52 protein-coding genes, 1 tRNA gene and 1 pseudogene (1 of these 54 only partly in view) are annotated in these 56,331 nt (G+C 68.7%); 21 read left to right on the plus strand and 33 right to left on the minus strand.

The window, feature by feature from the left end; translation table 11 throughout:
* Positions 1-316: 316 nt before the first annotated feature.
* The 4 genes from IWX89_RS15635 to IWX89_RS15650 are packed head-to-tail and all read left to right on the plus strand — an operon-like array spanning position 317 to position 2,733.
* Positions 317-856, plus strand: a complete 540-nt coding sequence (locus IWX89_RS15635; RefSeq protein ID WP_196904470.1) for a cyclophilin-like fold protein — start codon at positions 317-319, stop codon at positions 854-856.
* Between the two features lie 46 nt (positions 857-902).
* Positions 903-1,943: a zinc-binding dehydrogenase gene (locus IWX89_RS15640; RefSeq protein ID WP_196904471.1), complete on the plus strand. Its 1,041-nt coding sequence runs from the start codon at positions 903-905 to the stop codon at positions 1,941-1,943.
* 47 nt (positions 1,944-1,990) lie between these two features.
* Positions 1,991-2,323 carry a carboxymuconolactone decarboxylase family protein gene (locus tag IWX89_RS15645; protein WP_196904472.1) on the plus strand — a complete coding sequence of 111 codons (333 nt, stop codon included), beginning with the start codon at positions 1,991-1,993 and terminating at the stop codon, positions 2,321-2,323.
* A gap of 8 nt (positions 2,324-2,331) precedes the next feature.
* Positions 2,332-2,733 (plus strand): cupin domain-containing protein, encoded by a 402-nt coding sequence (locus IWX89_RS15650; RefSeq protein ID WP_196904473.1) that lies wholly within the window; start codon positions 2,332-2,334, stop codon positions 2,731-2,733.
* A 311-nt stretch (positions 2,734-3,044) separates the two neighbouring features.
* Here the strand turns inward: IWX89_RS15650 and IWX89_RS18610 are convergent, their stop codons facing one another.
* Both IWX89_RS18610 and IWX89_RS18615 read right to left on the minus strand, forming a co-directional pair.
* Complete coding sequence (locus IWX89_RS18610; RefSeq protein ID WP_307836591.1) at positions 3,045-3,212, minus strand: YdeI/OmpD-associated family protein; 168 nt, start codon at positions 3,210-3,212, stop codon at positions 3,045-3,047.
* Entirely contained in the window at positions 3,213-3,479 is a 267-nt protein-coding gene (locus tag IWX89_RS18615) for a DUF1905 domain-containing protein (protein ID WP_307836592.1), read from the minus strand.
* Positions 3,480-3,695: 216 nt separating this feature from the next.
* Between IWX89_RS18615 and IWX89_RS15660 the strand changes: the two genes are divergently transcribed.
* The gene (locus IWX89_RS15660; protein WP_196904520.1) at positions 3,696-3,986 is read left to right on the plus strand and encodes a DUF4287 domain-containing protein; all 291 of its coding nucleotides are present in this window, start codon (positions 3,696-3,698) and stop codon (positions 3,984-3,986) included.
* A gap of 233 nt (positions 3,987-4,219) precedes the next feature.
* On the opposite strand, the gene IWX89_RS15665 is transcribed toward IWX89_RS15660, so the two are convergent.
* The 5 genes from IWX89_RS15665 to IWX89_RS15685 form a co-directional block, all read right to left on the minus strand.
* The gene (locus IWX89_RS15665) at positions 4,220-5,425 is read right to left on the minus strand and encodes a site-specific integrase (protein WP_196904474.1); all 1,206 of its coding nucleotides are present in this window, start codon (positions 5,423-5,425) and stop codon (positions 4,220-4,222) included.
* Entirely contained in the window at positions 5,418-5,612 is a 195-nt protein-coding gene (locus IWX89_RS15670; RefSeq protein ID WP_196904475.1) for an AlpA family transcriptional regulator, read from the minus strand. Before IWX89_RS15670 ends, IWX89_RS15665 begins: the two co-directional genes overlap by 8 nt.
* 196 nt (positions 5,613-5,808) lie before the next feature.
* A tRNA-Gln gene (locus IWX89_RS15675) sits at positions 5,809-5,880 on the minus strand.
* Positions 5,881-5,959: 79 nt separating this feature from the next.
* Positions 5,960-7,480, minus strand: coding sequence for a glutamate--tRNA ligase (gltX, locus tag IWX89_RS15680; RefSeq protein WP_196904476.1), 1,521 nt, complete (start codon positions 7,478-7,480; stop codon positions 5,960-5,962).
* Between the two features lie 12 nt (positions 7,481-7,492).
* Complete coding sequence (locus tag IWX89_RS15685) at positions 7,493-8,461, minus strand: LysR family transcriptional regulator (protein WP_196904477.1); 969 nt, start codon at positions 8,459-8,461, stop codon at positions 7,493-7,495.
* Positions 8,462-8,542: 81 nt separating this feature from the next.
* On the opposite strand from IWX89_RS15685, the gene IWX89_RS15690 reads away from it, so the two are divergent.
* Complete coding sequence (locus IWX89_RS15690) at positions 8,543-9,634, plus strand: aminotransferase class V-fold PLP-dependent enzyme (protein WP_196904478.1); 1,092 nt, start codon at positions 8,543-8,545, stop codon at positions 9,632-9,634.
* A 79-nt stretch (positions 9,635-9,713) separates the two neighbouring features.
* Here the strand turns inward: IWX89_RS15690 and IWX89_RS15695 are convergent, their stop codons facing one another.
* Together IWX89_RS15695 and IWX89_RS15700 are read right to left on the minus strand one after the other, a co-directional pair.
* Positions 9,714-10,421, minus strand: a complete 708-nt coding sequence (locus IWX89_RS15695) for a type 1 glutamine amidotransferase domain-containing protein (protein ID WP_196904479.1) — start codon at positions 10,419-10,421, stop codon at positions 9,714-9,716.
* Between the two features lie 71 nt (positions 10,422-10,492).
* A complete protein-coding gene (locus IWX89_RS15700; protein ID WP_196904480.1) occupies positions 10,493-11,527 on the minus strand; it encodes an NADP-dependent oxidoreductase in 1,035 nt (344 codons plus the stop codon).
* Between the two features lie 100 nt (positions 11,528-11,627).
* Between IWX89_RS15700 and IWX89_RS15705 the strand changes: the two genes are divergently transcribed.
* On the plus strand, positions 11,628-12,245 hold the full coding sequence (locus IWX89_RS15705; RefSeq protein ID WP_196904481.1) for a TetR/AcrR family transcriptional regulator: 618 nt from the start codon (positions 11,628-11,630) through the stop codon (positions 12,243-12,245).
* Between the two features lie 12 nt (positions 12,246-12,257).
* Here the strand turns inward: IWX89_RS15705 and IWX89_RS15710 are convergent, their stop codons facing one another.
* From IWX89_RS15710 to IWX89_RS15720, 3 genes are read right to left on the minus strand one after another with little or no spacing between them, the layout of a single operon-like run.
* Positions 12,258-13,022, minus strand: coding sequence for a fumarylacetoacetate hydrolase family protein (locus IWX89_RS15710; protein ID WP_196904482.1), 765 nt, complete (start codon positions 13,020-13,022; stop codon positions 12,258-12,260).
* Positions 13,019-14,188 carry a branched-chain amino acid aminotransferase gene (locus tag IWX89_RS15715; RefSeq protein WP_196904483.1) on the minus strand — a complete coding sequence of 390 codons (1,170 nt, stop codon included), beginning with the start codon at positions 14,186-14,188 and terminating at the stop codon, positions 13,019-13,021. Before IWX89_RS15715 ends, IWX89_RS15710 begins: the two co-directional genes overlap by 4 nt.
* Positions 14,185-15,267: a 3-isopropylmalate dehydrogenase gene (locus IWX89_RS15720; protein WP_196904484.1), complete on the minus strand. Its 1,083-nt coding sequence runs from the start codon at positions 15,265-15,267 to the stop codon at positions 14,185-14,187. The genes IWX89_RS15715 and IWX89_RS15720 overlap by 4 nt, the downstream gene beginning before the upstream one ends.
* Before the next feature lie 129 nt (positions 15,268-15,396).
* Here IWX89_RS15720 and IWX89_RS15725 point away from each other — a divergent pair, with 129 nt between their 5' ends.
* Positions 15,397-15,645: a DUF6458 family protein gene (locus IWX89_RS15725; protein ID WP_196904485.1), complete on the plus strand. Its 249-nt coding sequence runs from the start codon at positions 15,397-15,399 to the stop codon at positions 15,643-15,645.
* Between the two features lie 55 nt (positions 15,646-15,700).
* Here the strand turns inward: IWX89_RS15725 and IWX89_RS15730 are convergent, their stop codons facing one another.
* Positions 15,701-17,227 carry an MFS transporter gene (locus tag IWX89_RS15730; RefSeq protein ID WP_307836593.1) on the minus strand — a complete coding sequence of 509 codons (1,527 nt, stop codon included), beginning with the start codon at positions 17,225-17,227 and terminating at the stop codon, positions 15,701-15,703.
* A 60-nt stretch (positions 17,228-17,287) separates the two neighbouring features.
* Between IWX89_RS15730 and IWX89_RS15735 the strand changes: the two genes are divergently transcribed.
* Positions 17,288-17,881: a TetR/AcrR family transcriptional regulator gene (locus tag IWX89_RS15735; RefSeq protein WP_196904486.1), complete on the plus strand. Its 594-nt coding sequence runs from the start codon at positions 17,288-17,290 to the stop codon at positions 17,879-17,881.
* On the opposite strand, the gene serA is transcribed toward IWX89_RS15735, so the two are convergent.
* Positions 17,871-19,463 carry a phosphoglycerate dehydrogenase gene (gene serA / locus IWX89_RS15740; protein WP_196904487.1) on the minus strand — a complete coding sequence of 531 codons (1,593 nt, stop codon included), beginning with the start codon at positions 19,461-19,463 and terminating at the stop codon, positions 17,871-17,873. The two genes, IWX89_RS15735 and serA, sit on opposite strands and share 11 nt — an antisense overlap.
* A 97-nt stretch (positions 19,464-19,560) precedes the next feature.
* On the opposite strand from serA, the gene IWX89_RS15745 reads away from it, so the two are divergent.
* Positions 19,561-19,977 carry a DoxX family membrane protein gene (locus IWX89_RS15745; RefSeq protein ID WP_196904488.1) on the plus strand — a complete coding sequence of 139 codons (417 nt, stop codon included), beginning with the start codon at positions 19,561-19,563 and terminating at the stop codon, positions 19,975-19,977.
* A 67-nt stretch (positions 19,978-20,044) separates the two neighbouring features.
* Here the strand turns inward: IWX89_RS15745 and IWX89_RS15750 are convergent, their stop codons facing one another.
* From IWX89_RS15750 to IWX89_RS15785, 9 genes and pseudogenes are all read right to left on the minus strand, one after another.
* Positions 20,045-20,416 (minus strand): hypothetical protein, encoded by a 372-nt coding sequence (locus IWX89_RS15750; RefSeq protein WP_196904489.1) that lies wholly within the window; start codon positions 20,414-20,416, stop codon positions 20,045-20,047.
* Entirely contained in the window at positions 20,413-22,308 is a 1,896-nt protein-coding gene (locus tag IWX89_RS15755; protein WP_196904490.1) for an FAD-binding oxidoreductase, read from the minus strand. Before IWX89_RS15755 ends, IWX89_RS15750 begins: the two co-directional genes overlap by 4 nt.
* Before the next feature lie 173 nt (positions 22,309-22,481).
* Positions 22,482-22,592 (minus strand): annotated as a pseudogene (locus IWX89_RS18620) (ketol-acid reductoisomerase); the annotation flags it as partial.
* Complete coding sequence (locus IWX89_RS15760; protein ID WP_196904522.1) at positions 22,592-23,671, minus strand: zinc-dependent alcohol dehydrogenase family protein; 1,080 nt, start codon at positions 23,669-23,671, stop codon at positions 22,592-22,594. The pseudogene IWX89_RS18620 and the gene IWX89_RS15760, both read right to left, overlap by 1 nt.
* A gap of 141 nt (positions 23,672-23,812) precedes the next feature.
* Positions 23,813-24,841: a ketol-acid reductoisomerase gene (gene ilvC / locus IWX89_RS15765; RefSeq protein WP_196904491.1), complete on the minus strand. Its 1,029-nt coding sequence runs from the start codon at positions 24,839-24,841 to the stop codon at positions 23,813-23,815.
* Positions 24,842-24,934: 93 nt separating this feature from the next.
* Positions 24,935-25,444, minus strand: a complete 510-nt coding sequence (gene ilvN / locus IWX89_RS15770) for an acetolactate synthase small subunit (protein WP_196904492.1) — start codon at positions 25,442-25,444, stop codon at positions 24,935-24,937.
* Between the two features lie 2 nt (positions 25,445-25,446).
* Positions 25,447-27,267 (minus strand): acetolactate synthase large subunit, encoded by a 1,821-nt coding sequence (locus IWX89_RS15775; protein WP_196904493.1) that lies wholly within the window; start codon positions 27,265-27,267, stop codon positions 25,447-25,449.
* 37 nt (positions 27,268-27,304) lie between these two features.
* On the minus strand, positions 27,305-28,999 hold the full coding sequence (gene ilvD / locus IWX89_RS15780) for a dihydroxy-acid dehydratase (RefSeq protein ID WP_196904494.1): 1,695 nt from the start codon (positions 28,997-28,999) through the stop codon (positions 27,305-27,307).
* A 45-nt stretch (positions 29,000-29,044) separates the two neighbouring features.
* On the minus strand, positions 29,045-31,234 hold the full coding sequence (locus IWX89_RS15785; protein ID WP_374220529.1) for a bifunctional alpha,alpha-trehalose-phosphate synthase (UDP-forming)/trehalose-phosphatase: 2,190 nt from the start codon (positions 31,232-31,234) through the stop codon (positions 29,045-29,047).
* Between the two features lie 197 nt (positions 31,235-31,431).
* On the opposite strand from IWX89_RS15785, the gene IWX89_RS15790 reads away from it, so the two are divergent.
* A complete protein-coding gene (locus IWX89_RS15790; protein ID WP_196904495.1) occupies positions 31,432-32,289 on the plus strand; it encodes a sugar phosphate isomerase/epimerase in 858 nt (285 codons plus the stop codon).
* Between the two features lie 28 nt (positions 32,290-32,317).
* On the opposite strand, the gene IWX89_RS15795 is transcribed toward IWX89_RS15790, so the two are convergent.
* The 3 genes from IWX89_RS15795 to IWX89_RS15805 are packed head-to-tail and all read right to left on the minus strand — an operon-like array spanning position 32,318 to position 37,816.
* Positions 32,318-34,237, minus strand: coding sequence for a YhgE/Pip family protein (locus tag IWX89_RS15795; protein ID WP_196904496.1), 1,920 nt, complete (start codon positions 34,235-34,237; stop codon positions 32,318-32,320).
* Positions 34,234-37,194 (minus strand): MMPL family transporter, encoded by a 2,961-nt coding sequence (locus tag IWX89_RS15800; protein ID WP_196904497.1) that lies wholly within the window; start codon positions 37,192-37,194, stop codon positions 34,234-34,236. The genes IWX89_RS15795 and IWX89_RS15800 overlap by 4 nt, the downstream gene beginning before the upstream one ends.
* 4 nt (positions 37,195-37,198) lie before the next feature.
* Positions 37,199-37,816 (minus strand): TetR/AcrR family transcriptional regulator, encoded by a 618-nt coding sequence (locus tag IWX89_RS15805; RefSeq protein WP_196904498.1) that lies wholly within the window; start codon positions 37,814-37,816, stop codon positions 37,199-37,201.
* Between the two features lie 128 nt (positions 37,817-37,944).
* Between IWX89_RS15805 and IWX89_RS15810 the strand changes: the two genes are divergently transcribed.
* Together IWX89_RS15810 and IWX89_RS15815 are read left to right on the plus strand one after the other, a co-directional pair.
* Positions 37,945-38,133, plus strand: a complete 189-nt coding sequence (locus IWX89_RS15810; protein ID WP_196904499.1) for a hypothetical protein — start codon at positions 37,945-37,947, stop codon at positions 38,131-38,133.
* A 93-nt stretch (positions 38,134-38,226) separates the two neighbouring features.
* Positions 38,227-38,670 carry a hypothetical protein gene (locus tag IWX89_RS15815; RefSeq protein WP_196904500.1) on the plus strand — a complete coding sequence of 148 codons (444 nt, stop codon included), beginning with the start codon at positions 38,227-38,229 and terminating at the stop codon, positions 38,668-38,670.
* Positions 38,671-38,691: 21 nt separating this feature from the next.
* On the opposite strand, the gene IWX89_RS15820 is transcribed toward IWX89_RS15815, so the two are convergent.
* Positions 38,692-40,068, minus strand: coding sequence for a glucose-6-phosphate dehydrogenase (locus tag IWX89_RS15820; protein ID WP_196904501.1), 1,377 nt, complete (start codon positions 40,066-40,068; stop codon positions 38,692-38,694).
* Between the two features lie 29 nt (positions 40,069-40,097).
* On the opposite strand from IWX89_RS15820, the gene IWX89_RS15825 reads away from it, so the two are divergent.
* From IWX89_RS15825 to IWX89_RS15850, 6 genes are read left to right on the plus strand one after another with little or no spacing between them, the layout of a single operon-like run.
* The gene (locus IWX89_RS15825; protein ID WP_196904502.1) at positions 40,098-41,906 is read left to right on the plus strand and encodes a glycoside hydrolase family 15 protein; all 1,809 of its coding nucleotides are present in this window, start codon (positions 40,098-40,100) and stop codon (positions 41,904-41,906) included.
* A 45-nt stretch (positions 41,907-41,951) separates the two neighbouring features.
* Positions 41,952-42,560 carry a biotin transporter BioY gene (locus IWX89_RS15830; RefSeq protein ID WP_196904503.1) on the plus strand — a complete coding sequence of 203 codons (609 nt, stop codon included), beginning with the start codon at positions 41,952-41,954 and terminating at the stop codon, positions 42,558-42,560.
* On the plus strand, positions 42,557-43,237 hold the full coding sequence (locus IWX89_RS15835) for an energy-coupling factor ABC transporter ATP-binding protein (protein ID WP_196904504.1): 681 nt from the start codon (positions 42,557-42,559) through the stop codon (positions 43,235-43,237). Before IWX89_RS15830 ends, IWX89_RS15835 begins: the two co-directional genes overlap by 4 nt.
* A 13-nt stretch (positions 43,238-43,250) precedes the next feature.
* On the plus strand, positions 43,251-43,859 hold the full coding sequence (locus IWX89_RS15840) for an energy-coupling factor transporter transmembrane protein EcfT (protein WP_196904505.1): 609 nt from the start codon (positions 43,251-43,253) through the stop codon (positions 43,857-43,859).
* Between the two features lie 58 nt (positions 43,860-43,917).
* Positions 43,918-44,700: an alpha/beta hydrolase gene (locus IWX89_RS15845; protein ID WP_196904506.1), complete on the plus strand. Its 783-nt coding sequence runs from the start codon at positions 43,918-43,920 to the stop codon at positions 44,698-44,700.
* Positions 44,701-44,720: 20 nt separating this feature from the next.
* A complete protein-coding gene (locus IWX89_RS15850) occupies positions 44,721-45,077 on the plus strand; it encodes a DUF1801 domain-containing protein (RefSeq protein ID WP_196904507.1) in 357 nt (118 codons plus the stop codon).
* Positions 45,078-45,128: 51 nt separating this feature from the next.
* Here IWX89_RS15850 and IWX89_RS15855 read toward each other — a convergent pair whose 3' ends face one another.
* Positions 45,129-46,394: an HNH endonuclease signature motif containing protein gene (locus IWX89_RS15855; RefSeq protein ID WP_196904508.1), complete on the minus strand. Its 1,266-nt coding sequence runs from the start codon at positions 46,392-46,394 to the stop codon at positions 45,129-45,131.
* A 261-nt stretch (positions 46,395-46,655) separates the two neighbouring features.
* Here IWX89_RS15855 and IWX89_RS15860 point away from each other — a divergent pair, with 261 nt between their 5' ends.
* Positions 46,656-47,099, plus strand: a complete 444-nt coding sequence (locus IWX89_RS15860) for a flavodoxin domain-containing protein (RefSeq protein WP_196904509.1) — start codon at positions 46,656-46,658, stop codon at positions 47,097-47,099.
* A gap of 25 nt (positions 47,100-47,124) precedes the next feature.
* On the opposite strand, the gene mgtA is transcribed toward IWX89_RS15860, so the two are convergent.
* From mgtA to IWX89_RS15885, 5 genes are all read right to left on the minus strand, one after another.
* Positions 47,125-49,797, minus strand: a complete 2,673-nt coding sequence (gene mgtA / locus IWX89_RS15865; RefSeq protein WP_307836596.1) for a magnesium-translocating P-type ATPase — start codon at positions 49,795-49,797, stop codon at positions 47,125-47,127.
* Positions 49,798-49,981: 184 nt separating this feature from the next.
* The gene (locus tag IWX89_RS15870) at positions 49,982-50,875 is read right to left on the minus strand and encodes a glycine betaine ABC transporter substrate-binding protein (protein WP_196904511.1); all 894 of its coding nucleotides are present in this window, start codon (positions 50,873-50,875) and stop codon (positions 49,982-49,984) included.
* Between the two features lie 100 nt (positions 50,876-50,975).
* Positions 50,976-51,905, minus strand: coding sequence for a proline/glycine betaine ABC transporter permease (locus tag IWX89_RS15875; RefSeq protein WP_196904512.1), 930 nt, complete (start codon positions 51,903-51,905; stop codon positions 50,976-50,978).
* Positions 51,902-53,188 (minus strand): glycine betaine/L-proline ABC transporter ATP-binding protein, encoded by a 1,287-nt coding sequence (locus tag IWX89_RS15880; RefSeq protein ID WP_307836597.1) that lies wholly within the window; start codon positions 53,186-53,188, stop codon positions 51,902-51,904. Before IWX89_RS15880 ends, IWX89_RS15875 begins: the two co-directional genes overlap by 4 nt.
* A 278-nt stretch (positions 53,189-53,466) precedes the next feature.
* Positions 53,467-54,858, minus strand: a complete 1,392-nt coding sequence (locus tag IWX89_RS15885; RefSeq protein ID WP_196904513.1) for a cation:dicarboxylate symporter family transporter — start codon at positions 54,856-54,858, stop codon at positions 53,467-53,469.
* Between the two features lie 148 nt (positions 54,859-55,006).
* Here IWX89_RS15885 and IWX89_RS15890 point away from each other — a divergent pair, with 148 nt between their 5' ends.
* On the plus strand, positions 55,007-56,331 hold the 5' portion of the coding sequence (locus IWX89_RS15890; protein WP_196904514.1) for a sensor histidine kinase. 340 nt of this gene lie beyond the right edge of the window; only the first 1,325 of its 1,665 coding nucleotides appear in the window; the start codon lies at positions 55,007-55,009; its stop codon lies beyond the right edge, outside the window.

The raw sequence follows: 56,331 nt of genomic DNA on the forward strand, positions 1-56,331 counted from the left end.
CAAATCCGACAACCGGCGATCAGAGACCGGCTTCACCCACCCCGTACGCGCCATACCCCCAACGTAACACGGGCAAGCTTAACTGAACGGTATTGCTGCTAAGCGTCTTCGACGGCCTCGTCCTCACCGTCGTGATGATCGCGGCCGGACTGGCGGCGTTCCTTCTGACCCTCTACGGACGTCGCACCGCCTTCCATGCCCACCTCTAAGACCCCCGGCGGACCGCAGCACTAGTGCCCTCCCCCAGTTCCCGGAAAGGATTCGTTTCCATGAATACTCGCAACCGTGTCGTTGAGGGCGCAGAGACGGCTGGCTCATGAAAAACCCAGTCTCGCTAAAGAAGACCGTGCGCACGGTGGTCGCACTATCGACCGTCGCGATCGCCCTCGCTCTCGCCGGATGCGGCGGCAGCCACGCCGGACGCCCGGCAACCAGCTCACGCCCCCCGATCACCCCGTCAAGCGAGCCGCCCGTGACCTCCGCCCCAGCCCCTAAGTCCACCGGCACCCCCATCGTCATGGACATTGGCGGCCAGGAGATCGCCGGAGAACTCGACACCAGCGCCACGTCTCTGTCATTACTGGCCCAACTTCCGCTGACGCTATCGTTCCGTGACTTTGGCGGCCAGGAAAAAGTCGCGGAGCTCCCGGCTCCACTGGACCTGACTGGAGCGCCCGCGGGCAGTGACGCCTCGCCCACAACGATCGGGTACTACGCCCCCGATCAACGCCTCGTCCTCTACTACGACCACGTCGGATATTTCGCCGGCATCGTCCCGATCGGCACCTACGAAGACACTCGCGCCATCGAAACTCAGTCAATCAACTTCACGGTCACCCTTCGCGAAGCCGATTGATCGAACACCTCTCTTCCCTCCCCCGAGAACCCAACTGGAGATAGTAATGAAAGCCGCATACATGTTTGGTCCCGGCGACGTCCGCATCATCGACGCCCCCGACCCAGTACTCACAAACACCACCGACGCAATCGTCCGAATCGTCCGAGCTTGCGTCTGCGGGTCCGACCTGCACCCGTACCACAGCATGGAGCCCACCCCGGAGGGGGCGTCCATGGGGCACGAATTCATCGGCGTCGTCGAAGAGATCGGATCCGATGTCCGTACCCTCGTCCGTGGAGACCTGGTTATTGCCCCGTTCGCTTTTTCCGATGGAACGTGCGAATTCTGTCGAGAGGGCCTCTACACCTCCTGCGTACACGGCGGTTTCTGGGACATGCCCGGGATGGGCGGCGCACAAGCGGAAGCCATCCGGGTCCCGTTCGCTGACGGCACCCTCGTGAAAGTTCCCGGCGTCGCGGAGAACTCCCCGCTGCTCACCTCGCTGCTGACCCTGTCCGACGTCTACGGCACCGGGTGGCACGCAGCCGCCCGCGCCGGAGTCACCAGCGGAGACACCGTCGCCGTCATCGGCGACGGAGCGGTCGGCCTGATGGCCGTCCTGTCTGCCAAGCAGCTCGGCGCGGAACGCATCATCCTGATGGGGCGCCACAAGGCACGCACCGATCTCGGCCTCGAGTTCGGGGCAACCGACATCGTCGCCGAGCGCGGTGAAGAAGGAATCAACAAGGTCCGGGAACTCACCGGCGGATACGGGGCCCGGAAAGTGCTCGAAGCCGTCGGACACATGCCCGCCTACGAGCAGGCCTACCGCATCGTCCGCCCCGGCGGAGTCATCAGCCGCGTTGGCGTCCCCCAGTACGAGGACGCACCCATCGGGTTCAGTAGCCTCTTCGGCGGCAACGTCACCCTCACCGGCGGTCCTGCACCCGTGCGCGCCTACATCGAGCAGCTCATGCCCGCGATCCTCGACGGCACGGTCAACCCCGGCAAGGTCTTCGACCGAACCGTGAACCTCGACGCCGTCCCCGACGCCTACCGTGCCATGGACAACCGCGAAGCCCTCAAAGTCATGATCGCCCTCTGACCGGCCCGGTCGGCCACGACGACGACTCACCTGAAAGAAAGAAGAATATGACTGACCACCGCAAGCAGGTCGGGGGTGGCCGGAACCTGTTCGGTGACTTCGCTCCGAAGCTCGCCGAGCTTACCGACGACGTCCCCTTCGAAGACGTCTGGAACCGCCTCGAACTCTCTCCCCGGGACCGCAGCCTCATCACCGTGGCCGTGCTGACCGCCAACGGAAACACCGAGCAGCTGAGCTTTCACCTTGATCACGCCATCAAGAATGGCGTGACCCAAGAGGAGCTCATCGAAGCCATCACCCATGTCACGCTTTACGCCGGCTGGCCTCAGGGCATGGCCGCGATGGGCGTCGCGAAGCAACTGTTCACTTCCAACCCCTAAGGAAAGCAATGATTATCGAACCTGCAGTACCGACCGTCTTGAACCCAGCCGCCAAGTTCACCGGCGATGTCTGGCTCGACCCGATCGCACTGCCCCACGACGCCGACCAGCGCATGGTCGTCGTGACGGTCCGCTTCGCCCCGGGATCCCGCACAGCGTGGCATTCCCACGAACTGGGCCAGTACGTCCACGTCACCCAGGGCGTCGCCCGCTTCGGCGGGCGTGACGGATCGATCATCGAGGTCCACCCCGGCCAGACGCTCTACACCCCGCCAGGCGAAGAGCACTGGCATGCGGCCGCCCCCGGCGTCTTCATGGAACACATCGCCATGGTCCAGAATGGCGACGACGCCGCCAAGACCACCACCTGGCTGAAGCACGTGACCGACGACGAGTACAACGGCCACTGAAGAATCGCCACCGCGCGGCGGCGACAGGGTGCAATTCACAGCGACCAAGATATCGGTGTTTCCCGGGTCATGGAGGACGCCAAATCGGTTACCGCCACCGTCACCGCGCTGCTCACCGACGCCCTTCAGCAGCGTTGTAACTGGTGGCACCGGGCAGACCTGAAGACGATCTTGTGCTCGTGTCTACCCGATACGCGTTGGTCACCCTCGTCGAGTGACAAGTACGCGCCGCGAAGTAGCTGCCCGATCGTGCAGGCTCTTTCTGGGCGAGCCGGATGTTCGGCGCTCGAGGAGATAGGCTCGCAGGATTCTCAGCCGACGAGTTTCGCGATCGTCGCCGCGATCCGGCGCGCGCGCGTCTCCGACGTCTTCGCGTCCTGGATCGCGCGCACATGTTCCTTCCGGCGTGACGGCGCCAAGCCGTCGAAGGTTTCGCGGGCGCCGGAGAGCGCGAGGGCTTCTGCCAGATCGGTCGGCACCTAGACGGCACGATCACCGGGCTCATGTTCGATCGTCACCTGGTGCTGCTGGCCGCCGGCCACGCCAGCCGAGGCACGGTGCGCCGCCGAAAGCGGGATGAGGTAGCGGCCACCCATCACGGCGATCGTGGAACGGTAGCTATACCCGGCGATCTGCACCGTCACGGGCACCCGTTTTCCGGCGCCGAAGGCGAGAACGATCTCCTCCGGCACGTCGATGCCGACATTGTTGCCTGATTGGACAAGGGTTGTTGTGAAGGTCGGCACGCTTGCCTCTTTTCTGCTCGCGGGTCATGGTGAAGTCCATCGAATACCCGCGTCAGGCCGACTGTCAACGGTCGCGTTGACTCACAAGGCGCGCCCTTTGGTGAGGCGGATGGTGCTCACCTGGTCAGCCGACCACCGAGGGGGCGACTAAACATCTTTCCTCGCACTCGCGGGACCGACCTGCGGCCCCCATCTCACATTGGAAAAGGAGCAATGATGTCATTCCAGGCGTACCTCGACAACATCGAAGACAAGACCGGGCTGACGCCGCGCGAGTTCATCACGCTCGCCCAAGAGAAGGGATTCGACGCCCCGTCGACAAAGACCGGGGTGATCGTCGATTGGCTGAAGGCAGACTTCGATATCGGCCGCGGTCACGCCATAGCCTTGGTCCACGTCATTAAGAACGGCGACAAGATCGACCCCAGGCATGTGGGCACCGGCACCGCCCACAACGACGCTTCCGACACTCTCTGGCTCGACGGCAAGAAGACCCGTCCTGCGTGAAGTGAACCATCGGATCTGGAAATGCCCTCGCATTGGCATAGCGGATGACCAACCACAGCGCGCAGGAACACTGACGGTAGCCCGGGCGAGTGCAATAGCGAAAAGCCTCCGGTATCGCTCGACGAGCCGGAAGCACCCGCCGCACTTGTGTTGACTATGAGTGCTACGCCGGGTAGGCGCGCCGCCCGTTTGTCGTTCCCCTGCGGGCACATTCTCGAGTCGTCGAACCTCGTTCACCCACCGAGCACAGCGTCGAGGATTTCGGCCGTCACCGGGTCGACCTGGTCGGCCGTGACAACGTAGCTATTTCGCGTGGTCTGCTCGTTCGCGTGGCCGAGAAGTCGAGACGCCAGGGTAATTCCGGCCGCGCGCTCGATGAGAGTGGCGGCGGTACGGCGATAGATGTGCGTCGTGTACTCGTCGACGTCGACGCCCAGCTCGATCAGGTTCGCGCCCTCATCTCCGACGAATATGCGAAGCAAGCGCTCGTAGTTGCTGACGCTCAGCGAGCGGCCGGTTCTCGTCGGAAACAAGAACGCTTCCGGCTCGGGTTCGGCCAGTGCCAGCCGACGACGCACGGCCGCGGCTGCCAACGACGGAAGCGCGATGCTCCGACGTTGTCGAGAGCGTTTGGGAGAATCCTTCCGATGCGATCCTTGGGCTTTGTTGCTCACAATCGTGCCGTTGACGGTGAGGGTAGGCGGCTCAGCCGTGATGTCTACGTCGCAGCGACGCAGGCCGAGGCATTCACCGATACGCACCGAAGTGCCCAGCATGATGTCCATGCCGTCGATCAGGGCGCGGTAGTTGGGTCTGGGTCCGTCCTCCCGCGTCACTCTCCACTGCTGCATGAGTTCGCGGATGCCTTTGATCTGCTCCCGGGTGAGCGCGGACTCCTTCTTGGGTGACGTGGGCAGGCGCTGTACGTCGCGCACTGGGTTCCGCTCCAACGCGTCGTCGCGCACAGCGTAGCCACAAACGAGGCTCAGGACCGCGCGTGCACGACGTGCTTTGGAGATGGTCTCCTCCTCCAGGATTCGCTGTAGAACGCGGTCGCAGCGACCGACGGTCAGTCGGTCGAGCCGCACTCCCCCGCAACGCGGCACGATGATCACGCGCGCGGTGGTCTCGTACGACTCGTAGGTCGAATACGCGAGGCTGCCGGCCTTCGCGCGGGTGAGGATCTGCGATAGCCATAGCTCGACTGCTTCCGCGATCGTGCTCGATGGCGAAAGCGCTCCGGATCCGCCGGTCGCCGTCGCCGTGGCCTGTCGGATGACTTCGTCGCGTGCCGCGTCTTCGGTCTCTGCAGTGACCGTGAGGCGATTCAAGGCGCCGCTGTCGTCACGACTGGAGGCGCGGGCTCGATACCGGCCGCTCGGAAGGCGTTTCACATCGATCTTGCCGAGTTCACCTGCGGTGATCTGTGGCCTAACCATGCCGGTGTTCCGTGACCCAGGCGAGCACGTCGTGAACGTCGTAGCGCACGTGCCGACCGAGCTTGAGATAGGGCGGCCCAGAGTGCGTCAGGCGCCAGTCCTCCAACGTGCGCTCGGGCAGTCGGAGCAGGTCGGCGAGTTCCCGTTGGGTGAGGAAAGTCGGAGTGAGCTGCGTGGTCGCGTCCATACCGAAGAGGTGCACGACCGAACCCGTGATTGCTCCGCTGAGTCCGTGACAGGTCCGTAGCAGCCGGGACAAGACAAGCCCGCGGCGACCCCATGAGGGGTTTTTGGTGTCGTTTATGGTAATTAGCCCGGTTTTGGGCTGTAAGAAGAGGATGGGCGATGGGTGATTTCGCCGCGGAATCCTGCGCCTGCTCGTGCTGGGGTACCTGGACTCGAACCAAGAACAACTGAACCAGAATCAGTCGTGTTGCCAATTACACCATACCCCAATGCCTGTTCCGAAGAGCGGGCCGGTTTGTAACTCTAACCTACCGGCGGGAAGAGGACAAACCGACGCGCGCATCGGCGTCAGTCGGCGCGAACGGCCGCCAGTGCGTCGAGCCGGGCGAGGGACTCGGTCTTGCCGAGGATCTCCATCGACTCGAACAGGGGTGGCGAGACCTTGCGTCCGGACACGGCCACCCGCAGCGGACCGAAGGCGATCCGCGGCTTGAGTCCAAGCCCCTCGATCAGCGTCGCGGCGAGGGTGGTGTGCACAAGCTCGTGCGCCCACTCAGCCTCGGGGATGTCCCGCAGTGCCGCAGCCGACGCCGCGAGGATCTCCGCGGTGTTCGCTGGCAGCGAGGCGAGCGCGTCCGCCTCGTGCACGAGGGCGTCGCCGGAGATGAAGAGCGAGCCGAGCATGCCGGGGGCCTCGCCGAGGAGGGCGATGCGTTCCTGGATCAGCGGCGCGCCGGCCTCGAGGATGGCCTGTTCGGCATCCGTCAGCGGCTCGGTGACGATCCCGGCGGCGGCCAGGTACGGCACGAGCCGGGCGGCGAAGTCGGCGGCGTCGAGCAGCCGGATGTGGTCGCCGTTGATCGATTCGGCCTTCTTCAGGTCGAACCGGGCCGGGTTCGGGTTGACGTCGACCACGTCGAACGCGGCCACCATCTCCTCGACCGAGAAGACGTCGCGGTCGTGCGAGAGCGACCAGCCGAGCAGCGACAGGTAGTTGACGAGGCCCTCGGGGATGAACCCGCGCTCGCGGTGCAGGAACAGGTTCGACTCCGGGTCGCGCTTGGAGAGCTTCTTGTTCTTGTCGCCCATCACGTAGGGCAGGTGGCCGAAGCGCGGCACGAAGTCGGTCAGCCCGATCTCGATCAGCGCGTGGTAGAGCGCGATCTGCCGCGGGGTCGACGAGAGCAGGTCCTCGCCGCGCAGCACGTGGGTGACGCCCATCAGGGCGTCGTCGACCGGGTTCACGAACGGGTAGAGCGGATGCCCGTTGGGCCGCACGACGACGAAGTCGCTGAACGAGCCGGCCGGGAAGGTGATCTCGCCGCGGACGAGGTCGTCGAACGTGATGTCCTCGGTGGGAACCTTGAGGCGCAGCGCCGGGGACCGGCCCTCCGCTCGGTAGGCGGCCTTCTGCTCGTCGGTGAGGTCGCGCTCGAAGTTGTCGTAGCCGAGCTTCGCGTCGCGGCCGAGCGACACGTTGCGGGCCTCGATCTCCTCGCCGGTGGCGAAGCTCTCGTAGATGTGGCCGGACTCGGTGAGCCTGGCGATGACGTCCCGGTAGATGTCGTAGCGCTGGGACTGCCGGTACGGGCCGTGCGGTCCCCCGGCGTCCACGCCCTCATCCCAGTCGAGGCGCAACCAGCGCAGGGCTTCGAGCAGCTGGACGAAGCTTTCCTCGGTGTCGCGCGCCGGGTCGGTGTCCTCCACCCGGAAGATGAACGTTCCGCCGGTGTGCCGGGCGTAGGCCCAGTTGAACATCGCGGTGCGCACCAGGCCGACGTGCGGCGTTCCGGTGGGAGATGGGCAGAACCGCACGCGCACATCGGTGCCGGTCGCGGTCGAGAATGGGTGTGCTGGTGTCGTAGACATACGCTCTTCATCCTAGCGAAGGCGTTCCACCCCCGAGAGGGACCACACGCTCTCGTCCAGCCCGGTGATCGCCCGGGTCGTGGCGGCCACCGCCGGGATCAGGTCCGAACCGGAAGCGGCGACGAGGTGGATGGTGCGGAAATCGCCGCCCGAGGTCGGACGGGCCACCGCACCCGGCGGCAGGGCGGATGCCGCCACGGCCAGGGTGGGCGCGAGCGCCACCCCGAGACCGGCGGCGACCAGGCCGAACACGGCGACGAAGTTGTCGGTCTCGTGGGCGATGCGGGGCAGGTACCCGCGCGGTTCCGCGAGGGCGAGCAGGTGCGCCCGGCAGCGCGGGCAGCCGGCGATCCAGTTCTCCGCCGCGAGGTCGGCCAGGTCGACCACGCTGTGGGTCGCGAGCGGATGCGCGGCCGGGAGTAACACGAGCATCTCATCCCGCCAGAGCGGGAGCACGGCGAGGCCCCTGGCGCTGGACCGGTGCGGGTCGCCCGGGTCGCCCGGATAGCTGAAGGTGATGGCGAGGTCCGCCGCCTGGGCGCGCACGGACTGCACGGCCTCGGGCGGTTCGGCCTCGCGGTAGCTCAATTGCAGTCCCGGGTGCCTCGTCGCGAGTTCCCGCAGCAGGGTCGGCACGATCGTCGACGACGCCGAGGGGAACGAGGCGAGCCGCACCCGCCCCGATCGCAGCCCGGCGAGCTCGCCGAGTTCCCCGGCCGCCGCGTCGAGGGCGGTGGTGACGGTGACCGCGTAGCGGCTGAGGATGCGGCCGGCCTCGGTCAGGCGCACGCCGCGGCCGACCCGGCTGACGACCGGCATGCCGATCCGGGCCTCGAGGCGCTTGAGCTGCTGGCTCACCGCCGGCTGGCTGTAGCCGAGGGATCGCGCCGCCGCGGTGATCGAGCCCAGCTCGGCGATTCGCTGCACGACACGCAGCGCCTGGGAGTCGAGGTCGAGGGCGTCCGGCCGGGTGAGCGTCATGTCGTAATCATAATCGTGGCTTATGGATTCGATCAGATACCGGGGATTGTTGAATGGAATTGGTCCGGCGACGATGGTCTCATGCCCATTCCGTCTCCGTCCACGCCGCCCCTCCCCGTCGAGGGTGCCAGTCTCGCGCAGGCGAAGGCCGCGTACGCACCGACCGTGGGACGCTACCTTGCCGTGTGCACGCTCGGCCTGCCGACGATCGGCACCGTGACGGCCCTCCGCGAGGACGGCGAGCGCTGGGCGCGGGGCGAGGCCTGCCCGGCCGGCTACGCGGCCGACATCGCGGCGGCCCGGCAGAGCTACGCGTCACTCGTGGGCGTTCCGGCCGGGGCCGTGGCGATCGGATCACAGGCATCCGTGCTGGCGGCGATGGTCGCGGCCTCGGTGCCCGACGGCGCCGAAGTGCTCTGCGTCGACGGCGATTTCAGCTCGATGGTGTTCCCGTTCCTGCAGCAGGCCCACCGCGGGGTGCGGGTGCGGCACGCCGCGCTCGACGATCTCGCGGGACTGGTCACCGACGATACCTGGCTGGTGGCGTTCTCGCTGGTGCAGTCCGCGACCGGACGGCTCGCCGACGCTGACGGCATCGCCCGGGCGGCCCATGCCCACGGGGCGTTCACCCTCTGCGACACCACGCAGGCGGCCGGCTGGATGCCGGTGGCGGCCGGCGACTTCGACGCCACGATCTGCCACGCCTACAAGTGGCTCGGCGCGCCGCGGGGTGCGGCGTTCCTGACGGTGCTCCCCGCGTTCGCCGCCCGGCTCCGGCCGAGCCAGGCCGGCTGGTATGCCGGGGAGGACCCGTGGCAATCCTGCTACGGACCTGAGATGGCGCTGGCGGAGGACGGCCGCCGCTTCGACGTGTCCCCCGCCTGGCCGGCCTGGGTCGGCGCGCGGGAGGCACTGGCGTTCGTCGCCTCGCTCGATCTCGAGGAGGTGCGGCGCCACGACGCCGGGCTCGGCGACGCGCTCTGCCACGGTCTCGGCCTCAAGGCGAACGGGCAGGCGATCGTGACCTGGTCGGACGCCGACGGCAGCGACCTGGCCGGCCTCGCCGCCGCGGGGATCACGGCGTCGGGCCGGGCCGGCCGGGCCAGGGTGGCGTTCCATCTCTGGAACGACCTGGGCGACGTCGACGCCGTGCTCGCGGCACTGCGCCGGTGAGCCACGGGGTCTCGACAAGCTCGACCACCGAACCGGTGATCGAGCCCGTCGAGATCCCCCGGTCCGACCGCCGCCGGGGCTACTCCTTGTCGGCGACGGCGGCGATGATCGCCCGGGCGAGCTCGCCCGAGGAGGCCGGGTTCTGCCCGGTGTACAGGTTGCGGTCGATCTCCATGTGCGGGGCGAACGAGTCGCCGGCGATGAAGTCGGCGCCCAGTTCGACCAGGCGGCTCTGCACGAGCCACGGCGCCTTCGGGGCCAGACCGCCGAGCACCTCTTCGGCATCGGTGAAGCCGGTCATCCGGTACCCGGTGAACGGCCAGCTGTCGTCGGCACGATTCGCGGCGAGCAGGGCGGCCGGGGCGTGGCAGAGCACGCCGAGGATCCGGCCGGTGTCGAGGGCATCGGTCAGGATGCGGCCGGAGACCGCGTCGACGGCGAGGTCTTCCATCGGGCCGTGTCCGCCCGGGTAGAACACCACGTCGTAGTCGGCCACGTCGATGGCATCGAGGCTCTGCGGCTCGTCGAGCTCGCCGGAGATGGAGCCGATGTAGTCGATGATCTGCGCGGCACGGTCCTCTCCCCCGGCGGATTCGGGGCGCAGGCTGACGGCGTCGATCGTCGGGGCCACGCCACCTGGGGTGGCGATGCTGATCTTCCAGCCGGCCTCGGTGAAGAGGCGGTGCGGTTCGGCGAGCTCCTCGGCCCAGTACCCGGTGGGGTGCAGGCTGCCGTCGTTCAAGGTCCAGTGGTCAGCCGCGCTGACGACGAAGAGTACGTGGGTCATGGGTTCTCCCTTTTCGGTGGATTCGTGCGTGAAGGCGTAGGTGGAATGGCGCGGGGATTCGTGCGTGGCGATCAGACGGCCGGGACGAGCTCGCCCGTGCGGACCACCATCTTGCCGGTGTTCTCGCCGCGCATGAGGCCGAGGAAGGCGTCGACCGCGTGGTCGATCCCGTCGACCACGGTCTCGTCGAAGACGACCTCTCCCGAGGCGAGCCAGCCGGCCATATCTGTGGAGAACGCGGCGAAGTGCTGCACGTAGTTGCCCACGATGAAGCCCTTGAGAGTCAGCCCGCGGCCGATCATGTTCGCCATGTTGCGAGGTCCGCCGGCCGCCTCGGTGTTGTTGTACACGGAGATCGCGCCGCAGAGAGCGGCGCGTCCGCCGTCGTTGAAGCTGGCCAGTGCAGCCTCGAGGTGCTCGCCTCCGACGTTGTCGAAGTAGACGTCGATTCCGTCCGGAGCCGCGGCGGCGAGCTGCCCGGCGATGTCGCCGTCCTTGTAGTTGAACGCGGCGTCGAAGCCGTACTTCTCGGTCAGGAGGGCGACCTTCTCGGCCGACCCGGCGGAGCCGATCACACGCCTGGCACCCTTGAGCCGCGCGATCTGTCCCACCATGCTGCCAACGGCCCCGGCCGCGCCGGAGACGAAAACGGTGTCGCCTTCCTTCAGGCCGGCGACCTCGAGCAGGCCGACGTAGGCGGTGAGGGCCGTCATGCCCAGAACGCCGAGATAGGCTGAGAGCGGAACACCGGGGAGTTCGGGGACGACGCGGAACCCGGCGGCGTCCTCCTGCACCAGGTCGCGCCAACCGAACTGGTGCACCACCACATCACCGACGGCGACCGTGTCGGAGGCCGACGCGACGACGCGCCCGACGGCTCCGCCGGTCATGGTCTCACCCAGAGAATAGGGGGCAGAGTAGGACTTGGCGTCGTTCATCCGGCCGCGCATGTAGGGGTCGACCGAGACGAACTCGTTGGCCACGCGAACCTGGCCGGGGCTCAGCTCGGGCAGGTCGATGCGAATGGCGCCGAAGTCGGTATCCGTCGGCCAGCCGACGGGGCGCGATACGAGCTGGATCTGGGTGCTGGTGGTGGATGAGGCCATGTTGGGCTCCTCTGCTAGTTTTGGAACGATCGTTTTACTATATAGTGGACCTATCGGTACACAAAATTGATCAATCGGCACGCGAATTCAAGGAGTGGTCATGGGGCGCCTGCAGACCTTCGACAACAGTGTCGTCGTACAAGCTGCACGGGACCTGTTTTGGGACAAGGGCTACGAGGCTGCGTCGCTCGCCGACCTGGAGGCAGCCACCGGCCTCGGCCGCTCCAGCCTGTACCACGCCTTCGGGAGCAAACGCGGTCTCTTCGACGCCGCGGTCACCGACTACCTGGACACGGTCATCCGGCCCCGACTGGCCGTGCTGCGCGCGGGGACCCCGGATGCCTCGGCGCTGTTGGAGTACTTCGACGGCCTCAGCCGGGCCACGGCGGCCCTGGCCGGCGACTCCCCCCGCACCGGCTGCCTGCTGGTGAATTGCGCGGCCGGACTGGCCGCCCATGACGACCCGGCCCGCGCTGTCGTCGAGGGCTACCGGGTCGAACTGGCCGACGCGCTGCGGCACGCCCTGGCGTCGGCGTCGGCGTCGGCGCCGAATAAGGCGGATGCCGACCCGGCCAGACTCGACGAGCGAGTGCGCACCCTCGCCTCGCTGTCGATGAGCGCGATGCTCGTGGCCAGGGTCAACCGAGACGAGGCCGTCGCCCTGCTGGACACGGCGTCGAGCCAGGTCAGGGCCTGGTTCCCGGGCTCCCCCGCCTGAAGCGGGCCCGGCTCAGGCCCGGCGCACCGGATTGGAGAGCACGCCGATCCCGGCGATCTCGACCTGCACGGTGTCACCGTTGACGACGGCCCCGGATGCCCCCGGCGCGCCGGTCAGGATGACGTCGCCCGGCAGGAGGGTGAAGACGCCGGAGACGAACGAGACCATCTCCGCGATGGTGTGCCGGAGCAGGGCCGCGTCGCCGGTCTGGAACGGCTCGTCATTGATCCGCCCGTGCAGGGACAGGCCGGTCCAGTCGTACTCGGTGTCGATGACCGGGCCCAGCGGGCAGAAGGAGTCGAAACTCTTCGCCCGGGTCAGGTCCTCGTCGCGTTCGTAGAGGTCGCGCGCTGTCACGTCGTTGGCGATCGTGTACCCGAAGATGGCGTCCTCGGCGTCCTCCACCGAAACGTTCTTCGTGATCGTGCCGATGACCACGGCGAGTTCCCCCTCGACCCGCACGTCGCCGGACTGGGCCGGGAGCACGATCGGGTCGCCTGGGCCCACGACGGCGGTGTTCGGCTTGAGGAAGATCCGGGGCTCCCTCTGCTCGCCGGCGGCCTGCTCCTCGCGGTTCTCGTAGAAGGAGTGGGCCATCCCGACCACCTTGGAGCGCGGGATCACCGGGGCGAGCAGTTTGACCTCGCGCAAGGCGATCCGCTCCCCGGTCGGGTCGTAGCCGGCGAACATCGGGTCGCCCTTCAGCACGACCAGTTCGTCGTCGTCGATGATCCCGAAGGCGATGATGTCGCCGTGGCTGAACCGGGCGACCTTCACGCCTGTCCCGCCGGGGTGTCGAGGCGGGCGAGCCAGCCGTGGCGGTCGGGCAGGCGCCCGTACTGGATGTCGGTCAGCTCCTGGCGCAGCGCCATCGTGATCTCGCCGGCGGGGGCATCCGGGTTGCCGATCGAGAGGTCGGGCCCCTTGAGTTCGGCGATCGGGGTGACGACGGCGGCGGTGCCGCAGGCGAACACCTCGGTGATGGCGCCCGATTCGACGCCGTCGCGCCAGTCGCCGAGGGTGACGTCGCGTTCCTCGACGGTCATCCCGCGGTCCCTGGCCAGCTGCATGATGCTGTCCCTGGTGACGCCCTCGAGGATCGACCCGGTCAGGCGCGGGGTGACGAGCTTGTGGGTGCCGTAGACGAAGAAGACGTTCATGCCGCCAAGTTCGTCGATGCGGCTGCTGGTCTCCCCGTCGAGGAACAAGACCTGGGCGCACCCGTTGTCATAGGCCTGCATCTGGGGCAACAGCGAAGCGGCGTAGTTGCCGCCGCACTTGGCGGCGCCGGTGCCGCCTCGTCCGGCCCGGGAATACTCGGTGGAGAGCCAGATCTTGATCGGCGCGACGCCGTTCGTGAAGTACGCCCCCGCGGGGCTGGCGATGACGTAGTAGCCGACCTTGTGCGCGGCCCGCACCCCGAGGAAGCTCTCGTTGGCGATCATGAACGGGCGCAGGTAGAGGCTCGTCTCGGCCGCGGAGGGCACCCAGTCACCGTCGACGGCGATGATCTGCTTGATCGATTCGATGAAATCGGGCACGGGGAGTTCCGGCAGGGCGAGCCGGCGGGCCGAACGCTGCAGGCGCTCCGCGTTCTTCTCCGGACGGAAGGTCCAGATTGACCCGTCGGCGTGGCGGTAGGCCTTCAGGCCCTCGAAGATCTCCTGGCCGTAGTGCAGCACTGAGGAGGCAGGGTCGAGCTGGAGCGGGCCGTACGGGATGACGCGGGCGTCGTGCCAGCCGTCCTCGAGCGTCCAGTCGATGGCGACCATGTGGTCGGTGAACTGCTTGCCGAAGCCGGGGTCGCTGAGGATGGCGTCGCGCTCGGCCTTCGTGCGCGGCGTGGTCGCCCGGGTGACGCTGAAGGCCAGCGGGGCCGTGGCGGTCGTCTCGGTCGGTGCGGTCTGGCTCGGTGCGGTCTGGCTCGGTGCTGCCTGGCTCATTGGAGTCCCTTGTCTGTCAGTCGGGTCACGATGGCGTTGCCCACGTCGGTGGTGCTGCGCGGTGCCGTGGCGGCACCGTCCCCCCTGCGAGCAGCGATGTCCGCGGTGACCGCGGCGGTCACCCTGGCCGCGGCATCCGTCAGGCCCAGGTGGCTGAGGAGGAGCGCGACCGACAGGATGGCTGCCGTCGGGTCGGCCAGCTGCTTGCCCGCGATGTCGGGTGCCGATCCGTGCACCGGCTCGAACATGCTGGGGAACCGGCCATCAGGGTTGATGTTCCCGGAGGCCGCGAGGCCGATGCCGCCGCTGATTGCGGCCGCCAGATCGGTCAGGATGTCGCCGAAGAGGTTGTCCGTGACGATGACATCAAACCTACTCGGATTCGTGACGAGGAAGATCGTCGCCGCGTCGACGTGCAGGTAATCGACGCTCACCTCGGGGAATTCGGCCGCCACGGCGGTGACGATGCGCTGCCAGAGGCTGCCGGCGAAGACGAGCACATTGGTCTTGTGCACGAGGGTGAGGTGCCGGCCCGGCCTGGCCTGGGCGACCGCGAACGCGTACCGGACGACGCGTTCGACGCCGAAGGCGGTGTTGACGGAGACCTCGTTGGCCACCTCGTGGGTCGTGCCCTGGCGGATCGCGCCGCCGTTGCCGACGTAAGGCCCCTCGGTTCCCTCCCGCACGACGACGAAGTCGACGTTGCCGGGAGCGGCCAGCGGACTGGGCACCCCGGGGAAGAGCACGCTGGGCCGCAGGTTGACGTAGTGGTCGAGGGAGAACCGCAGTTTGAGCAGCAGGCCGCGTTCGATGTTCGCGTTGGCCAGTCTCGGGTCACCTGGAACTCCGCCGACGGCGCCGAGCAGGATCGCGTCGTGGGCGGCGATGGAGGAGAGGTCCTCGTCGGTGAGCACGTCACCGGTTTCGAGGAACCGCGCGGCCCCGAGCGAGAACCAGGTCAGGTCGAAGGTGACGTCGTCAGCGGCCGTCGCCGTCTCGAGCACCTTGACGGCCTCGGCGACGACCTCGGGACCGATCCCGTCGCCTGGAATGACGGCGAGCTTGATTTGAGTGGACATTCGGCTCCGTATGTCTGGGATTTACCTGTAGATAAACCCTACTGCGAGCGATCGATTGTCTAAGCTGGACAATTCCTGACAACACAATCCCTGACAGCACAGCCTGGCAGCCAGAGAAAGCAGACATTCATGAGCCTTGGACTGGGTATCTTCCTCGTCGTCGTCGTCGGCGCCATCCTCGTCTTCGCGCTGAACATCAGCGTCGACTGGATCGACCTCGACTTCGTCGGCTACATCTTCATGGGCGCCGGAGCCGTGATCATCATCCTCGGGATCGTGCTCCTGACCCGCAAGCGCACCAGCGTGAGCACCACCCGGAGCGCCGTCGTCGACGGCGAGCAGGTCACGCAGGAGAAGCGCTCGATCGACGACAACTGATCGTCCGGCACGGCTCACGCCGCGCGCCGCACGCCGCACGCCGCGAAGCGCCCCGCTACCGCGCTTTGCGCAGCGTGAGCAGTGCCACGACGGCCGCGGCCAGCACCAGGCCCACCCCGATCCAGGCGGTGGGCCCGATGCCGGTACCGAAGGCATCCCGCGCTGAGGCGAGCAGCAGCTCGGCCTGGCCGGCCGGGAGAGCGCCGGCCACGGCGACGGCCCCACCGAGCGTCTCCGCCGCGGCCGAGCGCTGAGCGGCGCTCAGCGCCTCGGGCAGCACGACCGAGCCCCGGTAGGCGGCGGTCAGGATGGTGCCGAGGATCGTCGTGCCGAGCACCGCTCCCAGCTCGTAGGCCGTCTCACCGACCGCGGATGCCGCGCCCATCTTGTCGGCCGGCGCGGTCGCCACGACGAGTTCGTTCGACACGGTCTCGGCAGCGCCGATTCCGATGCCGAGCAGCGCGAACACGAGCGCGACCCCGACTGCGTCCAGCGTCGCCCCGCCGAGGGCGATGGCCAGGTAGCCCCCGGCCGAGATCAGCAGTCCCGTCGGCACCACGATCGACGGGCGCACGCGCCGGGAGATCGGCACGATCACCAGGCCGGCGACGATCATGGCCGTCAGGCCTGGCACGAGCACGAGGCCGGCCGCCAGCGGGGACAGGCCCAGCACGAGCTGCAGGTACTGGGACAGGAAGAACAGCCCGCCGACGAGGGCGACCACGCTGAGCAGGTTGACGCCGATCGCTCCGCTGAAGGCGCCCGTGCGGAACAGCGCGAGGTCGATCATCGGCTGGGCCAGGCGAGGCTGGCGGCGCACGAACAGGATGCCGGCGACCAGCCCGAGCAGGATCGGCCCGATCGTGGCGAGCGAGGGTCCGTGTTCGGCCAGCACCTTGATGCCGTAGACGACGGGGAACATGGTGGCCAGGGAGAGCAGGATGCTCGGCAGGTCGATCCGGCCGGGGTTCGGGTCACGCGACTCCGGGACAAGGAGCGGGCCGAGCACGAGCAACGGAAGGAGCAGCGGCACGGCGAGCAGGAAGACGGATCCCCAGGCGAAGTGCTCCAGCAGCACGCCGCCCACGACCGGGCCGAGCGCGCTGCCGGCGGCGAACCCGCTCGCCCAGATGGCGATCGCCAACCGGCGCTGGTCGCGCTCGGTGAAAACGGAGCGGAGCAGTGACAGGGTCGGCGGCATCAGCATGGCGCCGAACACGCCGAGCACGGCGCGGTCGATGATGAGCCATTCGACGCTCGGGGCGAAAGCCGCCACCACGGAGACCGTGCCGAATCCGGCCGAGCCGATCAGGAGCAGACGGCGTCGCCCGATCCGGTCGCCCAGGCTACCCATGGCCACGAGCAGGCCGGCGAGCATGAGCGGGTAGATGTCGATCACCCAGAGCAGCTGGGTGCCGGTGGGCCGGAGTGCCTCGGAGATGGCCGGCAGGGCGAGGTTGAGCACGGTGTTGTCGATCGAGACCAGGAGCACCGGCAGCATGAGCACGACCAGTGCCCACCACCGGCGGCGGGGGCTGAGTTCAGGGGCTGCAAGGGCGATCTGGCGGAGGTCGGACGACACGGGAGGCTGCTTTCGGATTCGGCGGACGAAACTATACCGTCCAGACGGTACAGTAGCATCATGAGCTCCGTCCCCGCATCCCCCGCCGGCCGCGCCCCGGCATCCGTGTCCACCCGCGACCGCATCCTCGACGCCTATGCGCAGTTGCTGATCGACCAGGGCGAGCGGGCTGCCACCGTCGAGACGGTGGCCGCGGCCGCCGGACTGTCCAAGGGCGGCCTGCTCTACCATTTCGGCTCGAAGGACGCCCTCGTGGAGGGGCTGCTCGCCCGCCTCACGGCGCTCGTCGCCGACGACGTCGAGCAGATCCGGGCGGCCCCGGCCGGCGCGATCGACTACCTGATCCGCACCTCGATGTGGGAGGGAACGCGGCTGGACCACAATATCGCCGCGGCCGTACGCCTGGCGCAGGGGGCGCATCCGCTGGCCAACCAGGCCCTGGCCTCAACCCGGCGCCAGTGGCTGGCAGCGATCGAGGAGGCGGTGGGCGACCCCGACGTGGCCGAGGCGGTCATGCTCATCAGTGACGGTCTGTACTACGAATCAACCCTCGCGGGCCCGGGCCAGCTCGCCGCCGACCTGACGTCGGCGGCGAGGCTGGACCGGTTGCTCGCCGTGATCGGGCGAATGACCGAACGGCCTGTTACTCGGTGAGGGCGATCTCGACCATCACGTCGGCGTCGATAGCGTCGCGCACCTTGGTGAGCAGGCTCGCGGGCACCGGTGAGTCGACGGTCAGCACGCTGAGCGCCTTCCCGCCGGCGACGTGGCGGGCGATCTGCATACCGGCGATGTTGATCTGGGCGTCACCGAACTCGCGGCCGTAGACGGCGACGATTCCGGGGCGGTCCGTGTAGACCATCACGATGAGGTGCTCCGCGAACGGAACCTCGACCTCGTAGCCGTTCACCTCGACGATCTTCTCGATCTGTTTGGTGCCGGTCAGGGTGCCGGACACCGAGACCTGCGAGCCGTCGGCCAGGGCGCCGCGCAGCGTGATGACGTTGCGGTACTCAGGCGATTCCTTGTCGGTGATCAGGCGCACGGCAACGCCGCGCTGCTCGGCCAGGAGCGGCGCATTCACGTAGGACACCGTCTCGCTGACCACGTTGGTGAAGATCCCCTTGAGCGCGGCGAGCTTGAGCACGCTCACGTCGTAGTCGGCCAGTTCGCCGCGGACATCCACGTCGACGCTGGTGAGGGGACTGTGCGCGGCGAGGCCGGAGAAGACCTGGCCCAGCTTCTCGACCAGCGGGATGCCGGGGCGCACGTAGGGGTCGATGATGCCGCCGGCCACGTTGACCGCGTCGGGGACGAGTTCACCGGAGAGCGCGAGGCGCACCGACTTGGCGACGGACACGCCGGCCTTCTCCTGCGCTTCGTCGGTCGACGCGCCGAGGTGCGGCGTCGTGATGATGTTCGGCAGGCCGAGCAGGGGCGAACCGGTCGGGGGTTCGCTGACGAACACGTCGAGTCCGGCTCCGGCGATCGTGCCGGCGACGAGGGCGTCGTGCAGGTCTGCCTCGTCGATCAGTCCGCCGCGGGCGACGTTGACGACGAAGGCGGTCGGCTTCATCAGCGCGAACTGGGCCGCGCCGAGCATCCCGGTGGTCTCAGGCGTCTTGGGCATGTGGATCGTGACGAAGTCCGACTGGGCGAGCAGTTCGTCGAGGCTGACCGGCGTCACGCCGAGCTGCTGGGCACGGGCCGAGGTGATGTACGGGTCGAAGGCGATGATGTTCGTGCCGAAGGCCTGCATTCGCGCGGCGACGAGGGCGCCGATCCGGCCGAGGCCGATGATTCCGATCGTCTTTTCGTAGAGCTCGACGCCCGTGTACTTGGACCGCTTCCACTGGCCCTCGGCGAGTGCGCCGTGGGCCGGGGGGATGTGGCGGGCGAGGCTGATAATGTGGCCGACCGTGAGTTCGGCCGCGGAGATAATGTTCGAGGTCGGGGCATTGACTACCATGACGCCGGCCGCGGTCGCCGCCTTGATGTCGACGTTGTCCAGGCCGACGCCGGCCCGCGCGATGACCTTGAGCAGCGGTGCGGCGGCGATGGCCTCCGCATCCACCTTCGTCGCGGAGCGCACGAGGATGGCGTGGGCGGAGGCTAATTCCTTGAGCAGTGCCGGGCGGTCGGTGCCGTCGACGTTGCGCACATCGAAGTCCGGTCCAAGGGCGTCAACGGTTGCGGGCGAGAGTTCTTCGGCAATAAGTACGACTGGTTTTGACACGAAAAAAGTTCCTCCGATTGCAGCAGAAAGGGTGGGCTTGCGCCGCGACCGTGGGGCGCCAGTTAGGAAATCACTCTATCGGCTGCAGAATGGGGCGATGAGCAGCGTTACGTTGACCGATGTCCAGTTCGTCCTCCGCCTCCTTCTCGCGGTGGTCTTCATGGGCGCGGGGGTCACCCATTTCCTGCCCTCCGTGCAGCGCACGATGGCGGCGATGATCCCGCCACGACTGCGATCCACGGGCATCCTGAACCCTCGCGCGCTCGTGGTCCTCACCGGGCTGTGCGAACTCGCCGGCGGAGCGGGCCTGCTATATCGACCCCTGATTGTGACGAGCGGGGTCTGCCTGATCGTGTTCCTCGTCGCCGTGTTCCCGGCGAACGCCTTCGCGGCCCGGCATCCGGAGCGGTTCGGCCGGATCGCCATCCCGCTCGTGCCGCGGCTGCTCGGCCAGGCGCTGCTGGTGGCCCTGATCGCGCTTGCGATCGTGCCGGTGGCCGCGGCGCAGGTTTGAGCCGCCGGCGCAGGCTGGAACGTGCGCCCGCTTCTCGAACCTGCGCCGGGACCGTCACCGGCACCGGTCAGACGATGAGGCTGCCGAGGCCGAACATGAAGATGTCCGCGGAGAGCGCGGCGACCAGGCACAGGCCCACGAGCAGCAGGAGCACCTGAACGCCGACCGAGCGGGCGCGGCCGAGCCGGATCGCGAGCGCGAAGACCGCGACGGGCAGGAGCACGCCGGCGATCAGGAACCCCCAGCCGAATCCGCTCAGGGTCGTGTCGAGGCTCTGGGCTGCGAGGTTGAGTCCGACCAGGTTGCCGACGCCTTCCCACGCGTCGTAGGCGTAGAACAGCCCGAAGACGCTGGCGATGGTGAGGAAGAGCCAGCGCGGGGTGCCGCCCGGTGCGATGACGACCTTGCCGGCACCCGATGTTGCGTCGCTCGCGCTCATGAGATTCCCCCGGCGTTGATGATGAAGGGCAGTGGCGCGAGCAGGACGACGCCCAGCAGCAGCAGGCCGAGCCTGGCCCGAGGCCGGGTGCGGGTGAGCCAGAACGTCGCACCGAACCAGGCTGCGGGCGCTGCGACGGCGAGCCAGAGTCCGAGCGAGAACATGAACTGCCCGACGGCGTCCGACAGCGGATTGTCGATCCGGGAGATGCCGATGAACCAGCCGATCGTGTAGAGCAGGTAGACCCCGCCGAACACGCCGAGCGCAATCAGGGCGAAGGAACTGGCTGGCGCGGCGGCGGCGGCGGCCGCTTCGGCGGCTTCCTGCGCTTCGACGGCGGATGCCGGTCCGGCGACGGTCCAGCCCTCGGGCGGCGGGGCCGCGGGCGGTGCATCGGGCCCGCTCCCCGCGCTGTCGCCGTCCGCTTCGCCGGGGGATGCCCTTCCGGTGCCGGTCTGCAGGGTGGGGTCGTCGTCGCCGGCCCAGCCCAGGGCGTCGTCCCGGTCGGAGTATCCAGAAGTCATCTCTCCAGCGTACCGATCCGCCGACATGATCCCCGACGGCACAACTGTTGCCGAATCGGACAACAGTTGCCGGCGTGCCGGCACCAGATGTCCGAACGGGCAACAGTTGCGCCGCTGACTCTCCGGGAACTCGCTCTGAGCCGCACACGGTCCGCGCGCACCCGGCATAGCGGCCGAGAATTTCATCCGGGATGACTTGCCGCGCGTGGGCGAGATCGACCCGCCCGAGGCCCTGGCCGCCTCGGGCGCCCACATCCGATTCGCCGCGGGCACCTGGTCGCCGCCGGTCTTCCGCGAGATCGAGGCGGAACTGACTCTCCTGCGCCCCCGGCCGGGCACCGACGATCCACGACGGCCCGACAGCGTTCCGAATGCCGGCAGGTGGTCTTTTTCACAACGGAAGCGACCGCCGGCGGCATCCGCCGAAGCTGCACGCCGCTCACCGGGCAGACGCACCTCGGTATCGGGCGGCGCGGCCCGTCGGAGTCGGTCCACGATCTCCTCACCGGCCCCGAGATCCGGCGACGCCCAGGCGAAGCCGAGCAGCATCAGCGGGTCGTCCCCCAGCTCCCAGTCGTGCGGCGGCACCATGAAGCTGATGATCGAGGTCAGCTCGTCCGGCAGGTCGCGGGTCCAGACCGCGAAGGCGCGGAGCGCCTCCGGCCAGCGGTCCCGGCCGTAGACGAGGTTGCCGGAGAGCACCTCGGTGGGCAGCGGATGCGCCCGGAAGACGAATGTGGACACCACCCCGAAATTGCCGCCGCCTCCACGCAGCCCCCAGAACAGTTCGGGGTTCTCGGTGTCGCTCGCCGTCACCGTCGCACCCGCCGCGGTGACGACCTCTGCCGCAACCAGGTTGTCGACGGTGAGCCCGTGGGCGCGGGTCAACCAGCCGACCCCGCCACCCAGCGTGAGGCCGGCCACCCCGGTTCCGGAGACGACGCCGACCGGCACCGCGTGCCCGTAGGGTTCGGTGGCCCGGTCGACGTCGGCGAGGGTGGCCCCGGGCTGGGCGCGCACCGTGTTGGTGCGGGCATTCACCTCGACTGCGGTCGGACTTCCCAAGTCGAGCACGAGGCCGCCGTCGACAGTTCCGTTGCCTGCCACGTTGTGACCGCCGCCGCGCACCGCCAGCGGCAGACCGCGATCGCGGGCGAACTGCACCACGGGGCCGATGTCGGCGACCTCGGCCGCCCGCACCACCGCAATGGGGTGCCGATCAATCATGCCGTTCCAGACGCGTCTGGCCTCGTCGTAGCGGGAGTCGCCGACCGCGATCACGGGGCCGGCGATCTGTCGCCGCAGGTCGTTCACCGCGCCGATGGAGTGAGGCGTGTTGCTCTGCGGTCGTCCGGTCCTTCTGCCCATGAGTCTCACCTGCGATTGCCGTGGTCGATGTCTGGCCGGCCGCTCGGGACCTGGTGAAAGCGGCCGGGTTCTTCCGCTGGAAGCCTAAGACCCTGCACCGGCCATGGCAAGCACAGTGACGCGTCAGCGGGGCCGACCGAGTGGATCGGCCCCGCCGGTGATAAGCGCTCAGGTCAACGTGCGGCTTCGCCGTCGACGTAGTCGTCGTCGTCGGACGAGGCGTTCCACGCGAACAGCTTGCGCAGTTCACGGCCGGTGGCCTCGATCGGGGGCTCTTCGCCCTCTAGGTTTGCCGGGCGGCGCCCGTCCCCCGGCTGATCACGACCTTGAGCGCCCTGGTCTCCGGCGCGCGGGCGAACGTGTCATAGGCGTCGAGGAACTGGTCGAACCCGAACCGGTGGGTGGCCAGCGCCCCGGCGGGGATCTTGCCCTGGGCGACCAGCTTCAGCAGCATCGGGGTGCTGTTCGTGTTGACCAGGCCCATGCTGATGGTGATGTTCCGGATCCACAGCTCCTCGAGGTGCAGTTCGACGGGCTTGCCGTGCACGCCGACATTGGCGACACTGCCGCCGGGGCGCACGACGTCGACCGCCATTGTGAACGTCTCGGGAATGCCGACCGCCTCGATTGCGACGTCGACGCCTGCGCCGTCGGTCAGGGCGAGAACCTGCTCCCTCCAGTCCGGGCTGCCGGATACCACGGAGTGGGTGGCGCCGAACCGGGTGGCCTGCTCCAGCCGGTTGCGGTCGGTGTCGATGGCGATGATCGTGCCGGCGCCGTAGAGACCGGCCGTGGCCATGGCCGCCAGTCCGACCGGCCCAGACCCGATCACGGCTACCACGTCTCCGGGCTTGACCCTGCCGTTGACCACCCCGATCTCGAAGCCCGTCGGCAGGATGTCCGAGAGCATGACGGCCTCCTCGTCGCTGACGCCCGGAGGGATCCGGTGGAGGGAGTTTTCCGCGTACGGCACGCGCACGAACTCGGCCTGGGTGCCGTCGATCAGGTGGCCGAACACCCAGCCGGTGCCGGAGGCACCCTCGTCGCCGAGGCAGTGCGAGTAGAGCCCGAGCTTGCAGTTGGCGCAGTGGCCGCACGATTTGATGCAGGAGATGATGACCCGGTCGCCTGCCGAGAGGCTTTCGACCGACGAGCCCCCCTCGACGATGGTGCCGACACCCTCGTGGCCGAGGATCCGGCCGGGCTGCACCGCCGGCACGTCACCCTTGAGGATATGCAGGTCGGTGCCGCAGATCGTGGTCGTGTCCACCCGCACGACGGCGTCGGTCGGATGCGTGATCCGCGGATCGGGGACGTCCTGCCAGGACTTCTCCCCCGGTCCGTGATAGACGAGCGCCTTCATGCTGACTCCCACCGTCCAGGAGGCCCGGGCGGTCGTCCGCGCCACAGCGCAAAGTACACCCTTCATGGCGTTCCGGAGTCACCCGGCAACAAAGAAGCGGCGGACCCATCGTGTCGATGAGCCCGCCGCTTCCCGGGATTGCTAGCGCGCGGCTTCGCCGTCGACGTAGTCGTCGTCGGACGAGGCGTTCCACGCGAACAGCTTGCGCAGTTCACGGCCGGTGGCCTCGATCGGGTGCTCTTCGCCCTTCTTGCGGAGCGCGAGGAACTCGGGGGCGCCGGCGTCCTGGTCCTTGATGAACCGGTCGGCGAACGCGCCGCTCTGGATGTCGGCGAGAACGGCCTTCATGTTCTCCTTGACGTGCGGGTCGATCACGCGCGGGCCGGAGACGTAGTCGCCGTACTCGGCGGTGTCGGAGACGCTCCAGCGCTGCTTGGCGATGCCGCCCTCCCACATCAGGTCGACGATGAGCTTGAGCTCGTGCAACACCTCGAAGTAGGCGACCTGCGGCTGGTAGCCGGCCTCGGTGAGCACCTCGAAGCCGTACTGGATCAGCTGCGACGCGCCGCCGCAGAGCACGGCCTGCTCGCCGAACAGGTCGGTTTCGGTCTCTTCGGTGAAGGTGGTCTTGATGCCGGCGGCGCGGAGCCCGCCGATCGCCTTCGCGTAGCTGAGGGTGAGCGGCCAGGCCGCGCCCGAGGCATCCTTCTCGACGGCGACGATGACGGGAACGCCACGGCCGGCCTCGTACTCGCGGCGCACGGTGTGGCCCGGGCCCTTCGGGGCGACCATGACGACGTCGACGCCCGCCGGGGGCGTGATGTAACCGAAGCGGATGTTGAAGCCGTGACCGAAGACGAGTGCCTTGCCCTCGGCGAGGTTGGGTTCGATGTCGTCGGTGAACAGGTGGCGCTGCACCTGGTCGGGCGCGAGGACGACGATCACGTCGGCCCACTTGGAGGCCTCCGCGGCACTGAGCACCGTGAAGCCGGCTTCTTCGGCCTTGGCCTTCGACTTCGAGCCTTCCTTGAGGCCGATGACGACCTCGACACCCGAGTCGCGGAGGTTCTGGGCGTGGGCGTGACCCTGGGAGCCGTAACCGATGACGGCCACCTTCTTGCCCTGGATGATCGAGAGGTCAGCGTCTTTGTCGTAGTAAATCTCAGACACGAGTAAATGTGCTCCTTGTTGTTGTAGTCGGTGGTCGTGTCTCGACGAGCTCGACAACCGGGATCCCGGTGGTCGAGCCTGTCAAGACCGTGGTTAGTTTTTGTAGACGCGCTCGGTGATCGATTTCGACCCGCGGCCGATGGCGACCAGGCCCGATTGTGCGATCTCCTTGATCCCGTAGGGTTCGAGCACCCGCAGCAGCGCCTGGGTCTTCCCGGAGTCGCCGGTGACCTCGATCACCACCGCGTCGATTCCGACGTCGACGACGCGGGCCCGGAACAGGGTGACGGCCTCGAGCACCTGGGACCTGGTCGTGTTGTCGGCGCGCACCTTGACCAGCAGGTGTTCGCGCTGCACGGACTGTGACGGGTCGAGTTCGACGATCTTGATCACGTTGATCAGCTTGTTCAGCTGCTTCGTGACCTGTTCGAGAGGGAAGTCCTCGACGTCGACGAGGATCGTAATCCGGGACAGACCCTCGATCTCGGTACTGCCGACGGCGAGGCTCTCGATGTTGAAGCCGCGGCGGGCGAACAGGCCGGCGACGCGCGTCAGCAGGCCCGGCTTGTCCTCGACGAGGAGGCTGAGAACGTGGGAGGTCATGGTTATTCCTCTCCCCAGGTCGGTGCATGGTCTTTGGCGTATTGCACGTAGCTGTTGCTGACGCCCTGGGGCACCATCGGCCACACCATCGCGTCGCGGCTGACGATGAAGTCGATCACCACCGGCCGGTCGTTGGTCGCGAGGGCGAGCTTGATCGCGTCGTCGACCTGGTCGGCGCTGGTGACGCGGATGCCCAGGGCACCGTACGCCTCGGCCAGCTTCAGGAAGTCGGGCACCATCGCCGAACCGTGCCCCGTGTTCAGGTCGGTGAACGAGTGGCGTCCGTCGTAGAACAGGGTCTGCCACTGGCGCACCATGCCGAGCGACGAGTTGTTGATGATCGCCACCTTGATCGGGATGTTGTTGATCGTGCAGGTGGCCAGTTCCTGGTTGGTCATCTGGAAGCATCCGTCGCCGTCGATCGACCAGACGACCCGGTCGGGTTCGGCGACCTTGGCGCCCATCGCGGCGGGCACGGAGTACCCCATGGTTCCCGCGCCGCCCGAGTTGAGCCAGGAGTTGGGCCGTTCGTACTTGATGTACTGGGCCGCCCACATCTGGTGCTGGCCGACGCCGGCGGCGTAGACGCCCTCGGGGCCGGTGAGTTCGCCGATCCGCTTGATCACGTACTGCGGGGCGAGCAGGCCGTCGGTCGGCTCGGAGTAGCCGAGCGGGAACTCCTCGCGCAGGCCGTTGAGGTAGGTCCACCAGACGCTGATGTCGGGGGTCGTCGTCTTGACGGCGGTCGCGTAGGCGACGGTGAGGTCGGCGATCACGTCCTTGGCGTCGCCGACGATCGGCACGTCCGCGGTGCGGATCTTGGAGATCTCGGCCGGGTCGACGTCGACGTGCACGATGGTCGCGTGCGGCGCGAACTCGGACACCTTGCCGGTCACCCGGTCGTCGAAGCGGGCGCCGAGCGCGATGATCAGGTCGGCCTCCTGCAGGGCGAGCACGGCGGACACCGTGCCGTGCATCCCCGGCATGCCCAGGTGCTGCTCGTGCGAGTCGGGGAAGGCACCGCGGGCCATCAGCGTGGTGACGACGGGCGTGCCGGTGAGCTCGGCGAAGGCGAGGAGCTCCGCGGACGCGCGGGCGCGGATGACGCCGCCGCCGACGTAGAGCACCGGCTTGCGGGATTCGGCAAGCAGCTGGGCGGCCGCCTGCACCTGCTTGCCGTGGGCCTTGGTGATCGGCCGGTAGCCGGGCAGGTCCAGCTTGGGCGGCCAGATGAACGGGGCCTTCTTCTGCTGGGCGTCCTTGGTGATGTCGACGAGCACCGGGCCGGGCCGGCCGGTCGACGCGATCAGGTGCGCGGAGGCGATGGCGGCGGGGATGTCCTCCGGCCGCTTGACGAGGAAGGAATGCTTGGTGATCGGCATGGTGATGCCGACGATGTCGGCCTCCTGGAAGGCATCCGTGCCCATCAGGGTGGAGAAGACCTGGCCGGTGATGCAGACGATCGGCACCGAGTCCATGTAGGCGTCGGCGATGGCGGTGACCAGGTTGGTGGCACCGGGGCCGCTGGTGGCGATGGCGACGCCGACCCGGTTGCTCGCCGAAGCATAGCCCTCAGCGGCGTGGCCGGCACCCTGCTCGTGGCGCACGAGGATGTGCCGGATGGCGTCCTGGGTCATCAGCTCGTCGTAGAGCGGGATGACGGCGCCGCCCGGGAGGCCGAAGACGTCGGTGACGCCGAGCAGCTCGAGGCTACGGATGATGGCCCCTGAGCCGGTGAGGATCTCCGGCTCGACGCCGGCGCCGGACAGTCCAGGTGCGGCGGGCGAGGGTGATGGCGATGGCACGGGTGAATCCGCGGTCATGAGATCAAGTCCCTAGTTCGTTGACGAATGGTGAGCGCTAGCCGGTCACGGCGCCGACGGCCGCTGACTGGACGAGCTTCGAGTACTTCGCGAGTACTCCCCGGGTGTAGCGCGGTGGGAGTGGAGCCCAGCCGATGCGCCGTGCAGCCAGCTCTTCAGGGTCGACCAGTAGGTCGAGCGTGCGAGCTGCGATATCGACCCGTATGAGATCACCATCGCGCACGAAGGCGATTGGACCTGCGTCCACCGCTTCGGGTGCTATGTGGCCGATACACAGTCCGGTTGTGCCGCCTGAGAATCTGCCGTCCGTTAACAGTAGTACATCGGCGCCGAGCCCGGCGCCCTTGATGGCCGCGGTGATCGAGAGCATCTCGCGCATGCCGGGACCGCCCTTCGGACCCTCAAAACGGATGATGACGACGTCGCCCTTCTCGATCCCGCCGACGGTGAGTGCGTCCATCGCGGCCCGCTCCCGTTCGAACACCCGGGCCGGGCCGACGAAGACGTCGCTGTCGAAGCCGGCGGTCTTAACGACGGCGCCCTCCGGCGCCATCGAGCCCTTGAGGATGGTGATGCCGCCGCTGGCGTGGATCGGGTTGTCGAGCGTGCGGAGCACCTCGCCGTCGAGGTCGGGCGGGTCGATCTCGGCGAGGTTCTCGGCGACCGTCTTGCCGGTCACGGTGAGCGCGTCGCCGTGGATCAGGCCGGCTTCGAGGAGCGCCCGCATCACGGCGGGAACGCCGCCCTGGCGGTCGACGTCGTTCATGACGTACTTGCCGAACGGCTTGAGGTCGCCGATGTGCGGCACGGTGTCGCCGATCCGGTTGAAGTCGTCCAGGCTGAGGTCGACGTCGGCCTCGTGCGCGATGGCGAGCAGGTGCAGCACGACGTTCGTCGACCCGCCGAAGGCCATGGCCACGGCGATGGCGTTCTCGAATGCCTTGCGGGTGAGGATGTCCCTGGCCGTGATGCCGAGACGCAGCAGGTTGACCACGGCCTCACCGGAGCGGTGCGCGTAGTAGTCGCGGCGGCGGTCGGCCGAGGCGGGCGAGGCCGAGCCGGGCAGGCTCATGCCGAGGGCCTCCGCGACGCTGGCCATGGTGTTGGCGGTGTACATGCCGCCGCAGGCACCCTCCCCGGGGGCGAACGCGCACTCGATCCGCTTGGCGTCGGCCTCGGTCATCCGGCCGGCCTTCACGGCGCCGACGGCCTCGAACGAGTCGATGATGGTGATGTCCTTCTCGGTGCCGTCCGAGAGCTTGACCCAGCCCGGTGCGATCGACCCGGCGTAGAGGAACACGCTGGCGAGGTCGAGGCGGGCGGCGGCCATCAGCATCCCGGGCAGGGACTTGTCGCAGCCGGCGAGGAGGACGGAACCGTCGAGGCGCTCGGCCTGCATGACGACCTCGACGGAGTCGGCGATGACCTCGCGGGAGACGAGGGAGAAGTGCATGCCCTCATGGCCCATCGAGATGCCGTCGGAGACGGAGATGGTGCCGAACTGCAGCGGGTAGCCGCCTCCGGAGTGCACGCCTTCCTTGGCGGACTGGGCGAGGCGGTCAAGGGACAGGTTGCAGGGGGTGATCTCGTTCCAGGAGCTGGCGATCCCGATCTGGGGTTTCTCCCAGTCGGCGTCTCCCATTCCGACGGCGCGAAGCATGCCCCGCGAGGTGGTGGCTTCGATTCCGTCGGTGACGTCGCGGCTGCGCGGTTTCAGATCATACTCAGGCATGCACTGAGTCTAGAACGTCGCCGGGCCCCGAACGTCGGCCGGCCCTCAGGCTCCCGGCTGGGACGAAGTCTCCGCGGCCGCGTCACGGAGATCGGCGATCATTCCCAGCACGAGGGGAACCTCCTCCGGGCCGCGAACCCGGTAGCCGGCGAGGGAGGCGCCCGCGCCGATCTTCAGGCCGAGGTCGCCCTCCCCCAGCACGGCAAAGGCGTCCTCGTCGGTCAGGTCGTCGCCGGCGTAGAAGACATGGTCGGCGCCGGTGTGCCGGCGGAGGCGCTCGAGGGCGTCGCCCTTGGTGCTGGCCCGGACCGCGAATTCGAGCACGTTCTTGCCTTCGCGCACGGTCAGTCCCGGCAGGAGCACGCTGAGCTGTTCGCGGGCGTCCTTCTGCGCCGACTGGGCGGCCTGCGGGGTGGCGAGCCGGGTGTGCAGGGCGAGGCCGGCGGGTTTCCGTTCGATCCAGGTTCCGGCGACGGCGCCGGAGATGCGTTCGAGCACCTGGGCCAGGGTGTCCAGCTGCTCGAGTTCGGCGGAGACGAGGTCCAGCTCGATCTCCGGGGTGTCCAGCTGAACCTCGATGCCGTGCGAGCCGGTCAGCAGCACGTCGCTCTGCGGCTGCGACACGTGCTGGAGGCTGACCAGTGCCCGGCCGGACACGAAGGCGACGCGCACGCCGTCCTGGTCGAGCAGGCGCTGCACGGCGTCGCGGGTGCCGTCGACGGCTCGCGCGTCCTCCGGGTTGTCCACGTGAGGGGCCAGGGTTCCGTCGAAGTCGAGGGCGACGAGCAGGGTCCCGGTGCTGGTGACGTCCCGGAGGGCGGTGGCGAGGGGATCGGGGATGCCGGGGCGCACGGCTGCTCCTTCGGTGAGGGTGCGGAGGAAAGAGCTGGACCAGGCGGCCACATCGTTGTCGAAGACCTTGCGGCGGAGGGCGCGCATCCGTCGCAGGCGTTCCTGCCGGGGCATGGCGATGGCTCGGAGGATGGCCGCCTTCAGCCCGTCGATGTCGTGCGGGTTGATCAGCACGGCCTGTTTGAGCTCGTCCGCCGCGCCGGCGAACTCGCTGAGCACCAGGACGCCGTCGCGGTCGAAGCGCACGGCGACGTATTCCTTGGCGACGAGGTTCATCCCGTCGCGGAGGGCGGTCACGAGCATCACGTCGGCAGCCAGATAGAGGGCCACCATCTCTTCGCGCGGGTAGCCGTGGTGGTGGTAGCTGATCGCGGTGTGGCTGATCGTCGAATAGTCGCCGTTGAGGCGGCCGACCGCGAGCTCGATCTCGTCCCTGAGGGCGATGTACGGTCCGACGCGCTCTCGTGAGGGGCTCGCGACCTGCACCAGGGTCACGTCTTCGACGCTCACGCTGCCGTCCTCGAGGAGTTCGCCGAACGCCTTGATCCGGTGCAGGATGCCCTTGGTGTAGTCGAGACGGTCGACGCCGAGCAGGATCGTCTTCGGATTGCCGAGGTCCTCCCGGATCTGCCGGGCCCGGGCCTGTACCTCGGGGCGCCTGGCCAGTTCCTCGTACGACCGGGCGTCGATGGAGATGGGGAAGTGCTTGGCGATGACGCGGCGATGAATCCCGCCGTGGCCGGGCACGTCGATGGCGACCCCGCGGGTCGGGTAGCCGTAGAGGCGGCGCACCGCCCGGGAGAAGTTGCCGGCGTCGGCCGCCCTCTGGAAACCGATCAGGTCGGCGCCGAGGAGGCCGTCGAGGATCTGCTTGCGCCAGGGCAGCTGGGCGTAGATCCCGTACGGCGGGAACGGGATGTGGTTGAAGAAACCGATCACGAGGTCGGGGCGGGCCTCGCGCAGCATCCGCGGCACGAGCTGAAGCTGGTAGTCATGCACCCAGACGGTCGCGCCGGTCGACGCCACGGCCGCGGCTTCCTCGGCGAAACGCCGGTTGACCCGCACGTAGGCCTCCCACCATTCGCGGTGGAAGCTCGGCGGGGCGATCACGTCGTGATAGAGCGGCCAGATGGTGTCGTTGGAGAAACCCTCGTAGTAGTCCTCCAGGTCCGCCGCGCTCAGCCGCACCGGAGCGATGGAGATCCCGTCGTTGACGAAGGGGGCGAAGGTGCGGTCGGCGACTCCCGGCCAGCCCACCCAGACCCCGTCCGAGGAGCGCATCAGCGGCTCGAGCGCGGTGACCAGGCCGCCGGGCGAGGTGCGCCAGCTTTCCGTGCCGTCGTCGGCAACCTCGAAATCAACCGGCAATCGGTTCGACACCACCACGAGCGAGTAGGTCTGGGTCGAACCGGCGGACTGGGGGGACTCGGCTGCTGGCGAGATGGTCTTTTCCGTTCCGGCGCGCGCCTCGCGCGATCACCTTGCTGGTTCTGCAAGGTTATCAGCCGCTGCCCAAGCCCGGCCGGAACAATGGGCGTCGTACCCCCGACGGTTAAGGAACGATGACTATGCTGGCGCCAATGATCCGCATCGGCATGAGCACGACGTGCGCCTACCCTCTCCCCACGGAGCAGTCATTCCGGCTCGCCAAGCTGGCCGGCTACGACGGGATCGAGATCATGGTGACCCGCGACGAGGTCACCCAGGATGCCGCGGCGCTGCGCGCGTTGTCCGAGAAGTACCACCTGCCGATCCTGTCGATCCACGCGCCGGTCTTGTTGCTGACGCACTTCGTCTGGGGCCGTGATCCTCGAGTGAAGCTCGAGCGCTCGGCCGAGCTGGCCAGGGCGGTGGGGGCATCCACCGTCGTGGTGCACCCGCCGTTCCGCTGGCAGGCCGAGTACGCGGTGGACTTCCTCGAGATCGTGCGAGAGATCAGCGCCCGGACCGGGATCGAGATCGCGGTCGAGAACATGTTCCCCTGGAAGTTCGGCGGCCGCAGCGTGAAGGCGTACTCCCCCGGCTGGGACCCGACCCTGATGGACTGCGATGCGGCCACCCTGGACTTCTCGCACTGCGCGCTGAGCGGGCACGACAGCCTGGCCATGGCCACGACGCTCGGCGACAGGCTCCGGCACGTTCACCTCTGCGACGGCTCAGGATCCCTGGACGAAGGCAAGGTCTTCGACGAGCACCTGCTGCCCGGCCGGGGCAGCGAGCCCGTCGCCGAGGTCCTCGGGATGCTCGCGAAGGCGCGCTGGGACGGCCAGGTCGTCGCCGAGGTGAACACCCGCAAGTGCAAGACCGAGGAGGAACGACTGGCCCTGCTCGTCGAGACCCTCGCCTTCGCCCGGCTGCACACCCTGCAGGCCCGCCCCCGGCGCTTTCCGCGGTCCCGTCGCGCCCTCGAGGCGCTGCTGCCGGGCCGCCACCACTAGACCGGCCAGGCCGGAGAGGCCCGCAGCGTCACCCGCGGGCCAGGGATATTCCGAACGAGCGCGCCCCGCGCCGCCGGGCGACGGTCCAGAGTGACAAGAGCACAGCGGACAGCGCGAACAGGGCCAGGAAGGCTGCGGGGGCCGCGGCATTCCCGCCCTCGCCCGTCGTGATGGCCTGCATTCCGCGGACCGCCCAGGTCAGCGGCAGGAACGGGCTCAGCAGCTGGAACGGCTTCGCCACCAGTTCGATCGGGTAGAGTCCGCCGACTGCGGTGATTTGCAGCGCGAGCAGCACCAGGGAAGCCACGATCCCGACGCGGCCGAACGCGGTGACGAGGAAGTGGTGCACGGCGACGAAGACGAACGCGAGGAAGACCGCGAAGGCCAGGGTCGACGGCAGCAACAGCCAGGACACACCGAGCGCATTGTGCAGCAGGGCCACGACCACGACAGCCTGCGCCGCCGCGACCAGGAATGCCCGGCCGAGGGCGCGCCCGACCAGGCGGCCGGTGGCGGCGGTGGACGCCAGGGCTGTCGCGGAGAGCGGCCTCAGCACCAGGAAGATCGCCAGCGCACCGATCCACAGTCCGACCGGCACGAAGACCATGCCGATGATCGGCCCGATCGAGTCCACCGGGTTGTCACGGGTGCTGACGATGGCGACCGGTTCGGACACGACGGCGGCGGTCTGCTGGGGGTCGGTCTCGCTCAACCTGGAGGCGCTGGCCGCGCCGTCCTTGAGTCCCGCCGCGAGTTCGCCGGCGCCGGATTCGAGCTGGTGGGCACCGGATGCCGCGGCCGCCGTTCCTCCGGAGAGCCCCGCGACTCCGTCGGAGAGTCCGGAGATCCCGGTGGCGAGGTCGCTCGCCCCCGTGCGCAGTGGTGCCGATCCGGCGGCGAGGCGGGATGCGCCCGCGGCGCTCTGGGTGATGCCGTCCTGCACCCCGCTGAGAGCGGTCGTGGTCTGGCCGCTGAGCGCGGTCCCCTGCCCGGCCAGGGTGTCGAGAACGGCCTGGTACTCGGCCAGCGACCGGGCGTAGGGCGCATTCGTGGGATTGGCGAGCAGGGCTGCAGTCAGCGAGCCGAAGCCGGCGGCGGCGCTGCCGACTCCCCCGGTGTACTGCGCCCAACCGTCGCTGAGCCGGCTGAGCCCGGCCGCGCCGGAGCCGAGGCCGGCCAGGCCGGAGCTCAGGGCGTCGACCCCGCCCGTGTAGCCGGCGACTCCGGAGGACAGAGCGGCGGCCCCCGATGCCGCGGAGGACGCGCCGGACGCCGCGGAGGCCGTGCCGGAGGCCAGGCTGTCGAGGCCGGTGGCGACGCCGGTCACCCCGGAGGAGACCTGGGCGGCTCCATCGGACGCCTGGGTGAGGGAATCGCCCAGGCCGGACAGGTTCGAGTAGAGGGCGCTGAGGTACTGCGCCGTGATCTCACGGCCGAACACCCCCGTCATCGCGGTGCCCACCGACTGCGCGACAGAACCGGCCAGGTAGGAGTGGGCGTCGTCGGTACGGATGCCGAGGTCGGCCCGGGTAGGAGCCTTCCCTCCGAGCGAGGTGACCGAGGCGGAGAAGTCGGCCGGGATGGTGAGCACGGCGTATGCCTGCCCCGCGGCGAGCGCGGCGGCGGCATCCGTCGAGTTGGAGATGGCCCAGGCGAAGCCGGTGGACGGTGAGCCGGCCTCCGCCGGTCTGGTCAGTTCGGTGACGAGCTGACGCCCGGCGAGCACCTTCTGTTCCGAGCCGTCGGGCAGGGCCGTCGTCACGAGCGTGTCGTTGTTGACGACGAGCGCCGGCAGGGTGTCGACCCGCTGGTCGGCGCTTGCGAGCGCGCCGGCGAAGAGGCCGGCGACGGCGAGGGGTACCACGATCAGACCGGCCAGCAGCGCGGCGAGGGCCCACCGTCGCTGCCCGGGCGTGCGGCTGAACAGTCGATCAAGCCTCGTGCTCATCGCTGGAGGGCCTTTCTGTCGGAGGTGGAGTCTCTGCCGAGGGTGGAGTCTCTGTCGAGGGTCACGCCGTCGTCAACGGCGTCAAGGGTGATCTCCTGAACCGCTCGCGCACCGTATGCGGAAGCTCGGGAAGCGAGGGAACCGAACCCGGAATCCGATCCTGAGCCGAGGATGATCGTGGTGGCGGCCGGGGCCAGTGCCGCCAGGATGACGACGAGGTCCCTGCCCGCCGGATCGACGGGCAGCCCGTCGCCGAGGTCGACGAAGACGACGCGAGGGCGTTCCGCGAGCGCCGCCGCGACGAGCACAACGGCACGGTCGACGGCAGGCAGGGTGGCCATGGGCGTCGCCGCCTCGATCGGGCGCGAACCGGACGGCTGCGGGAGGGCGATCTCCAGGCGACCCAGCCAGACGGCGAGCTCAGCGCGGCGCCTCGCGGCGCGGTGCCACGGGTGGGCGAGGTCGAGTCGTTCGGCCAGCACCTCGCCGACGGTGAGCCCGGTGTCGTGCCGGCCGCCCACCTCGGCGAGGGCTACGGTGCGCATGACCGTGCTCCGATCACTGGGAAGCGGTGCCCCGCACACCTGGAGTCGACCCGAGACGAGGTCGAGGCGCCCGGCGAGGGTCGCGGCGAGCACGCGGCGGCGGGTCGCGCCGGCCGTGACGAACACCACGGAGCCCGCGGCCACTGTGAGGTCGAGCGGCCCGAGCCGGCTTTCCGGAACGCCGAGCACGGCGGCCTCCGCCGTGATCGCGGCATCCTGGGCCTGGGCCCACGCGCTATCGTCGAGGTGCCGGCGCAGTCCGACGCCCTCGATGTCGACGTCGGGCAGCAGCCGGTCGAGCGGGCGCGGCAGCCACCACGCCCAGCGGCCGGCGAGCGCCATCGCGGCGGGGACCAGGGTCATCCGCACGAGGAAGGCGTCGAGGAACACGCCGACGGCCAGGGCGAAGGCGATGCCCTTGATCGCTCCCGTCCCGTCGGGCACGAAGGCGAAGAAGACGAAGAACATGATCAGCGCCGCCGCCGTGACGACCCGGGCGGCGTGCGAGAAACCGTGCACGATGGCGTCGTGGGGGCGGCCGCTGGCGACGAATTCCTCGCGCATCCCGGAGACGAGGAAGACCTCGTAGTCCATGGCGAGACCGAACAGCACGGCCATCAGGAGGATGGGCAGGAAGCTCAGGATCGGCCCGGGGTGGGCGACGCCGAGCAGGTCGGCGAACCAGCCCCACTGGAAGATCGCGACGGTGGCGCCGATCGACGCGAACACGGAGAGCAGGAAGCCGAGGGCGGCCTTGACTGGCACGAAGATCGAACGGAAGACCATGGTGAGCAGGAGGATCGACAGCCCGACGACGATCAATGCGAACGGGATCAACGCGTTGCCGAGCCGGTTGGAGATGTCGATCGAGACGGCCGTCGCGCCGGTCACCGCTATGGGGGTGCCCAGGGACGCGTCGATCTCGGGTGCGAGGGCGCGGATGGACTGAACGAGGTCCTTCGTCTCCGGGGCGTTCGGGGCGCTGCCGGGCATGACCTGGATGATGGCGGTGTCGACCGTCGGGTTCGGCGTTCCCTTGCTGACGAAGGCGACGTCGGGCAGGGCGCGCAGGCGCGCTCCGATGGTGTCGAGGTCGGCGAAGATATTCGTCGTCTGGGTGATGTCGACGACCACGATCAGCGGCCCGTTGTAACCGGGCCCGAAACCGTCTTCGATGAGGGTGTAGGCCTTGTGCTGGGTGGACGCGGCCGGTTCGGAGGCGCCGTCGGGCAGGTTGAGGTCGAGGCTGAGGGCCGGAACGGCCAGGGTGCCGAGGATCCCGACGACGACGAGGACCACGAGCGCGGGGGCTTTGAGCACGACGCCGACCCAGAGCCGGCCAAGGGTCGGCCGGCCGGTGTCGGGCATCATCGCCCGGCGGTGCGCCCGGCTGCCGGGTTTCGGGGCGAGCCTCGCCCCGGACAGACCGAGGATCGCCGGCAGCAGAGTGATCGCGACCCCGATCGACACGAGGACAGCGAATGCCGCGGCCACGCCCATCACGCTCAGGAACGGGATCCCGACGACGAGCAGCCCGAGCAGGGCGATGATGACGGTCAGCCCGGCGAACACGACGGCACTGCCCGCCGTGGCCACGGCGGTCGCGGCGGACTCGTGCGGGGCGGTGCCGCGCGCCAGCTGCGTGCGATGCCTGGACAGGATGAACAGCGAGTAGTCGATGCCGACGGCGAGACCGAGCATGAGGGCCAGCATGGGGGCGGTGCTGGAGACGGGCACGAAGGCGGAGATCGCGGTGATGCCGCCGATGGCCACGCCGACACCGATCAGGGCCATCAGCAACGGCATCCCGGCGGAGACGAGCGAGCCGAAGGTGACGAGCAGCACGACCCCGGCGAAGAGCAGGCCGAAGACCTCGGTGATGGTGATGCCGAACGTGTTGTCCTGGAACACCTGGCCGCCGAACGCCACCTCGAGGCCCGCGTCCCTGCCGATCGACGCGGTCGCGGTCAGCCCGTCGAGAGTGGCCTGGGTGACCGTGGTCGACGGTCCGCTGAGCTGCGCCTGGCTGAACGCGGTCGATTCATCCTGTGAGATCGCGCCCGAGGCGTACTCGGAGAACGGGGTGATCACCGTGTCGACGCCGGGCACCTGGCCGAGAGCAGTGGCCATCTCCTCGATGGCGGCCCGGTAGGTGGGCGCGGTGACGGATGCCCCGTCCGGCGCCCGGTAGACGACCTGCACCTGGGCGCCGGCAGCAGCCGGGAACACCTCCGCGAGCTTGTCGATGGTGTCCTGCGATTCGGTGCCGGGGATCGCGTAGGACTCCTGGCTGTGGCCGCCGAGGGCGAAACCGCCGCCGAGGATCCCGGCCAGGAGGAGCACCCAGATGCCGAGCACGAGCCAGGCGCGGCGGTAGGCGAAATGTCCGATGCGGTAGAGCAGGGTGGCCATGGTGCTACTTCCGGGACTGGGACGTGTGAACGGCGACGGGGGCGAGGAGCTCGGTGATCACGACGGAGAGCGCCTGGCGGATCTCATCCGCGGGGGCGATGTCCTTGTTGAGGAAGGTCATCCCCGCGACCAGCGTGTAGGCGGCGCCGCCGAGGGCGATGCCGAAACGGATGCGGTCTTCCGTGCTGGCACCGTCGTGGCAGAGGGTGTCGGAGAGGCGAACGATCAGTACGCCCGCCCGGTCGATGACGGGGATCCCGCGAAGGGACTGGGCCTGGTTGATGAAGGTGTGCAGCTCGAGCCGGAACTCGAGCAGGAAGTCGATGAAATCGTCGACGAACCGCCGCCGCGACGCCGTTTCGTCGGGGGAATCGACGAACCGATTGAGAATGACCTCGAGCCGGTCGATCGCGGGAGTGAGGACCTCCCCCAGCAACGCCTCCTTCGAGGCGAAGTGGTACAGCACACTCGATTTCGAGTAGCCGGCGGCGTCGGCGATCTGCTGCAGCGACGTGCCGGCGAAGCCGATCGACGCGAACTGGGCGAGCGCGGTGGCCCGCAGCTCGTCGCCGGTGCTCGGCCGGGTGAGAGCGGGAGGAGTCGTGGAAGATTCTGGAGGCACCCGTTCACCCTACTTGACCGATCGGTCAGGTTCTGCACGATCGGTCAGCGATAGAGGTGACACGCGGGCAACCCGGAGGGAACGCGAGCCGGCCCGGCCCGGTAGCGTAGGAGGCAGGAGGCCCTCACATGCGAAAGTTCATCTTCAGTAGCGCCATGATCGGCGTCATCGCCGGCGGATGGAATATCCTGCAGGCCACCAGGAGCGGTCCACGCGACTGGCGCCTCGTGCTGATGTGGCTTGGCTGGGCGCTCAGCGCCGCGGTCGCCATCGGCACGGTCATGAAGGACGCGGACGAACGGCAAATCGACAGCTGACTTGCGGTTTCCTGCGGCGTGTCATCCAGTCAAGCCCCCTTCCGGGCGGCACACTGATAGGAACACGAGCATGCCAATTGAAAGGGGCCACCGATGTTTGGTCGCCGACGTCGCGTCGCACCGGTCATTGCCGCACCCGCGCCCGTTCCCGTTCCGGAGCTCAGCGACGAGCAGGTTTTCGCCCTCCTGCACGAGCAGCTCTCACAGCTGGTAGGCGCTCAGGGCAAGTGGACCCTCGTCCCCCGCAGCGAGGGCGACACCGACGTGATCTTCCACGGCCTCAAGGCCCACCAGATCGCCGCCTCGCTCTCCGCCGTGCTGCGCACCGAGACGTCCCTCCTGCGCGGAGAGGTCGTCGCCGAGCCCACCGCGCTGCCGTGGACCCCGGCACCGATCTCGGTGTGGGCCGAACCCGAGCGCGAGGAATCCGAGCGCGCACCGTCGAAGGTTCCCGTGCACCTGCCGGTTTTCTCTGCCGTCCAGCCCGTGGACCGGTCGGCCCAGCAGCCGGCTGAGAGCGCTCGCCTCGTCGCCTAGCTCTCCTCGGCCGGCGTCCGCTCAGCCCAGCTTCTTCCACCCGGCCGGACCGTCTGTCCCTGCCGGGTAGTCCTCCAACGGCACCTTCCCGGCGCGCCAGGCCGCCAGTACGGGCGCCACGATGCGCCAGCACTGCACCGCGGTGTCCGCCCGCACCGACAGGGCCGGATCACCGTCGAGCACCCCCTCGAGCACCTCACCGTAGGCCAGCAGCTGGCCCGGACCGAAGGATGCCCCGAGGCGCACCCGGTCGAGGGTGTGCGGGTCTCCCGGCCCATTCAGGTTGAGGTCGATGGCCATCTCGTCCGGCCCGAGGAAGATGCGCAGCACGGTCGGCCCCGACAGTCCGCTGAGCCCGATCGGCAGGTGAGGGACGGGCTTGAACGTGATGGCGATCTCCCGTCGTCGTTCCCCGAGTGCCTTGCCGGAGCGGAGGGTGAACGGCACTCCCGCCCAGCGCCAGTTGTCGATTTCGAACGTCACCTCGGCGAGCGTCTCGGTGTCGTTGGCCGGCTGAACGCCCTTCTCGTCGAGGTAGGAGGGGACGTTCTTCCCGTCGACCTTTCCCGCGGTGTAGCGTCCTCGCCTGCTGGAGCGGGTGGGACTGCCGCCGCGGAGCCGGGTGGCACGCAGCACGATTCCCTTGGCGTCGCGGAGGTCGGCGGCATCGAGCGACGATGGCGGTTCCATGGCGAGCACCGCCAGAACCTGCAGGAGGTGGCTCTGGATCATGTCGACCATGGCGCCGGCTCGGTCGTAATAGCCCGCTCGGCCCTCGAGGCCGAGCTGTTCGTCGTAGACGACGTCGACCCGTTCGATGTGGATGTTGCTCCAGAGCGGTTCGAAGATCCGGTTTGCGAACCGAAGCCCCACGAGGTTGAGCACGGTGGACCGCCCGAGGAAGTGGTCGACCCGGTGGATCTGGTCCTCCGGAACGAGCCTGGCCAACCGCGCGTTCAAGGCGATGGCACCCTGCTCGTCGACGCCGAACGGTTTCTCCAATGCCAGTTGGGTGCCGTCGGGCAAGGCGACGTCCGCGAGGGCATCACAGACCCCTGCCGCGATGGCCGGCGGCAGGGCGAAGTAGATCGCGGGCACACCCGAGCACAGCGCGATCAGGCGCTCCAGCTCGGCCGGGTCGGCCAGGTCGCTCGTGTGGTATTCCGTTGTCTCGAGGATTCTCTCCACTGCGGCGCCGGTCCCCTCCCCGAGCGCGAACGACGTGGTCAGCCTCGCCAGCCACTCGGCAGGGCTGAATTCCTCCCGGCCTGCCCCGATCAGTTGAATCCGCCGGTTGGGGTGCGCGGTGAGCAGCTGGCCGAGGGCGGGAAGAAGCAGCCGGGCGGCAAGGTCTCCGCCGGCGCCGAGGATCAGGAGCGTCGAGATTGGCTTGGTCATCAGCCCAACGTAGCTGGCAGGATGACTGCATGGCACTCAATATCGAGGATTACGCGCTGATCAGCGATTGCCACTCGGCCGCGCTGGTCGGCAGGGATGGAAGCATCGACTGGCTCTGCCTCCCCCGGTACGACTCGGCGTCGATGTCCGGCGCGCTGCTGGGCGACGAGGACCACGGGCGCTGGCTGCTCGCCCCGGCCGACCCGGCGTCCACCTGCACCCGCTCCTATGACGAGGGCACCTTCATCCTCACCACGCTGTGGACGACGCCCGCAGGTTCGGTCGAGGTGATCGATTTCATGCCGCACGGCGACGGTCGCGCCGATGTGCTGCGCCGGGTGCGCGGGGTATCGGGGACGGTGGAGATGATCGAAGACCTGCGCATCCGTTTCGGTTATGCGACGACCATGCCGTGGGTGCGGCAGGTGACGACCGCCGGCGAGCACGGACTGGTTGCCGTGGCCGGTCCGGACGCGATCATCGTGCGCGGTCCGGTGATGCACGCCGCCGACCACCGGCACGCGGCCCGTTTCCGGGTCCACGCCGGCGAGGACGTCGACCTGCAGCTCTGCTGGTATCCCTCGCACCGCGAGCCGCCGCCCGCTCTCGACGTCTCGGCGGCGTATGCGACGACGGCCGGGTGGTGGCGGGGCTGGGCCGGGACCTGCACGCACGAGGGGCCCTACCGGGACGAGGTGGTGCGTTCGATGCTCGTGCTGCGGGCGCTGACCCACGAGACGACCGGCGGCATCGTCGCCGCGGCTACCACCTCCCTGCCCGAGCTGCGCGGCGGCGGCCGCAACTGGGACTACCGCTACGTCTGGCTTCGGGATGCGGCCCTGACCCTGACCGTGCTGCTCTCCCACGGCTATGAAGTGGAAGCCCAGGGCTGGCGGGCGTGGCTGTTGCGGGCCGTGGCCGGCGACCCGAATGACGTGCAGATCATGTACGGGCTCGCCGGTGAGCGGTACCTCCCCGAGCGCGAGCTGCCCAGCCTGCCCGGTTACCGTGGCTCCGGGCCGGTGCGGGTCGGCAACGGCGCCGTCGACCAGTTCCAGTCCGACGTGATCGGCGAGGTGATGGTGGCCTTGCACGCCGCCCGGGAGGCCGGCGTCGCCGAGACCGAGTTCTCCTGGCCCCTGCAACGCGCACTCGCCGGGTTCCTCGAACAGAACTGGTCGCGGCCCGACCAGGGCATCTGGGAGGTGCGTGGACCTGCCCGGGAGTTCACCCACTCCCGGGTCATGGTCTGGGCCGCGTTCGACCGGCTGGTGCGCGGCGCGACCGATTTCGCGCTGCCCGGGCCGGTGGAACGCTGGACGCGGCTCCGCGACGAGGTGCGCCGCGAGATCGAGCAGCGCGGCTTCAACAGGGCCCGGAACAGCTACACCCAGTACTTCGGCGGAGACGAGGTCGATGCCTCCCTCCTGGTACTCCCGCAGGTCGGTTTCTGCGACGCGTCGGACCCGCGGATGCTCGGCACGGTCGCCGCGATCGAAGCCGACCTGCTGCACCACGGCCTGGTGCTCCGCTACCGGACGGACGCCGGCGTGGACGGCCTGGCCGCGGGCGAGCATCCGTTCCTTGCCTGCTCATTCTGGCTGGTCGAGCAGTACGCGGACTCCGGCCGTGAGGCGGACGCGGTGGCGCTGATGGATCGGCTTGTCGGCTTCGCCAACGACGTCGGGCTCCTGTCGGAGGAGTACGACGTCGACGCCGGCCTGCAGGCCGGGAACACCCCGCAGGCGCTCAGTCATCTGGCCCTCGTGCGGGCGGCCGACGCGATCGCCGGCTGCGTTTCGGAGGCCTCGACCAGAGATCCGGCCGATTCTTTGTAGGTCTTCCCCAGCGGAGGGGTGGCCCCGAATTCTAGATTGAAGAACATGACTGCCCGAACCCTCACCGTGCGCGATCTCGCCCAGATCGCCATCTTCGCCGCCCTCATCGCCGCCCTCGGGCTCCCCGGCGCCCTGACGATCGGCGCCGTCGCGGTGCCGATCACCTTCCAGACCCTGGGTGTGATGCTCGCCGGGGCGATCCTCGGTGCGCGCAAGGGCTTCTTCGCCGTGCTCCTCTTCCTCGTTCTCACTGCGGCCGGTCTCCCGCTGCTTTCCGGCGGGCGCGGCGGGCTCGTCTGGTTCACCACCTCGCCGTCGGCCGGCTATGTCTACGGCTGGCTCGCCGGGGTGGCCGTCATCGGCTACCTCACCGCGGTGCTGCTCCCCCGGTACCCGTTCTGGCCGGCCCTGGGGGCGACCGTCCTCGGCGGAATCGTCGTGGTCTACCTGCTGGGCGTGCCGGTGACCGCGGTCAACCTGGGCCTGCCGCTCTGGGCGGCGCTCGTCGACAGCGTCAAGTTCCTGCCCGGCGACGTGGCCAAGGCCGTCGTCACCGTGCTGGTCGCGCGACAGGTGCACAAGGCCTACCCCGGCCTGATCCCGGGCGCCCTCCGCCGCAAGCCGGCGATGACGGCGGGGCGCGCCGGTCGATGACCCGGATCACGTTCGACGGGGTGTCCCATTCCTATGGGGAGCGGAGTGTCCTGCGGGACATCCGGCTCGACCTCAGCGAGCACCGGATCGGGGTGGTCGGGGCGAACGGATCCGGCAAGTCTACCCTGGTGCGGATGATCAACGGGCTGATCACCCCCACCAGCGGCACCGTGAGCGTCGACGGCCTCAATGTGGCCCGGAACGCCCGGGAGGTGCGCCGACAGGTCGGTTTCATCTTCACCAACCCCGACAACCAGATCGTGATGCCGACGGTGCAGGAGGACGTGGCCTTCACCCTGCGACGGCGGGGGCTCACCCGCGAGCAGGTGGCCGAACGCACGGCGGCCGCCCTCGACCGGTTCGGTCTCAGCGCCCACGCCGACCACCCCGCCCACCGGCTCTCCGGCGGTCAGAAGCAGCTGCTGGCCCTGGCCGCCGTGCTCGTGGCGGAGCCGACAATCGTCGTGGCGGACGAGCCGACAACGCTTCTCGATGCCCGGAACGCCCGGCGGATCACCGAGCTCCTCCAGGAGATGAGCCAGCAGGTCATCGTCGTGACGCACCAGCTCGAGCTCCTAGCCGGGTTCGACCGTGTCGTCGTGATCGACGAGGGCGAGGTCGCCTTCGACGGCAGCCCGGATGCGGCCCTCGAATCCTACCGGGAGCTGCTCGCGTGAGGGTGCCGGACGAGTGGGGCCGGCCGTCGTGATCGGCCTCTACCACCCGGGATCCTCGATCATCCACCGCACGCCGACCCTGCTCAAGCTGCTGCTGCTGTCAGTCGGCGTGACCGTCGTCGGACTGCTCGGGCAGCCCTGGCAGTTGCTCGTCGCCCTCGGCGCCGTCTTCGGCCTCTACGTCGTGGCCGGCATCCCCCCTCGGCCGGCCTGGCAGCAGATCGGCCCGATCCTCTGGGTCCTCATCGTCGCCGTGCCGCTCCAGGCGTTGTTCGCCGGTTGGACGACGGCCGGCATGATGGCCGGTCGCCTGGTGGTCGCGGTCGCCCTGGCGGCCCTGTTCACCCTCACGACGACGGTCACGGCGGTTCTGGAAGGGTTCCAGGCGCTGCTGCACCCGTTCCGCCGCTGGATCGATGCGGACCGGGTCGGGCTGCTCGTCGCGCTCACCCTGCGCTGCATCCCGCTCGTCGCCGAGATCGTCGCGGAGGTGCTCGAGGCACGCAGGGCCAGAGGCACGCAGGGTTCCCTTCTCGCCCTGGCGGTTCCGGTGGTGGTGCGGTCGCTGTACGCCGCGGACGCGATCGGTGAGGCTCTGGTGGCGCGCGGGCTCGACGACTGAGCGCATCCGCTCTAGATTGGGAACCCGCACCGACCGTGCGCCCGACAGAAGAGGAACGATGTCCCAGACTGCGACCGCCGACGAGTCCCGGCCGGGCCGGATCCTGCGCCGGGTGCGCCTGATCGGCTGGGTGGCCCTCGCCGCGTTCGTACTCGCGATCGTCGTCTTCCTGGTCTGGGCCAACACCGTGCGCACCGTTGACCGGGGGGCCGCCGACAGGGTGTTCGCCAATCCGGCCGTCTCGGTGACCGACACCGCGAACGCGGTCGTCCTCGCCCCGAAATCGGGCGCATCCGGTGTCGGCCTCGTCTTCGTCCCGGGCGCGCGGGTGGACCCGTATGCCTACCTCTACAAACTCGCGGCAACGGTGGAAGGAACCGGGCTGACCGTCGTTATCACCAAGCCGGTGCTGAACCTCGCCATCCTCGACCTGCGGCCGCTCGACGCGTTCACCGAGGTCGCCCCCGGCGTCACGACCTGGCTGGTGGGCGGACACTCCCTCGGCGGAGTGCGGGCGTGCCTGTATGCCGACCAACCCCAGGTCGCCGGGCTGGTGCTCTTCGGAAGCTATTGCGCGGCCCCGCTGGCCAGGGATGACCTGCCCGTGCTGAGCCTCACGGGTAGCGCGGACGCCCTGAGCACCCCGGCGAAGATCGCCGACACTGCCGGGAGGCTCCCGGCGGACACCAGATTCGTGGAGATTCCGGGGGCCAACCACGCCCGGTTCGGCGACTACGGCGTAGAGGTCGGGGACGGCATCGCGACCGCCTCAACGGATGCCGTGGCCGCCGCGATCACCCGGAACCTCACTGCGTTCCTGGCCGATTCGACCTCCCGCTAGCACCAGACAGGAGTCCCACCATGCCCTCCCCCGTGACCGTCGACGAGTACCTGGATTCCCTCCCGGAGAACCTGGCCGCCATCGGCAGGACCCTGCAGGCGCAGTTCGATGAGGCGCTGCCGCGTGCGGACGGGCAGATGTGGCACGGCCACCCGGTCTGGCTCGCCGCGAAGACCCCGGTCGCCGGCTTCAAGGCGTATCCGGCCTACGTCACCCTGTTGCTGTGGCGAGGCCAGGACATCACGGACACCTCAGGCCGGCTGGAGGCCGCCGGTTCCGGCCGGATGAGTTCGGTGAAACTCCGCAGCAGCACCGATCTCGACCTTCCGCTCCAGGCGGACTGGCTCCGCCAGGTGCGCGAGCTCGGCACCAGATGACCCAGGGCGGGAAGCCCTCCCCTTTTCGGCAGGCCGCCGGCCGGACCCTCTTCAGAACGGCGGGTCATCGGGGAGGTCTGCCGCCGCGGCTCTCGGCGGCCCGGTCGGAAGTATCGTCGCGGGTTCGGTGGTGAAGTCCCGCCCGGTCGGGGAGGTCCAGGTGAGGATGCCGCCGGGGTGTTGGGCGACGGTCCACCGGGTCTGGGTTTTCAGGGCGTGGTTTGGCCTGCAGAGGTGGGCGAGGTTGTCGTGCGCGGTCTCACCGAGCAACCCCCAGTCATGGGAATGGTCGAGCTCCGCACCCCTCGCGGGCCGGTTGCAGCCTGGAAAGCGGCAGGTCTCATCGCGCAGGCGGAGGAAGCGGCGCATGGCCTTGGGGGTTTTGTACCGGTTCCTCCCGACGGAGAGGATCACCCCGGTCTCCGGGTGGGTGAGCAGCCGGGTGAAGCTCGGCGCCCTCGACGCCAGATCCCGCGCCGTGTCCGGATCGATCGGCCCATACCCTTCCAGGTACCCCGGTTCCTCGCTGTGGCCGAGGAGTGTCAGCACCGGGACGGTCACCTGCACGGTGGCCTTGACCCCGGTGCCGACACCGGTCGGGGTGACCCCGTGGATCAACAGGTCACTGAGCACATCGGTGCGCACCTGGGTCAACGTTCGCGTCTCCTCCGGACCCTGGAGGCTGGCGGCGAGGTCGGTGGCCCGGGTGAAGATCGCCTGCACCAGCTCCGCCCCCGTCGTCAGGTACAGGGTGGCCATCCCGTCGGCCCCGGCCTCCACGGACGAGGTACGATTCGCGATCGACCCCGCCCGCCGGGCCGTGATCGTCTCCGGGTGCAGGCGTTCCCGCAGCAACCGGGCCTTGTGCTTGAGCTTGGCCACGGTGAGGTGCTCGGCCGAGGGCAGCAGGGCTTGTTCGAACGCGGCCAGCCCCTCGACGGGGATCGACCAGGACTGGCCCACGATCGTCTGCGCATGCCGGTAACTGATCCGCCCCTCCGCCAACGCCGCCCGGGTGGCGGGGAGGTCCTTCACCAACGCCTGGCTCTCCGCGAGCAGGGTCTCCGCGGTGCGCTCCGGGATCCGGAGTGTGGCGGCGAGTTCGCTGGAGAGCTCCCGCTGCGCGATCTCCTCCCGGCTCCACCGGGACTGCAGGCTCAGCGGAATCGACGCGGCCTGCGCCTCGCTGAACCGGCGGGCCCGGTCGACAGCCTCGGCCCGCGCGGCGAAGCACCGGGCGATCGCCTTGTCCGCTGCCGCGACCTCGTCGAAGAGCAGTCCGAGCTGCTGCTGGGTGGTGCTCACCGGGATGGCCATACCCGCACACTACGACCAGCCACCGACATTCCCCGGGGCACAACCGGGCCTCACGAATGGGTGTGGATAAGCTGATCAAACCCGTTTTGTGGAGGACAAGTCGGGGGCGATTTCGACAGGCTCAATCACCGGCGGCGGTCGAGCTCTTCGAGACCAGGTGGGGAGATGTCGACAGACGCGGACCCCCTTGCCGCACCCATCCCGCCGGGCCACACTGGTCACACCAGCACCTACCCGAACCCGATCGCTGGAGGTACCACCATGAGCACACTCGTCGTCTACGACTCCAATTACGGCAACACGCGAATCGTGGCCGAGAAGATCGCCGCGGAACTCGGCGAAGGCACCGCTGTCGTCTCCGTTTCCGGCCTCACTCCCGAGCGCCTCACCGGCGTTGAACTCCTCGTCGTTGGCTGCCCCATCATCGGCTGGCGGCCGTCACCGCGGATGCAGGCCTTCCTCGCCCAGCTCGGCGTCGGAATGCTGCACGGCGTGAGGGCTGCGGCATTCGACACGCGCGTGCGCCTCTTCATCCACGGCGATGCCGCCGGCAAGATCTCCCACGCCCTGGAGCACGCCGGCGCCCACATCGTGGCCAAACCCCACGGCTTCATCGTCGAAGGGAGCGAAGGCCCGCTTGCCCCGGGCGAGCTCGACAAGGCCGCCGAATGGGCCGGCGCGATCATGCCCACCCTGCGGCGCTGAGCCTGGGCTCACACCGTCTCAGAGTTCACACCGTCGCCCGCGATGAGCGCCGACGCCTGGACCGCTTCGACCGACGAGGCCGTACGGCTCCGACCGCCGCCACCGGCGCCGTGATGCTGAACGGTGCCGCCCGCCGGCCGATCTGGTGAGTGGCCGGCCGCTGGCGCACGCCGGCCGGCCGCTGGGCCGCCCGAGAGAAGAACCAGGCCTTGGCGAACTCCACCAGCACCAGGTAGAGCACCGTCATCCCGGCCAGGGCCAGGAAGAACGGCACCGGCAGGGGCTCGAACCCGAGCAGGCCCGCGAGCGGCGAAAACGGAAGGAACACTCCGATCGCCACCACGGCGATGGCCGCTGCCGTCAACCCGAGTGACGGTCTGCTGCGCAGGAACGGGACCCGCCGGGTTCTGATCGCGAAGATGATCAGCGTCTGGGTGGCCAGGGACTCGATGAACCATCCCGCGCGGAACTCCCCTGGCGCCGCCTGGAAGACCCCCAGCATGAGCGCGAACGTCGCGAAATCGAACAGGGAGCTGATCGGACCGAACAACAGCATGAACCGGCGGATGAACGCGATGTTCCAGTGGGCCGGGGCGAGCAGTTGTTCCTTGTCGACGTGGTCGCCCGGAATGGCCAGCTGGCCCGCGTCGTACAGCAGGTTGTTCAGCAGGATCTGGCCGGGGAGCATGGGCAGGAAGCTGAGCGCCACGGACGCTGCCGCGGCGCTGAACATATTGCCGAAATTGCTGGAGGTGCCCATCAGCACGTACTTGATGGTGTTGGCGAAGATGCGCCGTCCCTCGATGACCCCGTCGGCGAGCACGCCGAGGTCTTTGTCCAGCAGCACCACGTCTGCGGCGTCCTTGGCGACATCCGTGGCGCTGTCCACGGAGATCCCGATGTCGGCGTCGTGGAGGGCCAGCGCATCGTTCACCCCGTCCCCGAGGAAACCGACCGCGCGCCCGTTTGCCCGGAGCAGCCTGATCACCCGGGCCTTCTGCTCGGGCGACACCCGGGCGAAAATGCTCGCCTCCTCGGCCGCCCTGCCGAGTTCGGAGTCGGACAGCCGGTCGATATCCGGTCCCGTGAGAGTGCCTCCTGAGACAAGCCCCAGGTCGGCGCACACCTTCTCGGCGACCCTGGCGTTGTCACCGGTGGCGATCTTCACCGTGATCCCCAGCGTGTTCAGGCGTTCCAGGGATTCGCGTGCGTTCTCCTTCGGCCGGTCCAGGAACACCAGGAAGCCCTGGAGAACGAGATCCCGCTCGTCGGCCGGGGAGATGCCGTTCCGGCCGGCGACCTCGCGCGTGGCAACGGCGACAACCCGGGCGCCGGCGTCGTATTGTTCGTCAAGCAGCGCCTGCGCCTCGGGGCGGATGCCTGTGCAGGCGCGCAGCACATCCTCCGGGGATCCCTTGGTCACCAGGAGCGCCTGCCCGTCCGGCCCGGTCACCAGTGCACTGGTCATCCGCCGTTCGTGATCGAAGGGGATGACGTCGAGCCGGCGGTACCCGGTGAGATCTATCCCGGCGGCCGGCGGCGACTCCCAGAGCGCCGCGTCCAGCGGGTTCTGCCCGATCGTGGAGATCGGCCCGGCCGCGTAGTCCACCTCGGTGGCGAGAAGCCCGAGCCGGAGCAGGTCATCGGCCGGGTCACCGGCCCGGGCCGGCAGCGCTGCGGTGAACGCGATCCGGCCCTCGGTCAGCGTTCCGGTCTTATCGGTCACGAGGACATCCATGTCCCCGAGATCCTCGATCGAGACCAGGCGTTTGACCAGCACTTTGCGCCGGGCCAGCTGTCTGGTGCCGGTTGCGAGGCTGGTGCTCACCACGGCCGGGAGCAACTGCGGCGTGATCCCGACGGCGATCGCCAGGGAGAAGAGCAGGGATTCGAGCAGCGGGCGCTGCAGCAGCAGGTTGGCGATGAGGATCAGCGAGGTCAGCGCCAGTGCCACCTGCAGCAACAGCACCGAGAATCTCCGGAGCCCGACCTGGAACTCGGTCTGCGGCTGGCGTTCGCCCAGGCCGAGGGCGATCCGGCCGAATTCGGCCAGTCCCCCGGTGGCGACGACAACCCCCGTGCAGCTGCCGGACTGGATCACCGTGCCCATCAGGATGCAAGAGGTGAGCTCGGCCAGCGCGCCGCCCGCCGCGACCGGCGCCGGGTCTTTCGACACCGGGAGCGACTCCCCGGTAAGGATGCTCTCGTCGCAGAGCAGATCCTCACAGGTGAGCAGCCGGATGTCGGCGGGGACGATGGCCCCGAGCCCGAGGTGCACCACGTCACCGGGGACGATCTCGACCACGTCGATCTGGGCCGGGGCGCCGCCGCGAAGAACGACGGCCCGGTGCGTGACCCGGCTGTGCAGCGCCTCGGCGGCCAGCTCCGCCCGGTACTCGTTGCTGAAACCCAGTCCGACGCTGGCCAGGAGGATGACCCCGATCACGATGGAATTGGTGAAGTCGCCAAGGAACAGGGAGAGACCGGCGGTGATGATGAGCAGGATCAGGATGGGGCTGCGCAGCTGCCGCCACAAGACGGACCAGACGCCCGCCTTGTGGGTGCGCACCGCGTTGGGCCCGTTCGCGATCAGCCGGCCGGCCGCGTCCGCCACGGTGAGCCCCGCGGAAGACGACCCCAGGTCATGCAGCACGTCCTCGGCCCGGCGGCTGGCCGCACCGGCCAGGGATTGGGTCACTACCGGGTCCGGCATTGTCAACGGCCTCCGCCGGTAGGGCGCCCTCGATGGCGCTACTGCAGAGACTAACCGAACCCGGCCCCGCCCGGGAGACACCGGATGCGGCCGCAACCGCGGCGACAGCGGGCACGAGGAAGGCCCCCGTCGAGATCGACGGGGGCCTTCGGGTGAGACGGGCCGGACGCTACTTGCTGGTGAGCGAGTCGACGTAGTCCTGGTGCTCGGAAATCCACTTCGCGACGACGGGGCCGTAGTCGCTGCCGTCGTACTTGACGAACATGGCGTCCTCGAGCGACTGCAGCTGGTCGAGGTCCATCTTGTAGCCCGCGAGCCAGCCGGCGGCCTTCGGGAAGTCCTTCTTGAAGTCGGACCTGGCGTAGGTGTGAAGGCTCTCGGTTGCCGCCAGTGCGCCCTCAGGGTCTTCGAGGGTCTTGATCGGCAGGGCGCTGTAGGCCCAGTGCGGCTGCCACAGAGTGACGACGATGTTCTCGCCGGCCTTGGTGGCCGCGGTCAGCTCGGTGAGCATCGCAGCCGTCGACGAGGTGACGAAGTCCATCTTCTTCAGGTCGTAGGCGGGGATGACCTTGTCGGTCGTCGCCGCGGTCAGGCCGGCGCCCGGCTCGATGCCCACGATCCGGTTGTCGAACTTGTCGGCGTTCGCGGCCAGGTCGGCAAGGGAATCGATCGGGGCGTCGGCGTTCACCGCGATGGTGAGCTTCGCCTTGTCGTTCCACGCGCCGAGGTCGACGATGTCGTCGCCGTACTCCTTGAGGTAGGAGGCGTGGGTGTCGGGCAGCCAGACGTCGAGGGTGGCGTCGTAATCGCCGGTGGAGAGGCCGGAGAACACGGGAGCGACATCCGCTTCCTCGAGCTTGACGTTGTAACCCTTCTTGTCGAGGATCGCCTTCCAGAGTTCGGAGGCGGCGACGCCCTCGTCCCAGCCGTTGAACACGGCGATGGTCATGTCCTTCTTGTCCTTGTTGCCGTGGCCGACACTCGAGTCCGCGGCCGTGCACCCGGTGAGGGCGAGGAGCCCGGCGGCGCCGATGGCGATCATGGTTTTCGAACGGTTCTTCATGGTTTCCTTACCTTGTCGCTGCTGGAGCGACCGAGTTCACGCTGGACGTGCACGGCATGGCCGCGCTGAACGGATGCGACAGCATCCGGGAAAAGCTGGGTCAGACGGCGACCGGCTCGTTTGTGCGGGCGGGAGCTTCGTCGGCGGCGACGGGGACGGCCCGAGGGCGACGTCGGAGAGAGCCGAAGAACCGGCCGAGCGGCGTGCCGCCCGTGCCGAGCGCGGCCGTCAACCGGTCGAGGTAGATCGCGAGGATCACCACGGCCAGGCCCGCTTCGAAGCCGAGCGCGACGTCGATCCGGTTCAGGCTGGCGACGACCTCGGCGCCGAGACCGCCGGCACCGACCATTCCGGAGATGACGACCATCGAGAGGGAGAGCATGATGACCTGGTTGATGCCGGCCATGATCGTCGGCATGGCCAGGGGAAGCTGGATCTGCCGCAGGATGCGCCACGGCGATGCGCCAAAGGCCTGGCCGGCCTCGACGACCTCGTGGTCGACGCCGCGGATGCCGAGCTCGGTGAGCCGCACTCCGGGTGCCATCGCGAAGATGATGGTCGCGACAATGCCGGGGACGACGCCGACCCGGAACAGGATGAGCGCCGGAATCAGGTAGACGAAGGCAGGCATGGTCTGCATGAAGTCGAGGATCGGCTTGATGATGCTCGAAGCGACCTTCGACTTGGCCGCCAGGATTCCCAGCGGCACGCTGAAGACGATGGCGAGGATGCTCGCGACGAGCACCAGCGCCAGGGTGTCCATGGCGTTTTCCCACTGGTCGACGCCGAGGATGACGAGCAGTCCGGCCACTGTGCCCAGGGTGAACTTCCAGCCCCTGGTGAAGTAGGCCAGCGCCGCGGCGACCACGATGATCACCCAGAACGGCGGTGAGACGAGGAGCACGTCGACGAGTTCGAAGGCGCCCTTGAACACGGCGCGGATGAAGTCGAAGAGGAACCCGAAGGTTTCGGTGATGTAGTCGATGAATCCCTCGACGATGGTGCCCAGGGGAAGTCGGAAGTCGTTCACAGTTCGGCTCCTTCCAGAGCGGTGTCGCGCAGGGTCTCGGTGATCACCTTGATGGAGATCGTGGCGGGAGGCTCGATCAGGGGCAGTTCGCCTGTGGTGGTGGTGACGTTGCCGAGGGCAGCCAGCAGGGTCACCCGGGGGATCACGCCGAGGAGCCGGTTCTTCGCATCAACGACGGCGATGGCCAGGTCGCTGCCGACCGACGGTTCGACCAGGTCGACCAGGGGGGTGTCCGGGGTGACCGAGGTGGCGTCGCCGCGGATGATGGAGCGCAGGTCGGTCTCGCCGGCCTTGACCTGGCGCAGCACGTCGCGGTCGCGGACGACTCCGGCGAAGCTGCGGTCCCGGTTGAGCACGAACGTCGCGGAGGTCTGCAGGTCCCGCATGGTGCGGAGAGCCGCGCGGGGGCCGGCCGTGATCGTCACGACGCTGCGGACCGGTTCCATCACGCTCGCCGCGGTGAGCACCCGGGCGCGGTCGACGTCCTGCACGAACTGGGCGACGTAGTCGTTGGCCGGGTCGGTCAGGATCTCCTCGGGTGTGCCGATCTGCACGATGCGCCCGTCGCGCATCACCGCGATCCGGTCGCCGAGGAACATCGCCTCATTGAGGTCGTGGGTGATGAAGATGATGGTCTTGCCGAGTTCGGCCTGCAGTTCGATCAGCTGTTCCTGCATTTCGCGGCGGATCAGCGGGTCGAGCGCGGAGAACGCCTCGTCCATCAGGAGAACGTCCGTGTCTGCGGCGAGGGCACGGCCGAGGCCGACTCGCTGCTGCATGCCACCGGAGAGTTCAGAGGGCAGGCTGTCGGCCCAGCCGTCGAGGCCGACCAGACGGATGATGGTGCTCGCGCGCTCCAGGCGCTCGGCCCGGGCGACGCCCTGCACCTCGAGCCCGTAGGCGACGTTGTCGATCACGGTGCGGTGCGGCAGAAGCGCGAAGTGCTGGAACACCATTGACACGTTGTTGCGGCGAACGTCACGCAGCTGCGTGGCCGGGATCCCGGTGATGGATTGCCCGGCGACCGTCACGGTGCCGGAGGTCGCGTCGAGCAGCCCGTTGAGCATGCGGATGAGGGTGGACTTGCCCGAACCGGACAGTCCCATCACGACGAAGATCTCTCCGCGTCGCACCTCGAAGGAGGCGTCGATGACGGCGGCGGTGCCCAGGGAGGCAACCTCGTCCCGGGTGGCCCCGGCGGTCAGTTTCTTGACCATTTCGTGCGGGCGGCGCCCGAACGCTTTGTACAGTCGATCGGCCTTGACGGCAATGGTTTCGGTCACGGATTCTCCGATGCACGACGGCGTGGCCGTTCTCACGGTCGACGATCGGGTGCACGCTTTGTCGAACGGGTGGGCCGTGACCGGCCCGGCACCATTCCGGCGGGGGCTGGGGCGACCATGGGGCCGACTCCATCAGAGCCTCACCGTACGCCCACGGCCGACAAGGCTGGCGGCATCGTGTTCGCGTTCTGGTGAAGGGTTGTTAGACCAAAGTGAACTCTAACACAATCCCCCTTTTTGGGGGGCCGATCCGCTGTGTCCGGCCCCCCTGCTTCCCGTCAGCGTGCCGGGGTCGACGCTCCCGCGAGCACCGGCGTCTCCGCCACGTCGGGGCGTTCGGCCGGCGAGACCGGGGCGCCGTGGTGCGCGATCATGGTCGTCTCGTCGAACGGGTCCTGGCGGTCGAGCACCCGGTCGACCTGGGCGCGGTCGATCTCCCTGGTCCACGATCCGATCAGCACGGTGGCCACCGCGTTTCCGGTGAAGTTGGTCAGTGCGCGGGCCTCGGACATGAACCGGTCGATGCCCACGATGAAGCCGACCCCGTCGAGCAGCTGCGGGGCGTGGGCCTGCAGTCCCGCGGCAAGAGTGGCCAGACCCGCGCCGGAGACGCCGGCCGCTCCCTTCGAAGCGATGATCATGAAGACGAGCAGCCCGATCTGCTCCCCCAGCTTCAGCGGCTGGTCCATCGCGGTGGCGATGAACAGCGAGGCCATGGTCAGGTAGATGGCCGTGCCGTCGAGGTTGAAGGAGTAGCCGGTGGGGACGGTGACGCCGACCACGGGCTTGGACACGCCCAGGTGCTCCATCTTGGCAATCAGGCGGGGCAGGGCCGCCTCGGAGGAGGAGGTGGAGAAGATGAGCAGGTACTCCCGGCCGAGGTAGCGCATCAGCTTGAAGATGTTGACGCCCGTGACGATTTTGAGCAGCCCGCCGAGGATGACCACGATGAACAGGGCGCAGGTCAGGTAGAACGCGCCCATCAAGGTGAAGAGACTGATCACTGCCTGGATGCCGGTGGAGCCGACGACCGCCGCGATCGCGCCGAAGGCGCCGATCGGCGCGAGCCACATCACCATGATCAGGATGCGGAAGACGAGCGCCTGCACGTGGGCGATGCCCTCGAGGATCGGCTTGCCGGCCTTGCCCATCTTCTGCAGAGCGAAACCGGCGATTAGGGCCACGAGGAGCGTCTGCAGGATGTTGCCGGCGGTGAGCGCGGAGAACAGCGTCGTCGGGATGATCCCGAGCAGGAAGCCCTGCGAGTCGGCGGCCACCGGCGCGGCATATTCGGCCGGTTTGAGGTTGAGGCCGGCACCGGGCTGGATCAGGTTGCCGACCAGCAGGCCGATGGCCAGGGCGAAGGTGGACATGACGAGGAAGTACCCGAGCGCCAGCCCGCCGATCTTGCCGACCGTGGCCGCCTTGGCGATCGACCCGATGCCGAGGATGATCGTGCAGAAGATGATCGGCGAGATCATCATCTTGATCAGGGCGATGAAGACATCGCCGAGCGGCTTGAGGGACACGGCGAAGCCGTCCGGGCCACCGAAGACCAGCCCGACGACGACGCCGAGCACGACGGCGATGATGACCGCCAGGTAGAGGTAGTGGGACTTGTCGATCCGTTTCGCCGGCTTGCCGGCGCGAGTTGCTCGCGGTGATGCCATGAAAGACTCCTTTGTCTAGTGTCTAGGCTTGAGGTGGACGCGAGGCGCCGACGACAATCCGTGGTGCGTTTCAGACTGGTCGACGAGGCGGCGTCCGTCACCGTTGCGGTCATACTGTTCACGATGCGAGAGCCGGGAGGCGGATGCGATGGGTCCCGGCTGGAGCATCGCCCGGCGCCTGTTCGTGGCGCACGCCCTGTTCATCGTGGTCGCGGCCTTGTTCGTCGGGGTGGCGTCGTTCGTCGACGCCCGGGACCGCGGCTACGCGGAGACTGAGCAGCGGATGCTGTCTGTCGCCACCGCCATCGCCGAGAACCCGCTCGTGCTCGAGGCCAGCCGTTCCGCCGACCCCAGCGGCCTCCTGCAGCCGTATGCCCTGCGGGTGACCCGTGACGGCGGCCTCGACTTCATCACGATCATGGCGCCGGACCGCATCCGGTGGACGCACCCCACCGCATCCGAGATCGGCCGGCCCTACATCGGCACGATCGGCAAAGCGCTGGCCGGCACCGCATTCACCGAGGTGACGACCGGCACGCTCGGGCCGTCGGTTCGCGCCGTCGTGCCGGTCGTCGACGACCAGGGCGTCGTGCGCGCCCTGGTGGCAGCCGGCGTCAAGACCAGCAACCTGTCGATCGCCCTCAGCGCGAGGCTCCCCGCCGTGCTCGGCCTGGCCCTGGCCTTGCTGCTGGCCGGGTCGGTGGCCACCTGGCTGCTCGGGCGCTACCTGCGCCGGGTCACCCTGGGCTGGGGTCCTGAGCAGCTCGCGCAGCTCTTCGTCTACTACGACTCGGTGCTGCATTCCGTGCGCGAAGGCCTGGTGCTGGTCGACCTCACCGGCGAGCTCGTGCTCTACAACGACCAGGCCGCCCGGTTGCTGGGCATCCCGGCCCGGCCGCCGGGGCAGGCCATCTCCCCCGGCAGCCCGACCCTCGCCCAGCTCGAGCTTCCGGCCGGCCTCGGCGAACTCCTCAGGAGCGGCCGGAGCGCCGTCGACGAGATCCACCTGACCGACACCCGGGTGCTCGTGGTCAGCCAGCAGCCGGCGCTGGCTCCCTCGGCGGGCCTCCGCCATCGGCCCCTTCCGATGGGGTGGGTCGCGACGATCCGCGACCACACCGAACTGCAGTCCCTGGGCACCGAACTGGCCTCGACGCGCACCCTGTCGGACGCCCTCCGTGCGCAGACCCACGAGCACGCCAACCGGCTGCACACCATCGTGTCCCTGATGGAGCTGGGCCGCGTTCCGGAAGCGCTCGACTTCGCCACGAACGACCTCGAGGTGAGCCAGCGGCTCACCGACGAGATGATCGGCTCCGTTGACGAACCCGTGCTCAGCGCCCTGCTGATGGGGAAGTTCGCCCAGGCGGCCGAGCTGGGCGTGCGGCTCACCGTGGACGCCTCGGGCACCCTGGCCGACTCCGGCCTGTCCGTCCAGGACCTGGTGACGGTCGTCGGCAACCTGATCGACAA

It is taken from the genome of Cryobacterium sp. MP_M3 (assembly GCF_015752155.1).
Classification (GTDB): domain Bacteria; phylum Actinomycetota; class Actinomycetes; order Actinomycetales; family Microbacteriaceae; genus Cryobacterium.

Bases quoted from the DNA above. Each gene is read 5' to 3' on its own strand.
- IWX89_RS15775 (WP_196904493.1), bottom strand. From the start codon at position 27,267: ATGACCGCGGATTCACCCGTGCCATCGCCATCACCCTCGCCCGCCGCA.
- IWX89_RS15685 (WP_196904477.1), bottom strand. From the start codon at position 8,461: ATGACGCTCACCCGGCCGGACGCCCTCGACCTCGACTCCCAGGCGCTG.
- IWX89_RS15845 (WP_196904506.1), top strand. From the start codon at position 43,918: ATGTCCCAGACTGCGACCGCCGACGAGTCCCGGCCGGGCCGGATCCTG.
- IWX89_RS15760 (WP_196904522.1), bottom strand. From the start codon at position 23,671: ATGAAGGCGCTCGTCTATCACGGACCGGGGGAGAAGTCCTGGCAGGAC.
- IWX89_RS15720 (WP_196904484.1), bottom strand. From the start codon at position 15,267: ATGTCCACTCAAATCAAGCTCGCCGTCATTCCAGGCGACGGGATCGGT.
- IWX89_RS15705 (WP_196904481.1), top strand. From the start codon at position 11,628: ATGGGGCGCCTGCAGACCTTCGACAACAGTGTCGTCGTACAAGCTGCA.
- ilvD (WP_196904494.1), bottom strand. From the start codon at position 28,999: ATGCCTGAGTATGATCTGAAACCGCGCAGCCGCGACGTCACCGACGGA.
- IWX89_RS15855 (WP_196904508.1), bottom strand. From the start codon at position 46,394: ATGGCCATCCCGGTGAGCACCACCCAGCAGCAGCTCGGACTGCTCTTC.
- IWX89_RS15860 (WP_196904509.1), top strand. From the start codon at position 46,656: ATGAGCACACTCGTCGTCTACGACTCCAATTACGGCAACACGCGAATC.
- IWX89_RS15850 (WP_196904507.1), top strand. From the start codon at position 44,721: ATGCCCTCCCCCGTGACCGTCGACGAGTACCTGGATTCCCTCCCGGAG.
- ilvN (WP_196904492.1), bottom strand. From the start codon at position 25,444: ATGACCTCCCACGTTCTCAGCCTCCTCGTCGAGGACAAGCCGGGCCTG.
- IWX89_RS15690 (WP_196904478.1), top strand. From the start codon at position 8,543: ATGCCCATTCCGTCTCCGTCCACGCCGCCCCTCCCCGTCGAGGGTGCC.
- IWX89_RS15815 (WP_196904500.1), top strand. From the start codon at position 38,227: ATGTTTGGTCGCCGACGTCGCGTCGCACCGGTCATTGCCGCACCCGCG.
- IWX89_RS15735 (WP_196904486.1), top strand. From the start codon at position 17,288: ATGAGCTCCGTCCCCGCATCCCCCGCCGGCCGCGCCCCGGCATCCGTG.
- IWX89_RS15725 (WP_196904485.1), top strand. From the start codon at position 15,397: ATGAGCCTTGGACTGGGTATCTTCCTCGTCGTCGTCGTCGGCGCCATC.
- IWX89_RS15870 (WP_196904511.1), bottom strand. From the start codon at position 50,875: ATGAAGAACCGTTCGAAAACCATGATCGCCATCGGCGCCGCCGGGCTC.
- IWX89_RS15635 (WP_196904470.1), top strand. From the start codon at position 317: ATGAAAAACCCAGTCTCGCTAAAGAAGACCGTGCGCACGGTGGTCGCA.
- IWX89_RS15835 (WP_196904504.1), top strand. From the start codon at position 42,557: ATGACCCGGATCACGTTCGACGGGGTGTCCCATTCCTATGGGGAGCGG.
- IWX89_RS15820 (WP_196904501.1), bottom strand. From the start codon at position 40,068: ATGACCAAGCCAATCTCGACGCTCCTGATCCTCGGCGCCGGCGGAGAC.
- IWX89_RS15800 (WP_196904497.1), bottom strand. From the start codon at position 37,194: ATGGCCACCCTGCTCTACCGCATCGGACATTTCGCCTACCGCCGCGCC.
- IWX89_RS15795 (WP_196904496.1), bottom strand. From the start codon at position 34,237: ATGAGCACGAGGCTTGATCGACTGTTCAGCCGCACGCCCGGGCAGCGA.
- IWX89_RS15670 (WP_196904475.1), bottom strand. From the start codon at position 5,612: ATGGACGCGACCACGCAGCTCACTCCGACTTTCCTCACCCAACGGGAA.
- IWX89_RS15650 (WP_196904473.1), top strand. From the start codon at position 2,332: ATGATTATCGAACCTGCAGTACCGACCGTCTTGAACCCAGCCGCCAAG.
- IWX89_RS15750 (WP_196904489.1), bottom strand. From the start codon at position 20,416: ATGAGCGCGAGCGACGCAACATCGGGTGCCGGCAAGGTCGTCATCGCA.
- IWX89_RS15810 (WP_196904499.1), top strand. From the start codon at position 37,945: ATGCGAAAGTTCATCTTCAGTAGCGCCATGATCGGCGTCATCGCCGGC.
- IWX89_RS15700 (WP_196904480.1), bottom strand. From the start codon at position 11,527: ATGGCCTCATCCACCACCAGCACCCAGATCCAGCTCGTATCGCGCCCC.
- IWX89_RS15715 (WP_196904483.1), bottom strand. From the start codon at position 14,188: ATGAGCCAGGCAGCACCGAGCCAGACCGCACCGAGCCAGACCGCACCG.
- IWX89_RS15640 (WP_196904471.1), top strand. From the start codon at position 903: ATGAAAGCCGCATACATGTTTGGTCCCGGCGACGTCCGCATCATCGAC.
- IWX89_RS15825 (WP_196904502.1), top strand. From the start codon at position 40,098: ATGGCACTCAATATCGAGGATTACGCGCTGATCAGCGATTGCCACTCG.
- IWX89_RS15830 (WP_196904503.1), top strand. From the start codon at position 41,952: ATGACTGCCCGAACCCTCACCGTGCGCGATCTCGCCCAGATCGCCATC.
- IWX89_RS15660 (WP_196904520.1), top strand. From the start codon at position 3,696: ATGTCATTCCAGGCGTACCTCGACAACATCGAAGACAAGACCGGGCTG.
- IWX89_RS15665 (WP_196904474.1), bottom strand. From the start codon at position 5,425: ATGGTTAGGCCACAGATCACCGCAGGTGAACTCGGCAAGATCGATGTG.
- IWX89_RS15790 (WP_196904495.1), top strand. From the start codon at position 31,432: ATGATCCGCATCGGCATGAGCACGACGTGCGCCTACCCTCTCCCCACG.
- IWX89_RS15755 (WP_196904490.1), bottom strand. From the start codon at position 22,308: ATGGGCAGAAGGACCGGACGACCGCAGAGCAACACGCCTCACTCCATC.
- IWX89_RS15695 (WP_196904479.1), bottom strand. From the start codon at position 10,421: ATGACCCACGTACTCTTCGTCGTCAGCGCGGCTGACCACTGGACCTTG.
- IWX89_RS15645 (WP_196904472.1), top strand. From the start codon at position 1,991: ATGACTGACCACCGCAAGCAGGTCGGGGGTGGCCGGAACCTGTTCGGT.
- gltX (WP_196904476.1), bottom strand. From the start codon at position 7,480: ATGTCTACGACACCAGCACACCCATTCTCGACCGCGACCGGCACCGAT.
- IWX89_RS15885 (WP_196904513.1), bottom strand. From the start codon at position 54,858: ATGGCATCACCGCGAGCAACTCGCGCCGGCAAGCCGGCGAAACGGATC.
- IWX89_RS15745 (WP_196904488.1), top strand. From the start codon at position 19,561: ATGAGCAGCGTTACGTTGACCGATGTCCAGTTCGTCCTCCGCCTCCTT.